Annotated in this window: 48 protein-coding genes, 1 tRNA gene and 1 pseudogene (1 of these 50 only partly in view); 35 read left to right on the forward strand and 15 right to left on the reverse strand. The window is 71.6% G+C overall.

What is annotated here, in order from left to right:
• Both ACWCPW_RS18965 and ACWCPW_RS18970 read left to right on the forward strand, forming a co-directional pair.
• Positions 1-1,148: pseudogene (locus tag ACWCPW_RS18965) on the forward strand (rhomboid-like protein); the annotation flags it as partial.
• Between the two features lie 11 nt (positions 1,149-1,159).
• Positions 1,160-1,232 (forward strand) — tRNA-Ala (locus ACWCPW_RS18970).
• Positions 1,233-1,309: 77 nt separating this feature from the next.
• On the opposite strand, the gene ACWCPW_RS18975 is transcribed toward ACWCPW_RS18970, so the two are convergent.
• Positions 1,310-2,485 carry an epoxide hydrolase family protein gene (locus tag ACWCPW_RS18975; RefSeq protein WP_449762727.1) on the reverse strand — a complete coding sequence of 392 codons (1,176 nt, stop codon included), beginning with the start codon at positions 2,483-2,485 and terminating at the stop codon, positions 1,310-1,312.
• A gap of 62 nt (positions 2,486-2,547) precedes the next feature.
• Here ACWCPW_RS18975 and ACWCPW_RS18980 point away from each other — a divergent pair, with 62 nt between their 5' ends.
• From ACWCPW_RS18980 to holA, 9 genes are all read left to right on the forward strand, one after another.
• The gene (locus ACWCPW_RS18980; RefSeq protein WP_449762728.1) at positions 2,548-3,540 is read left to right on the forward strand and encodes a helix-turn-helix transcriptional regulator; all 993 of its coding nucleotides are present in this window, start codon (positions 2,548-2,550) and stop codon (positions 3,538-3,540) included.
• A gap of 264 nt (positions 3,541-3,804) precedes the next feature.
• Positions 3,805-4,449, forward strand: a complete 645-nt coding sequence (locus ACWCPW_RS18985; protein WP_449762729.1) for a lysoplasmalogenase family protein — start codon at positions 3,805-3,807, stop codon at positions 4,447-4,449.
• Between the two features lie 282 nt (positions 4,450-4,731).
• Entirely contained in the window at positions 4,732-7,632 is a 2,901-nt protein-coding gene (gene leuS, locus ACWCPW_RS18990; RefSeq protein WP_449762730.1) for a leucine--tRNA ligase, read from the forward strand.
• 224 nt (positions 7,633-7,856) lie between these two features.
• On the forward strand, positions 7,857-8,489 hold the full coding sequence (locus ACWCPW_RS18995; protein WP_449762731.1) for a hypothetical protein: 633 nt from the start codon (positions 7,857-7,859) through the stop codon (positions 8,487-8,489).
• Positions 8,490-8,687: 198 nt separating this feature from the next.
• Positions 8,688-9,533 carry a DegV family protein gene (locus tag ACWCPW_RS19000; RefSeq protein ID WP_449762732.1) on the forward strand — a complete coding sequence of 282 codons (846 nt, stop codon included), beginning with the start codon at positions 8,688-8,690 and terminating at the stop codon, positions 9,531-9,533.
• Positions 9,534-9,701: 168 nt separating this feature from the next.
• Positions 9,702-10,664: a helix-hairpin-helix domain-containing protein gene (locus tag ACWCPW_RS19005; RefSeq protein ID WP_449762733.1), complete on the forward strand. Its 963-nt coding sequence runs from the start codon at positions 9,702-9,704 to the stop codon at positions 10,662-10,664.
• 107 nt (positions 10,665-10,771) lie between these two features.
• A complete protein-coding gene (locus tag ACWCPW_RS19010; protein ID WP_449762734.1) occupies positions 10,772-12,973 on the forward strand; it encodes a ComEC/Rec2 family competence protein in 2,202 nt (733 codons plus the stop codon).
• Between the two features lie 136 nt (positions 12,974-13,109).
• Positions 13,110-13,691 (forward strand): ComEC/Rec2 family competence protein, encoded by a 582-nt coding sequence (locus tag ACWCPW_RS19015; RefSeq protein ID WP_449762735.1) that lies wholly within the window; start codon positions 13,110-13,112, stop codon positions 13,689-13,691.
• Between the two features lie 156 nt (positions 13,692-13,847).
• Positions 13,848-14,837 carry a DNA polymerase III subunit delta gene (holA, locus tag ACWCPW_RS19020; RefSeq protein ID WP_449762870.1) on the forward strand — a complete coding sequence of 330 codons (990 nt, stop codon included), beginning with the start codon at positions 13,848-13,850 and terminating at the stop codon, positions 14,835-14,837.
• 204 nt (positions 14,838-15,041) lie between these two features.
• On the opposite strand, the gene rpsT is transcribed toward holA, so the two are convergent.
• Positions 15,042-15,308, reverse strand: a complete 267-nt coding sequence (rpsT, locus tag ACWCPW_RS19025; RefSeq protein ID WP_020553196.1) for a 30S ribosomal protein S20 — start codon at positions 15,306-15,308, stop codon at positions 15,042-15,044.
• A gap of 362 nt (positions 15,309-15,670) precedes the next feature.
• On the opposite strand from rpsT, the gene lepA reads away from it, so the two are divergent.
• From lepA to hemW, 3 genes are all read left to right on the forward strand, one after another.
• Positions 15,671-17,524, forward strand: a complete 1,854-nt coding sequence (gene lepA / locus ACWCPW_RS19030) for a translation elongation factor 4 (RefSeq protein WP_449762736.1) — start codon at positions 15,671-15,673, stop codon at positions 17,522-17,524.
• A 381-nt stretch (positions 17,525-17,905) separates the two neighbouring features.
• Entirely contained in the window at positions 17,906-19,762 is a 1,857-nt protein-coding gene (locus ACWCPW_RS19035; protein WP_449762737.1) for an AMP-dependent synthetase/ligase, read from the forward strand.
• A 164-nt stretch (positions 19,763-19,926) separates the two neighbouring features.
• A complete protein-coding gene (gene hemW, locus ACWCPW_RS19040; protein WP_449762738.1) occupies positions 19,927-21,147 on the forward strand; it encodes a radical SAM family heme chaperone HemW in 1,221 nt (406 codons plus the stop codon).
• A 130-nt stretch (positions 21,148-21,277) separates the two neighbouring features.
• Here hemW and ACWCPW_RS19045 read toward each other — a convergent pair whose 3' ends face one another.
• Genes ACWCPW_RS19045 through ACWCPW_RS19060 form a run of 4 tightly spaced genes read right to left on the reverse strand, consistent with a single transcriptional unit; the run spans position 21,278 to position 29,255 of the window.
• On the reverse strand, positions 21,278-23,251 hold the full coding sequence (locus tag ACWCPW_RS19045) for a dynamin family protein (protein ID WP_449762739.1): 1,974 nt from the start codon (positions 23,249-23,251) through the stop codon (positions 21,278-21,280).
• Positions 23,252-23,279: 28 nt separating this feature from the next.
• A complete protein-coding gene (locus ACWCPW_RS19050) occupies positions 23,280-26,060 on the reverse strand; it encodes a dynamin family protein (protein ID WP_449762740.1) in 2,781 nt (926 codons plus the stop codon).
• Positions 26,061-26,103: 43 nt separating this feature from the next.
• The gene (locus ACWCPW_RS19055) at positions 26,104-27,231 is read right to left on the reverse strand and encodes a hypothetical protein (protein ID WP_449762741.1); all 1,128 of its coding nucleotides are present in this window, start codon (positions 27,229-27,231) and stop codon (positions 26,104-26,106) included.
• On the reverse strand, positions 27,228-29,255 hold the full coding sequence (locus tag ACWCPW_RS19060) for a dynamin family protein (protein WP_449762742.1): 2,028 nt from the start codon (positions 29,253-29,255) through the stop codon (positions 27,228-27,230). The genes ACWCPW_RS19055 and ACWCPW_RS19060 overlap by 4 nt, the downstream gene beginning before the upstream one ends.
• 313 nt (positions 29,256-29,568) lie before the next feature.
• Here ACWCPW_RS19060 and ACWCPW_RS19065 point away from each other — a divergent pair, with 313 nt between their 5' ends.
• Entirely contained in the window at positions 29,569-30,462 is an 894-nt protein-coding gene (locus tag ACWCPW_RS19065; protein ID WP_449762743.1) for a phenylalanine 4-monooxygenase, read from the forward strand.
• A gap of 116 nt (positions 30,463-30,578) precedes the next feature.
• Positions 30,579-31,148, forward strand: a complete 570-nt coding sequence (locus ACWCPW_RS19070) for a Uma2 family endonuclease (RefSeq protein WP_449762744.1) — start codon at positions 30,579-30,581, stop codon at positions 31,146-31,148.
• Between the two features lie 29 nt (positions 31,149-31,177).
• On the opposite strand, the gene ACWCPW_RS19075 is transcribed toward ACWCPW_RS19070, so the two are convergent.
• Genes ACWCPW_RS19075 through ACWCPW_RS19085 form a run of 3 tightly spaced genes read right to left on the reverse strand, consistent with a single transcriptional unit; the run spans position 31,178 to position 34,025 of the window.
• Entirely contained in the window at positions 31,178-32,383 is a 1,206-nt protein-coding gene (locus ACWCPW_RS19075; RefSeq protein ID WP_449762745.1) for a WD40 repeat domain-containing protein, read from the reverse strand.
• Positions 32,384-32,409: 26 nt separating this feature from the next.
• On the reverse strand, positions 32,410-33,240 hold the full coding sequence (locus ACWCPW_RS19080; protein ID WP_449762746.1) for a DUF3097 domain-containing protein: 831 nt from the start codon (positions 33,238-33,240) through the stop codon (positions 32,410-32,412).
• Positions 33,241-33,269: 29 nt separating this feature from the next.
• On the reverse strand, positions 33,270-34,025 hold the full coding sequence (locus tag ACWCPW_RS19085; protein WP_449762747.1) for an MBL fold metallo-hydrolase: 756 nt from the start codon (positions 34,023-34,025) through the stop codon (positions 33,270-33,272).
• 149 nt (positions 34,026-34,174) lie between these two features.
• Here ACWCPW_RS19085 and hrcA point away from each other — a divergent pair, with 149 nt between their 5' ends.
• The 11 genes from hrcA (at position 34,175) to era (ending at position 44,192) form a co-directional block, all read left to right on the forward strand.
• Positions 34,175-35,191 carry a heat-inducible transcriptional repressor HrcA gene (gene hrcA, locus ACWCPW_RS19090; protein ID WP_026218791.1) on the forward strand — a complete coding sequence of 339 codons (1,017 nt, stop codon included), beginning with the start codon at positions 34,175-34,177 and terminating at the stop codon, positions 35,189-35,191.
• 2 nt (positions 35,192-35,193) lie between these two features.
• The gene (gene dnaJ / locus ACWCPW_RS19095) at positions 35,194-36,324 is read left to right on the forward strand and encodes a molecular chaperone DnaJ (RefSeq protein ID WP_449762748.1); all 1,131 of its coding nucleotides are present in this window, start codon (positions 35,194-35,196) and stop codon (positions 36,322-36,324) included.
• 189 nt (positions 36,325-36,513) lie between these two features.
• Positions 36,514-37,581 (forward strand): nitronate monooxygenase, encoded by a 1,068-nt coding sequence (locus ACWCPW_RS19100; RefSeq protein WP_449762749.1) that lies wholly within the window; start codon positions 36,514-36,516, stop codon positions 37,579-37,581.
• Positions 37,578-38,318, forward strand: a complete 741-nt coding sequence (locus ACWCPW_RS19105; RefSeq protein ID WP_449762750.1) for a 16S rRNA (uracil(1498)-N(3))-methyltransferase — start codon at positions 37,578-37,580, stop codon at positions 38,316-38,318. The genes ACWCPW_RS19100 and ACWCPW_RS19105 overlap by 4 nt, the downstream gene beginning before the upstream one ends.
• 73 nt (positions 38,319-38,391) lie before the next feature.
• Positions 38,392-38,754: a histidine triad nucleotide-binding protein gene (locus tag ACWCPW_RS19110; RefSeq protein ID WP_449762751.1), complete on the forward strand. Its 363-nt coding sequence runs from the start codon at positions 38,392-38,394 to the stop codon at positions 38,752-38,754.
• Positions 38,755-38,760: 6 nt separating this feature from the next.
• Positions 38,761-39,672: a ribonuclease Z gene (locus ACWCPW_RS19115; protein ID WP_449762752.1), complete on the forward strand. Its 912-nt coding sequence runs from the start codon at positions 38,761-38,763 to the stop codon at positions 39,670-39,672.
• A gap of 214 nt (positions 39,673-39,886) precedes the next feature.
• On the forward strand, positions 39,887-40,927 hold the full coding sequence (locus ACWCPW_RS19120; RefSeq protein WP_449762871.1) for a PhoH family protein: 1,041 nt from the start codon (positions 39,887-39,889) through the stop codon (positions 40,925-40,927).
• Between the two features lie 5 nt (positions 40,928-40,932).
• A complete protein-coding gene (gene ybeY, locus ACWCPW_RS19125; protein WP_360304623.1) occupies positions 40,933-41,406 on the forward strand; it encodes an rRNA maturation RNase YbeY in 474 nt (157 codons plus the stop codon).
• A 51-nt stretch (positions 41,407-41,457) separates the two neighbouring features.
• Positions 41,458-42,738, forward strand: coding sequence for a hemolysin family protein (locus tag ACWCPW_RS19130; protein ID WP_449762753.1), 1,281 nt, complete (start codon positions 41,458-41,460; stop codon positions 42,736-42,738).
• A gap of 40 nt (positions 42,739-42,778) precedes the next feature.
• Complete coding sequence (locus ACWCPW_RS19135) at positions 42,779-43,138, forward strand: cytidine deaminase (RefSeq protein ID WP_449762754.1); 360 nt, start codon at positions 42,779-42,781, stop codon at positions 43,136-43,138.
• A gap of 103 nt (positions 43,139-43,241) precedes the next feature.
• A complete protein-coding gene (gene era, locus ACWCPW_RS19140) occupies positions 43,242-44,192 on the forward strand; it encodes a GTPase Era (protein WP_395862015.1) in 951 nt (316 codons plus the stop codon).
• Positions 44,193-44,207: 15 nt separating this feature from the next.
• Here era and ACWCPW_RS19145 read toward each other — a convergent pair whose 3' ends face one another.
• Positions 44,208-44,960, reverse strand: a complete 753-nt coding sequence (locus ACWCPW_RS19145; RefSeq protein ID WP_449762755.1) for a hypothetical protein — start codon at positions 44,958-44,960, stop codon at positions 44,208-44,210.
• Between the two features lie 311 nt (positions 44,961-45,271).
• Between ACWCPW_RS19145 and leuA the strand changes: the two genes are divergently transcribed.
• The 7 genes from leuA to ACWCPW_RS19180 all read left to right on the forward strand — a co-directional run bounded on the left by leuA (position 45,272) and on the right by ACWCPW_RS19180 (position 52,294).
• Positions 45,272-47,029 (forward strand): 2-isopropylmalate synthase, encoded by a 1,758-nt coding sequence (gene leuA, locus ACWCPW_RS19150; RefSeq protein ID WP_449762756.1) that lies wholly within the window; start codon positions 45,272-45,274, stop codon positions 47,027-47,029.
• Between the two features lie 259 nt (positions 47,030-47,288).
• Positions 47,289-47,897, forward strand: coding sequence for a TerB family tellurite resistance protein (locus tag ACWCPW_RS19155; RefSeq protein ID WP_406296094.1), 609 nt, complete (start codon positions 47,289-47,291; stop codon positions 47,895-47,897).
• A 49-nt stretch (positions 47,898-47,946) separates the two neighbouring features.
• Positions 47,947-48,699 carry a DNA repair protein RecO gene (gene recO / locus ACWCPW_RS19160; protein WP_449762757.1) on the forward strand — a complete coding sequence of 251 codons (753 nt, stop codon included), beginning with the start codon at positions 47,947-47,949 and terminating at the stop codon, positions 48,697-48,699.
• Positions 48,696-49,601, forward strand: coding sequence for an isoprenyl transferase (locus ACWCPW_RS19165; protein ID WP_449762758.1), 906 nt, complete (start codon positions 48,696-48,698; stop codon positions 49,599-49,601). Before recO ends, ACWCPW_RS19165 begins: the two co-directional genes overlap by 4 nt.
• 142 nt (positions 49,602-49,743) lie before the next feature.
• A complete protein-coding gene (locus ACWCPW_RS19170; protein WP_406296092.1) occupies positions 49,744-50,832 on the forward strand; it encodes a permease in 1,089 nt (362 codons plus the stop codon).
• Positions 50,829-51,599 (forward strand): TIGR03943 family putative permease subunit, encoded by a 771-nt coding sequence (locus tag ACWCPW_RS19175; RefSeq protein ID WP_449762759.1) that lies wholly within the window; start codon positions 50,829-50,831, stop codon positions 51,597-51,599. The genes ACWCPW_RS19170 and ACWCPW_RS19175 overlap by 4 nt, the downstream gene beginning before the upstream one ends.
• A 146-nt stretch (positions 51,600-51,745) precedes the next feature.
• The gene (locus tag ACWCPW_RS19180; protein ID WP_449762760.1) at positions 51,746-52,294 is read left to right on the forward strand and encodes a hypothetical protein; all 549 of its coding nucleotides are present in this window, start codon (positions 51,746-51,748) and stop codon (positions 52,292-52,294) included.
• A gap of 15 nt (positions 52,295-52,309) precedes the next feature.
• Here the strand turns inward: ACWCPW_RS19180 and ACWCPW_RS19185 are convergent, their stop codons facing one another.
• The 4 genes from ACWCPW_RS19185 to ACWCPW_RS19200 all read right to left on the reverse strand — a co-directional run bounded on the left by ACWCPW_RS19185 (position 52,310) and on the right by ACWCPW_RS19200 (position 55,440).
• Complete coding sequence (locus ACWCPW_RS19185; protein WP_449762761.1) at positions 52,310-52,729, reverse strand: Fur family transcriptional regulator; 420 nt, start codon at positions 52,727-52,729, stop codon at positions 52,310-52,312.
• A 61-nt stretch (positions 52,730-52,790) separates the two neighbouring features.
• A complete protein-coding gene (locus ACWCPW_RS19190; RefSeq protein ID WP_449762762.1) occupies positions 52,791-53,708 on the reverse strand; it encodes a metal ABC transporter permease in 918 nt (305 codons plus the stop codon).
• Positions 53,705-54,481: a metal ABC transporter ATP-binding protein gene (locus tag ACWCPW_RS19195; protein ID WP_449762763.1), complete on the reverse strand. Its 777-nt coding sequence runs from the start codon at positions 54,479-54,481 to the stop codon at positions 53,705-53,707. Before ACWCPW_RS19195 ends, ACWCPW_RS19190 begins: the two co-directional genes overlap by 4 nt.
• On the reverse strand, positions 54,478-55,440 hold the full coding sequence (locus ACWCPW_RS19200; protein WP_449762764.1) for a metal ABC transporter substrate-binding protein: 963 nt from the start codon (positions 55,438-55,440) through the stop codon (positions 54,478-54,480). The genes ACWCPW_RS19195 and ACWCPW_RS19200 overlap by 4 nt, the downstream gene beginning before the upstream one ends.
• 163 nt (positions 55,441-55,603) lie before the next feature.
• On the opposite strand from ACWCPW_RS19200, the gene ACWCPW_RS19205 reads away from it, so the two are divergent.
• Positions 55,604-56,986, forward strand: a complete 1,383-nt coding sequence (locus tag ACWCPW_RS19205; RefSeq protein WP_406296081.1) for a glycine--tRNA ligase — start codon at positions 55,604-55,606, stop codon at positions 56,984-56,986.
• Between the two features lie 140 nt (positions 56,987-57,126).
• Here ACWCPW_RS19205 and ACWCPW_RS19210 read toward each other — a convergent pair whose 3' ends face one another.
• A protein-coding gene (locus ACWCPW_RS19210) for a hypothetical protein (protein WP_449762765.1) crosses the window boundary here: on the reverse strand, positions 57,127-57,671 show its 3' portion. It continues 439 nt past the right edge of the window; 545 of the gene's 984 nt are visible here — the last part of the coding sequence; its start codon lies off the right edge, out of view; its stop codon occupies positions 57,127-57,129.

The raw sequence follows: 57,671 nt of genomic DNA on the forward strand, positions 1-57,671 counted from the left end.
ACAACAACCCCCCCCCCCCCCCCCCGGCCCCCCCCCCCCCCCCGGCCCACCCCCACCCCAGTGATCGACGCGCGCAGCGCGGAGAGCGGCGGAGCCGCAGACCTTTGACTTCGTGGCCCGGAGCGAAGCGGAGGGACACGAAGTCACGAGCGAGGCGCCGCTTTTTCTTGGAGGAGCTTGCGGGGGAAAGAAAAAGCGGCGCCTCGCGAGCCGGCGACGAAGTCGCCCAAAAACAGCAACGCCCCACCCACGACTCCGGCCCGCCATCCCACGCCCCCACCCCACGACCCACCCCCACCCCCCTCGCGAGCCGGCGACGAAGTCGCCCAAAAGAGGGTTCACCTCACCCACCCTTCGGGCACCCGCCCCGGGTGACCGTCGGAATCGGCGTGGGCCTCGTGATCGCGTGGTACGTACTGCGCGGCCTCGCCCACCACTGGGCCTGGGCCCGTCGCTGTGTGCGCGTGCTGAGCCCGTGGACCGCGCGGCTGCACGCGTGGGTGTTGTCCGCGCCGGTGACCTTCACCTACATCGCCATCTTCACCGCGTCCACGGTCGTGCAACGCACGTCGCCGCCCCGGCTGATCGACCTGCTCACCAGGCTGAACAGCACCAACCTGTTCCGGCTCGGCGACGATCCGCTGGAGGCGCTGCTCACCAGCGCGTTCTGGGTCGCCGACCACGGCTCGGGACTGGCTACCTACGTGGTCGTGTTCGGCACGATCGTGGCCTGGGCGGAACGCCGCTACGGCTCGCCCAGGATGTTGCTGATCGGCGCGAGCGGCCACGTGTTCGGGTCGCTGCTGACCGCCGCGGTGGAGAAGGGCGCGATCGAGGCCGGCCGACTCCCGCACAAGATCGCGTTCGCGACGGACGTCGGGGTGAGTTACGTCGAGGTGGGCTCGTGCGCCGCCGCGGTGCTGATCATGTCCGGCTGGATCCGGCTCGCGGGCACCGCGGTGATGTTCTTCTCGGTCGGCCTGCCGGTGATCGTGGACCACACCATCTGGGACTTCGGGCACCTGTTCGCGACGCTGTGCGGCCTCACCGCCGCGGTGCTGCTGCGGGCGGTCGGCCCGCTGCGCGAGCCGCCACCGCTGCGGACCCCCTTGGTCGTGAGCACGGCGACCGACCCGGTAGACTTATGACGTATTCACGCGGGGCTGTAGCTCAGTTGGTAGAGCGCTTGCATGGCATGCAAGAGGTCCGGAGTTCAATTCTCCGTAGCTCCACCGCAATCCCGAAGGCCGCTTCCATCAGGAAGCGGCCTTCGGTCGTTCCGGAGCCGGTTGCCGGGCGCCGGCTCGGCTCAGCTCAGGCCCGCGAAGAACTCCCGGACGTCGCCGATCAGCAGTTCCGGCTGCTCCAACGACAGGAAGTTGCCGCCACGCTCGAACTCCGTCCAGCGCACCACGTTGTGGTCGCGTTCGGCGAATCGACGGATCGCGACGTCCTGCTGCAACGCGACGGCCACCGCCGTGGGGACGGTGCCGCGGTCCTTCGGCGCCCACGCGCTCGGGTCGTGCGCCATCTCGTAGTAGAGGTTGGCCGAGGAACCGGCCGTGCCGGTGAACCAGTACAGGCTGACGTTCGTGAGCAGGGTGTCCCGGTCCACCGCGTCCTCGGGCAACTCGCTCGCGGTGTCCGTCCACTCCTTGAACTTCTCCACGATCCACCCGAGCTGGCCGACCGGGGAGTCGTGCAGCCCGTAGGCGAGCGTCTGCGGCCGGGTCGACTGGATCGCGTTGAAGCCCATCTTGTCGTCCCGGAACTCCTGGAGCCGGGCCAGCCTGGACTGCTCGCTCTCGGTCAACCCGGCGAAGTCGGCGGGGTCCTCGGACGGGAAGGTGACCAGGCCGTTGACGTGGACGCCGATGACCTTCTCCGGTGCGATCCGACCCATCTCGGCCGCGATCCACGCGCCGCCGCCATTGCCCTGTACGCCGTAGCGCGCGTAGCCCAGGCGGGCCATCAGCTCGGTGAACGCGCCGGCGATCCGGCCGGTGGTCCAGCCGGGGCCGGACAGCGGTCCGGAGAAGCCGACCCCCGGGGTGTCGGTGACCACGACGTGGAAGTCGCGCGACAGCGGCTCGATCACGTCGACGAACTGGACGAACGAGCCCGGCCAGTCGTGGATCAGCAACAGCGCGGGGGCGTCGGCCCGGGCCGAGCGCACGTGGGCGAAGTGGATGTCCTGGCCGTCGACCTCGGTGACGAACTGCGGGAACGCGTTCAGCCGCGCCTCCGCCTCGCGCCAGTCGAACCCGTTCGCCCAGTAGTCGGCGAGGCCCCGGAGGTAGCCCGCCGGCACCCCGCGCGTCCAGTCGGGTACGCCCGGGACGTCGGCGGCCCAGCGGGTGCGGGTCAGGCGGTCGCGCAGGTCGTCGAGCTCGGCCTGGGCGATCTCGATCCGGAACGGGCGGATCGCGTCGGCGTCGGCGTTCGCGGTGACGGTCTCGGCTGCGGTGTTGCTGCTGTTCTCCATGAGAAGAACAGTAGAATCCCAATAGGAACACTCCGCTCCTATAGAGGCGTCAGGCTGAAAGAATGTTGGAAACCTCCGCACGCTTGCTGCGCCTGTTGTCCCTGCTTCAGACACCCCGCGACTGGCCGGGCTCCGAGCTGGCCGAACGCCTGGGCGTGACCGGCCGCACGATCCGCAAGGACGTCGAGCGGCTGCGCGAACTCGGCTATCCGGTCGACGCCACCCGAGGTTCCACCGGCGGCTATCGACTCGCCGCCGGCGCCGCGATGCCGCCGTTGTTGCTCACCGACGACGAGGCGGTCGCGGTCACCGTCGGCCTGCGTACCGTCGCCCAGGGCGCGATGGCGGGCATGGAGGAGACCTCCATGCAGGCGCTGGCCAAGCTGGAACAGGTGCTGCCGGCGCGGCTGCGCCGGCGGGTGCGCACGTTGCAGCGGTACGCGGTGCCGGTGCCCGCGGACCGGCCGAGCGCGAAGGTGGACACCGACGTGCTCACCGTCCTGGTCGCGGCCTGCCGGGACCGCGAGCGGTTGCGGCTGGACTACCTCGACCACGCCGGCGCGTCCACACGGCGCACCGTCGAGCCGCAGCGCGTGGTCAACTGGGGCCGCCGCTGGTATCTGGTCGCGTGGGACGTGGACCGCGACGACTGGCGCACCTTCCGGGTCGACCGGATCATCCCGCGCACTCCGACCGGCCCCAGGTTCGCGCCGCGCGAGGACCCCGAGGGCGACGCCGCGCGGTATGTGGCCGGCAAGGTCTCCGCCGCCGCCTGGCGACACCGCGCCCGGGTCCTGGTCCACGCGCCCGCCGCCGAGGTCCTGGAGCGGATCAACCCGGCCGTGGGCACCGTCGAGGCGATCGACGCCGACACCTGCGTCCTGGACACCGGCGCCGACTCCCTCGAAACCCTGGCCGTGTACCTGGGCATGCTCGGCCACGACTTCGACGTCACCGACCCTCCGGAACTGATAGCCCACCTACGCGCCTTGGCCACCCGCTACACCCGCTCGACACCGCCTCCCCAAGTCGCCCGAGCCGGGCAATCCCACTGAACTCGGCGCACCGGCGCACCGGCGCACCGTGCGGAGGCCACCCGGTCGAACTCGCCGTCCACGGCGCGGAGGTCGCCGATCGAGGGTTGCCGACCGGGGGGCGTTCCCAGGCTCGGAGCGAATGCCGGGCCGTGCCCCCGGGTCGGATGCGGACCGATTCGCGGGACTTCGGTGATCACGATTGGGGTCTTTCCCGTCACGGTTGCGTGACGGGTCGAACGAGTGGGCGAATGGTCCGGTTTCCGGTCAGTAGTGTCGCCGGACGTGACCCTCACCGCAGTACTCGTGCTGGTGCTCGCGAGCCTGCTCGCGGTCGCCGACTGGGTGGCCGTCGCCCGGGAACGCCTCCCGCTCGATCGTCTCCTGAAACCCGCGGTGATCTGTGCCCTGGCCGTCGTCGTCTGGTCGTTCGAGGACGTCGACGGGGCACTGCGCGCGTTGTTCAGCGTCGCGCTCGCGCTGTCGCTGCTGCGCGACGTACTCGCCCCGCGCTGGTTCGCCGGCGCGGTCGCGGCCTCACTGCTCGCCCACATCGGCTACGTCGCGGGCTTCCAACGCATGGGCTGGTCCTGGCTGTGGGCGGCCGCCGGCATCGTGGTCGTGCTGTTCGCGGCGGGCGCCTACGCGGTACGCCTGGTCACCGGCGCCCGCGAGACCGCGCCCACGTACATCGGCATGGTGCTGCTCTACGTCGGTGTGGTCTCGCTGATGGTGGTCGCCGCGGCGGCCACCGGCCGGCCCAGCGCGGTGGCGGGCGCGTTCCTGTTCTACGTCTCCGACACCCTGGTCGGCTGGAACCGGCTCCGCGCGCCGACGCCGTACGCGCCGGTGCTGATCGCGGTCGCCTACCACCTGGCCCTGATCCTGCTGGTGTTGTCGCTGTCCACCGGGCCCGCCCCGGGGCTGTGACGGTCGCCGCCCGAGCGCTGCCCGAGTCGGACCCGGGTCCGGCCCGGACCGCGACCGTATTGAAGTAACCTCAGGCCACCTGCGGTAACCTGAGGCCATGCGTGCCGTACTGCTGCTTACCGGGCCGCGCTGAGCAGGCCGGGTGGAGGACCGCTCCCACCCGACTCGGCGCGGCGACCCCTCCTGAGCGAGGGGTCTTTTCGTTTCCAGAAACGGTCGCCGCGCGCGAGTGACGACACCGGAAGCAGCCGACGGCTGCCCACACCCCGATGGTTGAGGACGATGACCGAGATGACGCAGGGTCCTGCCGGCAACACCGACGCCCCGACCGAGCCCTACCGCTACAACGCCGTGCTGGCCGGCGACATCGAGGCGCGCTGGCAGGATCGCTGGGAGGCCGACGGCACGTTCGAGGCGCCCAATCCGGCCGGTCCGCTGGCCGAGCCGGAAAAGGTCGCCGGGCGGCCGAAGATGATGGTGATGGACATGTTCCCGTACCCCTCGGGTGTGGGCCTGCACGTCGGACACCCGCTGGGCTTCATCGCGACCGACGTATTCGCCCGGTTCAAGCGGATGACCGGCCACAACGTGCTGCACACGCTGGGCTACGACGCGTTCGGCCTGCCCGCCGAGCAGTACGCCGTACAGACCGGCACGCACCCGCGCGTGACCACCGAGGCGAACATCGCCAACATGCGCCGCCAACTGCGCCGGCTGGGCCTGGGCCACGACCAGCGCCGCTCGGTGGCCACCACCGATCCGGCGTACTACCGCTGGACGCAGTGGATCTTCCTGCAGATCTTCAACTCCTGGTACGACCCCCAGGCGCCCGGCGCGGACGGCGGCACCGGTCGTGCCCGCCCGATCGCCGAACTGGTCGAGCAGTTCGAGAAGGGCGACCGGGCCACCCCCGACGGGCGCGCGTGGGCCGACCTGGGCGACGCCGAGCGCGCGGCGGTGCTGGACGAGTACCGCCTGGCGTACGTCTCGCAGGCCCCGGTCAACTGGGCGCCGGGCCTGGGCACCGTGCTGGCCAACGAGGAGGTCACCGCCGACGGCCGCAGCGAGCGCGGCAACTTCCCCGTGTTCAAGTCCAACCTGCGGCAGTGGATGATGCGGATCACCGCGTACTCCGACCGCCTGCTGGGCGACCTGGACAAGCTGGACTGGCCCGAGCCGATCAAGATCATGCAGCGCAACTGGATCGGCCGATCCGAGGGCGCCAAGGTCTCGTTCGCCACCGACGCGACGCCGATCGAGGTGTTCACCACCCGGCCCGACACGCTGTTCGGCGCCACCTACATGGTGCTGGCGCCCGAGCACGAACTGGTCGACGCGATCGTCGCGGACGCGTGGCCCGAGGGCATCCCGGCGGTGTGGACCGGCGGCGCGGCCACGCCCGCCGAGGCGGTCGCGGCGTACCGCCGGTTCGCCGGTTCCAAGAGCGACGTCGAGCGGCAGAGCGAGGGCAAGGACAAGACCGGCGTCTTCACCGGCGCCTACGCGAGCAACCCGGTCAACGGCGAGCGGGTGCCGGTCTTCATCGCCGACTACGTGCTGATGGGCTACGGCACCGGCGCGATCATGGCGGTGCCCGCGCACGACCACCGCGACTTCGAGTTCGCGCGCGCCTTCGAGCTGCCGATCCGCTGCGTGGTCGAGCCCGCCGACGACCGCTCGACCGAGGACACCACCGACTGGGCCGACGCGTTCGTGTCCTACGACGCGAAGCTGGTGAACAGCTCCGGCGAGGGCGTCTCGCTGGACGGCCTGGGCGTGGTCGACGCCAAGAAGGCGATCACCGAGTGGCTGGCCGAGCGCGGCATCGGCGAGGGCACGATCAACTTCAAGCTGCGCGACTGGCTGTTCTCGCGCCAGCGCTACTGGGGCGAGCCGTTCCCGATCGTGTTCGACGAGGACGGCGTCGCGCACGCGCTGCCGGACTCGATGCTGCCGGTCGAACTGCCCGAGATCGACGACTACCGCCCGCGCACGTTCGACCCGGACGACGCGGACACCAAGCCCGAGACGCCGCTGTCGCGCAACGCCGACTGGGTGAACGTGGTGCTGGACCTGGGCGACGGGCCCAAGCGGTACCGCCGCGAGACCAACACCATGCCCAACTGGGCCGGTTCGTGCTGGTACGAGCTGCGCTACCTGGACCCGACGAACACCGAGGTCCTGGTCGACCCCGAGGTCGAGAAGTACTGGATGGGGCCGAAGCACGAGGGTCACACCGGCGGCGTGGACCTGTACGTCGGCGGTGTCGAGCACGCGGTGCTGCACCTGCTGTACTCGCGTTTCTGGCACAAGGTGCTGTTCGACCTGGGCCACGTGTCCTCGTCCGAGCCCTTCCACAGGCTGTTCAACCAGGGCTACATCCAGGCGTTCGCGTACAAGGACGAGCGCGGCGTCTACGTCGAGGCGAGCGAGGTCGAGGACCGGGACGGGAAGTTCTTCCTGGGCGAGCAGGCGGTCACCCGCGAGTACGGGAAGATGGGCAAGTCGCTGAAGAACTCGGTGACGCCCGACCAGATGGCCGAGGAGTACGGCGCGGACACGCTGCGCCTGTACGAGATGTCGATGGGCCCGCTGGAGATCTCCCGGCCCTGGGACACCCGCGCCGTGGTCGGCTCGTACCGCTTCCTGCAGCGGCTGTGGCGCAACATCGTGGACGAGCGGACCGGTGCGCCGATCGTGGTCGACGAGCCGGCCGACGAGGCCACGCTGCGGGCCACCCACAAGGCCATCGACGGCATGCGGCGGGACATGGACGCGCTGCGCTTCAACACCGCGATCGCCAAGGCGATCGAGCTGAACAACGCGCTGGTCAAGCTGCCGGCGGTGCCGCGCGAGATCGCCGAGAAGCTGGTCCTGATGGTCGCGCCGCTGGTGCCGCACGTGGCCGAGGAGCTGTGGTCGAAGCTGGGCCACGGCGACACGGTCACCTACGAGGCGTTCCCCCAGGCGGATCCGGCCTACCTGGTCGAGGACACGGTCACCTGCGTCGTGCAGATCAAGGGCAAGGTCCGGGCCCGCCTGGAGGTCCCGCCGAGCATCGGCGAGGACGAGCTGAAGGCGCTGGCGCTGGCCGATCCGACGGTGCTGGCCGCACTGGACGGGGCAGGCGTGCGGATGGTGATCGTCAAGCCGCCGAAGCTGGTGAACATCGTTCCGGCGTAGGCGAGTCGGCGGGGGTCGGTCGGTCGCCGAGTGCGATCCGACCGGCCTTCGGCGTGCCCGGCGCGGGTTCGTCGAGGGTCGATTTCCGGCCCGTGTCGGCCCCGTTTCCGGTCGGTGACGATCGGTCTGGAACGCGGTGTTTTCCGCCGCGTGCGTATCCGAGCGCCCCGGCGGCGTTAGTGTGAGGGGAAACCTTCCGGCCCCGACCAGGCAGGAGACGCCTCGTGGCCCTCGCCGACGTTCCCGCGACCACCGACTCGTTGGCCGATGGCGCCGAGACCTTCGGCGTGGTGTTGGGCGCCGGTGTGCTCGCGTGTCTCGTGCTCGTCGGCGTCGTGGTGGGCCTGATCACGATGATGCGGCGGGCGGTGCGCCGCCGGATCGAGCGGCACGCGCCCCGGGTCCGCGGCCTCGTGGAGGACGCCACGTCCAAGGCTCGGGCGTACACCCTCACGGGTGGCGCGGCCGAGGCGGCGCGGATGCGCGGGTCGGTGCGGCGGTCGCTGGAGCAGACCCGGCGGGTGCTGGAGGCGGGCTACGCGCACGACGCCCAGCTCTCCGAGGCGGTCGCGCTGCTGCGCCGGCTGGACCAGTTCGCCAAGGCCTTGGACACCGACCTGAAGCTGGTCGAGCGCGAGCCGGACCGGGACCGGGTCGCGCGCGAGCTGCCCGGGCTCAAGGAGCGCGCGGATCGCATCGAGCACACCGCGGCCTCGCTGCGGTGGGCCGTCCAGGACCGCGAACGCCACCTGGGCGAGGACGAGTTGGACCGGCTCGGCACGGACGTCGAACGCGAGGCCGCGGCCCTGCGCGCGTACGCGGACGAGAGTCGATCCCGGCCCAAGCCGCTGACCTGAGCGGCTGCCGGCGGCGAGCCCCCACGACGGGACGCGCCGGCCGCACCACGGCGCGCGCCACCCGTGCGTCGGGGCGTGGCATGGTGACCGAATATTGATTGTGGTGTCTCGACTCAGCGACCCGACACGGGGTAGCCGAGACACCGACCCCGCCCCCCTGTCGTCTCACATCCGGGTGGTTGCCCGCTCATGCCGACGATGCCGACCGATCTCGCCGTGGTCACGGACTCCACGGCCTACCTGCCCGAGGAGCTCGTGGAGCGGCACCGCCTCGTGGTGGTTCCGCTCAAGGTCGTCCTGCGCGGGCGGCCGCTGGACGACGGCATCGAGGCCACGCCCGCCCAACTCACCGACGCCCTGCGCCAGCGCCGGATCGTGACCACCTCGCGGCCGGCGCCCGAGACGTTCGCGGAGACCTATCGCGAACTCGCCGAGAAGGGCGCGACGGGCATCGTCTCGATCCACATCTCCGGTGAGCTCTCCGGCACGTACGAGGCCGCGCTGCTCGCCGCCCGGGACGCGGACGTGCCGGTGCGGGTGGTGGACTCGCGCACGCTCGGCATGGGGATGGGCTTCTCGGTGCTGGCCGCGGCGGAGGCGGCGGCCGACGGCGCGTGCCTGGAGGAGGCGGTGATCGCGGCCGAGAAGCGCGCGCAGACCACGTCGGCGCTGTTCTACGTGGACACGCTGGAGTATCTGCGCCGGGGCGGGCGGATCGGGGCGGCGACGGCGTTCATGGGGACGGCGTTGGCGGTCAAGCCGCTGTTGCACGTGAGCGACGGGTTGATCGGGCCGCTGGAGAAGGTGCGGACGTCGGCGCGGGCGATCAGCCGGCTGGAGGAGTTGGCCGTGGAGCGGGCGGGGGCCGGGGCGGTCGACGTCGCGGTGCACCACCTGGCCAGTCCGGAGCGCGCGGAGGCGCTGGCCGGGCGGCTGCGGGAGCGGTTGACCGGGCTGGGGGAGCTGTATGTGAGCGAGGTGGGCGCGGTGATCGGGGCGCATGCCGGGCCGGGGTTGTTGGCGGTGGTGGTTTCGCCTCGGTGAGGGGTGGGTGGGGGTGGTGGGCGTGTCACCTACGTGGGTGACGCGGTGGGGGTGGTGGGGGTGGTGGGGTCACCCACGTGGGTGGGCTCGGTTTCCACAGGCCGCGGGTTGTGCACACGTGGGTTCGGTGGTCGGGGGCGGGTGAGTCGTCCCGCCTAGCTTCGAGGCATGTCCGGATCGCCGTCCTCGTCCGCTTATCCGTCGCCGCCTTCGGCCGCATTCCCGTCGCCGTCCTCGCCGTCCTCGCCATCCTTCGCGCCGCCGTCCTCCGCCGTCTTCGCGCCGCCGTCCTCGGCTGCTTTCGCGCCGCCGTCCGCGTCGTCCGCGTCGGGCGGGCACGGTTCCTCGGCGGTGCCGCGCTCGGGGGCGGAGCGGGTGGCCGCGCTGCTCGGGTCGGGTGAGCCGGCCGCGCGTCGGGGGCCGGACCCCGCGCGGCGGATGGTCGAGGCGGTCGCGGATCGGTTGCCGGCGCGGCTTCGGGTGGGTGTGGATCGCCGTGTGGTCGCGGCCGTCGCGGTGCTGGCGCTGGTGGCGGTGGCGCTCGCGGTGGGCGGGTGGTGGCGGGCGCGTCCACAGAGCGTGGCGGCGCCGGCGCCGGTGGGGCAGGCGAACGTGGTTTCGGTACCCGCCGGCGGCGCGGTGTCGGCGGGGCCGCCGGGGCCGTCCTCCTCGGCCGCCGCGCCGGCGCCCGCGGCCGGGCCGATCACCGTGCATGTGGCCGGGAAGGTGGCGCGTCCCGGTGTGGTGGTGCTGCCGCCGGGGGCGCGGGTGGCGGACGCGGTACAGGCCGCCGGCGGCGCGTTGCCGGCGGCGGATCTGGCCACACTGAACCTGGCCCGGCCGCTGACCGACGGCGAACAGATCCCGGTCGGTGTCCCGGGTGCGCCGGCCGCACCCGCCCCGGCCGCCCCGGCGAGCGGCGCGTCCACGGGCCCGCCCCAAGTGCTCGACCTCAATACGGCAACGGCCGAGCAGTTGGAGCAACTCCCCGGCGTCGGCCCGGTCCTGGCCCGTCAGATCATCGAAAAGCGCACCCAGTTGGGCCGATTCGCGACAGTCGACCAACTCCGCCAGGTCCGAGGCATCGGTGACCGCAAGTACGCCGACCTGAAACCGAGGGTCCGGGTATGAGGCCCCGATCGGCGGGGCACTCGGCTCCTGCCGCTCCCGCTGTCCCTGCCGCCGCAGGTCGCGGTCGAGCGGGGGACGGGGGTCGTGCGCAGGCGGACACCCGGCTGGTGCCGGGGGCGATCGCCGCGTGGGCCGCGGCGTGGACCGCGCCGCTGGTTCCGTTCCGGGTCGTCGCGCTCGCGAGTACGGGCGCGATTCTCGGCGCCGCCGTACTCGCCAGGGCCGTCGGGGTTCGCCGTCGGGTGACCTTTGCCGTCGTGCTCGTGTGTGTCGCGGCGGGTGCTCTGGTCGCGGGTCTGCGGACCGCCGCCGACCACGCCGGTCCCGTCGCCACCGCGGCCCGGCAGCGCGCCGAAGTCGGCGTCGAATTGACCGTACGCACCGACCCCGAGCGCCGTGTCACCCGCGTTCGAGGCAGCGAACTCGGCGCGCCTCCCACGCTGTTCGGCGCCCGGATCGACTTTCTCGGCACGGCATCCGACCCGTCCCACGCACGCGGCGCGCACGCCGAGTCCGGCCCGCTCGCCCGGCCCGGCTCCTCTGCGGCCCGTGGCCCGCGAGGTGCACGCGTGCGGACTCCGGTGACGGTTCTGGTCGGCGGGCCCGAGGCGGGATCCTGGCTCGGGCTGCTCCCGAGCACCCCGGTGCGGGCGCGTGGGCGCCTCGTGCCGGGCAAGGCCGGCGGGGCCCTGCTGCTGATCCGGTCCGCCCCCGAGCACGTCGGAACCCCGTCGGCCCCTCAGCGCCTCGCCGGCCACCTCAGGGCCCGCCTGCGCGCGGCCTGCGCGGACCTGCCGCCCGCCGCCCGAGGCCTGCTCCCGGGCCTGGTCGTCGGCGACACCAGCCACCTCCCCGCCGACCTCGAAGCCGACTTCCGCACCGCCGAACTCACGCATTTGACCGCCGTCAGCGGCACCAACATCACCATCCTGCTGGGATTCGTTCTCTTCGTCCTGAGGCGCAGCGGCCTGCGTGGACGCGTGCTGCCGATCGCGGGCGCGGGGGCGATCGCGTGCTTCGTGGTGGTGGCCCGGCCCGAACCCAGCGTGTTGCGCGCCGCCGCGATGGGCCTGGTCACCGTGGTCGCGCTGTACACCGGCCGACCCCGACGCGGACTGCCCGCACTCGCCGTCGCGGTGCTCGGCCTGGTGCTGTTCGATCCGACCCTGGCCCGCTCCTACGGCTTCGCGCTGTCCGCGCTGGCCACGGGCGCGCTGCTGTTGCTCGCGCCGCACTGGACCGCACGACTTCGGGGCCGAGGCTGGCCGAAGTGGGCCGCGGTCGTGGTCGCCGTACCGCTTGCCGCACAGGCCGTCTGCGGACCGCTCGTGGTGAGTTTCGCGGGCCGGGTCAGCCTGGTGGCCGTGCCGTGCAACCTGCTCGCCGAGTTCGCGGTCGCCCCGGCCACGATCCTCGGCTTCGTCGCCCTCGTGCTCGCACCGGTCTGCCTTCCGCTCGCGCAGGTCGCCGCCTGGCTGGGCTCCTGGCCGATCGGGTGGATCGCGACAGTGGCCCGTACCGGCGCCGCGTTGCCCGGCGCCGCCGTCACCTGGCCGACCGGCTTGTTCGGCGGAGCGGTCCTCGCGGCGATCACCGTCGCGGCCGTACCGACCCTGCGTCTCCTGCGGCGCCCGCCCGATTCCACCCGAGCGGGCCGGCCGCGAGCGATGGCCGCCGCGCTGCTCGCGACCCTCGTGGTGGTACTGCTGCTCCGCCCGCCGCTCCTGGTCCGCCCGTTGACCGGCTGGCCGCCGCCGGACTGGCACCTGGTGATGTGCGACGTGGGTCAGGGCGACGCACTCGTGCTCAACGCGGGCCCCGGCGCCGGTGTCCTGGTCGACGCCGGCCCCGATCCGGACGCCGTCGACCGCTGCCTGCGCGACCTCGGCGTGCACCGCCTGCCCCTGGTCCTGCTCAGCCACTACCACGCCGACCACGTCGAGGGCCTCCCCGGCGCGTTGCGCGGTCGCGCGGTAGGCCTGCTCCAGGGCACGACGGTCCTGGAACCCCGAGCCGAGGTCACCCGGGTCCGCCGCTGGGCCGGCGCCGCCGGCACCTCCCTGACCACTCCCGCCGACGGCGAACACCGCACCCGGGCCGCCCTGACCTGGCAAACCCTCGCCCCACCCCCCGACGCCCCCACCCCGAGGCCACGCCCGACCACCCCCGGTTCCGCCGTCCCACCGCCACCGGACCTCCCCACCACTCGAACGGCCAACCACACCCCCGACACACCGCAGACCGATCCGGGCGCCCAGGGGTGGGCGGCGGCGGGGGGGCGTCCCGGCCACTCGAACGGGTGCCCCTGATCCAGGCGGACCGTGGATCGGGCCGGGCGTCGCGGGGTGGGCGGCGGTGCGAGACGTCCCGGCGGGGAGGGGGGCGGGCGGGTCAACGGCCAACAACGCGAGTCTCGTGGTGCTCGCGGAGCGCCACGGCGTTCGGATGTTGCTCACGGGGGACGTCGAGACCGAGGCCCAGGAGGCGCTGCGGGCCCGGCTGGGCGGCCTCCGGGTGGACGTGCTCAAGGTCGCGCACCACGGCTCGGCCCGCCAGGACCCGGGTCTCATGCTCGGGCTGCACCCGCGCTTGGCGCTCGTCTCTGTGGGCAGGGGCAATCCCTACGGCCACCCGTCGCCCTCCGCCCGCGCCCTGATCGCCGCGACCGGCGCTCGCCTCCTGCGCACCGACACCGACGGCCCGATTGCCGTGACCGGCACCCCGACCCACCTGAACGCGGTCGCCCGAGGCCCCGACACCCCCACCCACGCCCTTCGGGCACCCACCCCCACCCCGGCACCCGAACGCGCCCTCAACCCCCGCACAATCGCCGCCTCGCACCCCCGCCGGCGCCACGCCAACGTCCCCACCCGCCGTCCACGCCACACCACCGTCCACGCCCACCGCCCGCGCCGCGCGTGCGCATTCCGGCGAACACCCCACGGAAGCACCCACCGCCCGCGCATTCCCCACAAAGCCGCGCCCGGCATCCCAGCCCACGTCGGCCGGCCCGCCCCTAGGGCCTGATCGGTGGTCTCGCGCTCCGCGTCCTGCCCCGTTGGCCTTGTGCTTTGTACCGTGCCGGCCCCGGGGCCTGCCGGGTTTCGTGTTTCGTTCCCTGCTTGGTGGGGGTGGGTTTTCGGGGCGGGGGTGAGGTTGTGGGGTGTGTCTGTGGGGCGTGGGATGCTTGGTCGGGTGGCCAGGAGAATGCAGGATGATCCGCTCGCGCCCGTGACGCTTGTCGTCGGGCCCGAGGAACTGCTTGTGGATCGCGCGATCGGGGATGTGGTGCGCGCCGTGCGGGCGCAGGATCCCGACGCCGACGTCCGGGATCTCGCCCCCGGGGCGTTGCAGGCGGGGATGTTGTCCGAGTTGGCCAGTCCGTCGTTGTTCGGCGAGCGCAAGGTCATCGTGATCCGGTCCGCGCAGGACCTCGGGGCGGACCTGGCCGGCGAGGTCAAGAAGCTGATCGCCGATCCCGCCGACGAGATCGTGCTCGTGCTGGCCCACCTCGGCGGGCCCAAGGGCAAGAACCTCCTGGACGCGGTCCGCAAGGTGGGAGTGCGCGAGGTCGCGTGCCCCAAGGTCACCAAGGTCGGCGACCGGGTCGCCTTCGCGCGCGCCGAGTTCCGGATCGCGGGCCGCTCGCTCACCGAGGACGCGTGCCGCACCCTGGTCGAGGCGATCGGCAACGACCTGCGCGAGTTGGCGTCCGCGTGCAGCCAGTTGATGGCGGACACCGACGGCGTGGTCGACGAAGAGGTGGTCGCGCGCTACTACAGCGGCGTCGCCGAGGCGTCCAGTTTCACCGTCGCCGACAAGACCGTCGAGGGCCGTACCGCCGAGGCGCTGGAGCAGTTGCGCTGGGCGTTGTCGGTCGGCGTCGCACCGGTCATGGTCACCAGCGCGCTCGCGCAGAGTGTGCGGCAGATCGCCCGGGTCGGGGCCGCCTCGCGCAATGCCCGCCCCAACGACCTGGCCCGCGAGCTGGGCATGCCGCCGTGGAAGGTGGACCGGGTGCGGCAGCAGCTTCGCGGCTGGACCCCGGACGGCATCGTGCGCGCCCTGTGCGCGGTCGCCGACGCCGACGCGGCGGTCAAGGGCGGCGGTACGGACCCCGCGTACGCGCTGGAGAAGGCCGTCGTGACGGTCTCCACGGTCCGCAACCTCTGAGGCCGCCGAGACCGGCGACCCACACCCCTCCGACCCAGGCCCGGCGGTCCGCCGACCCGCGCCCCGCCGACCCCGGCCCGATGAGACCGGCGACCCACGCCCCCCACAACGACAAAGGCGCCGCCCCCGGGATCCGGGGACGGCGCCTTCGAAGTCACTACGAGCGCACGCGCTCGGGTGTCACACCATCAAAGGTGTCGCGAGTCAGGCCTTGGCCGTCGCGACACGCTTCTCCAGCGCCGACTTCTTGTTGGCGGCCTGGTTCTTGTGGATGACACCCTTGCTGACGGCCTTGTCGAGCTTGCGGGCAGCGAGGCGGGTGAGCGCCTCGGCCTGCTCGACGTTGCCGGCCTCGGCCGCCTCGCGCGCCTTGCGCACGAAGGTCTTGAGCTCCGACTTGACGGCCTTGTTGCGCTGACGCGCAATCTCGTTCGTCTTGTTGCGCTTGATCTGGGACTTGATGTTCGCCACGAAAGAGCCTTCTGAGTACTAGGTCGGGATCCGATCCAGGGAGAGGGCCCGTTCGGACGTTGACTTGCGTGGCAGAGACACGTACGCCACACGCGATCCATCAGATTACCAGTCATCGACGGGCGCCCACGACACGGCCGGCCGATCCGGCCCGATCCACCCCCGCACGCGGCCCGCGCCCGCCCCGTTTACTCCCGTTCGCCGCCACGTGCGGCGACCCGAACCGGCTCGGCCGGCTCCGCCAACACGGCTCACCCATGCCGCATGGGACGATGTAGGGAACACCTGGGATCCCACACCGATCCCACGTGCCACCCGCAAGGCCCTCGCCAGTCCACCCGATCGAGAATCTGGAAGCCCGCGTGCCCGCGACCCCGCCAGTGAACGTGCCGGAGCCCAGCCGTACCGACCCGGCGCTGATCCGGAACTTCTGCATCATCGCCCACATCGACCACGGCAAGTCGACGCTCGCCGACCGGATGCTTCAGATCACCGGTGTGGTCGATGCGCGGCAGATGCGCGCGCAGTACCTCGACCGCATGGACATCGAGCGTGAGCGCGGCATCACCATCAAGTCGCAGGCGGTGCGGCTGCCGTGGACGGCCCCCGACGGCCGGACCCACATCCTCAACATGATCGACACCCCCGGTCACGTGGACTTCACGTACGAGGTGTCCCGCTCGCTCGCGGCCTGTGAGGGCGCGATCCTGCTGGTCGACGCGGCCCAGGGGATCGAGGCGCAGACGCTCGCCAACCTCTACCTGGCCCTGGAGAACGACCTCCAGATCATCCCGGTGCTGAACAAGATCGACCTGCCCGCCGCCCAGCCGGAGAAGTACGCCGCCGAGCTCGCGCACATCATCGGCTGCGACCCGGACGACGTGCTCAAGGTCTCCGGCAAGACCGGAGTGGGCGTGCCCGAGCTGCTGGACGAGTGCGTACGCCTGGTCCCGCCGCCGATCGGCGCCAAGGACGCGCCCGCCCGCGCGATGATCTTCGACTCGGTCTACGACTCGTACCGGGGCGTGGTCACCTACGTCCGGGTGATCGACGGCGACCTGAAGAAGCGCGAGCGGATCCAGATGATGTCGACGGGGGTGACCCACGAACTCCTGGAGATCGGGGTCATCTCACCCGAGCCCAAGCCGTCCGACGGCCTGAGCGTCGGCGAGGTCGGCTACATCATCACCGGCGTGAAGGACGTTCGGCAGTCCCGGGTCGGTGACACGATCACCTCGCTGCACCACGGTGCGACCGAGGCGCTCGGCGGTTACAAGGACCCGAAGCCGATGGTCTTCTCCGGTCTGTATCCGCTGGACGGCTCGGACTACCCCGAGCTGCGCGACGCGCTCGACAAGCTCCAGCTCAACGACGCCGCGCTGGTGTACGAGCCGGAGACCTCGGTCGCCCTCGGCTTCGGCTTCCGCTGCGGCTTCCTGGGGCTGCTGCACCTGGAGATCGTCCGGGAGCGCCTGGAGCGCGAGTTCAACCTGGAGCTCATCTCCACCGCGCCGAGCGTGGTGTACCGGGTCGTCATGGAGGACGGCACCGAGCACACCGTGACCAACCCGAGCGAGTTCCCCGGCGGCAAGATCGCCGAGGTGCACGAGCCGGTGGTGCGGGCCACGATCCTGGCGCCGAGCGAGTACATCGGCACGATCATGGAGCTGTGCCAGACCCGGCGCGGGGTCCAGATCGGGATGGACTACCTCTCCGAGGACCGGGTCGAGCTGCGCTACACGCTGCCGCTCGCGGAGATCGTGTTCGACTTCTTCGACGCGCTCAAGTCCAAGACGCGCGGCTACGCGTCGCTGGACTACGAGACCACCGGTGAGCAGGAATCCGCGCTGGTCAAGGTCGACATCCTGCTCCAGGGCGAGGCGGTCGACGCGTTCAGCGCGATCGTGCACAAGGACAAGGCGTACACCTACGGCGTCGAGATGACCAAGAAGCTGCGCGAGCTGATTCCGCGTCAGCAGTTCGAGGTGCCGATCCAGGCGGCGGTCGGCGCACGGGTGATCGCCCGCGAGAACATCCGGGCGATCCGCAAGGACGTGCTCGCCAAGTGCTACGGCGGTGACATCAGTCGCAAGCGCAAGCTGCTGGAGAAGCAGAAGGAAGGCAAGAAGCGGATGAAGATGGTCGGCCGCGTGGAGGTGCCGCAGGAGGCCTTCATCGCGGCGCTGTCCACCGACGACAGCGGCGGCAAGAAGTAGCGGTACGCGGGCGCGCAAGTGGCCGCACGCAGGGTGCGGAAGTAGCGGTGCGCAGGGCGCGGAGGTAGGCGACACAGGCAGGGAGCAGAGCGGGAAGCAGGGCCGCGGCCGGGTCGGCCGGCGGGTGTGGCGACGCGATCCGACGGCGGATCCGAGCGAAGCTACTACCGCGTAGCCCTGCGGCGGCGTACGTTGCGGGTGCATCGGGCACAACCGATGCACCCGCTGTTTTTTACCCCCGCTATACCGAACACTCCGCACTCCGGCCGATCCCGATACCCGTACGGACACCCCCGTGGGTACCCGTATGGACACCGGTGTCGACGCCGGTACTCGGCACCGCCACCACCCCTGAAATCCGCCCAGGACACGGAGGCCGCAGTGAGTCCAGAGCCCGTCGGCATCGACAACCGCCCGCCGTCCATCGCGGTGGACTTCCTGGAGCGCGTTCGGGCGACGCCCGAACGGGAGGCGTACCGATACCCGGTCGCGGTGGGCGACGGCGACCGCGAGGAATGGCGGTCGCTCACCTGGGGGCAGGCCGGCGACCGGGCCAAGGCGATCGCCGCCGGCCTGGTGGCGCTGGGGGTCGAGCCCGAGGACCGGGTCGCGATCGTCTCCGAGACCAGGCTCGAATGGGTGCTCGCGGACGTGGGCGTCATGTGCGCCGGGGCGGCCACCACCACCGTCTACCCGACCACCAACGCCGACGAGGCCGCGTTCATCCTGGCCGACTCCGGCAGCGTGGTGGTGTTCGCCGCCGACGACGCCCAACTCGCCAAGCTGCGCGGCGAGCGGACCGGCCTGGGCGCGGTGCGCAAGGTGATCGTCTTCGACCACGTCGCCGACGAGGCCGACGACGACTGGGTGAGCACCCTCGCCGAGCTGGAGGAACTGGGCCGGGCCCGGCTGGAGAAGGAACCCGACCTGGTCGAGACCCGCGTCGGCGCGATCACCCGCGACCAGCTCGCGACGCTGATCTACACCTCCGGTACCACCGGTCGACCCAAGGGCGTCCGGCTCGCGCACGACACGTGGGCGTACCAGGCCGCCGCGCAGGCCGCGATGGGGCTGACCGACATCGACGAGCTGCAATACCTGTGGCTGCCGCTCGCGCACTGCTACGGCAAGGTGATGGTCTCCGGCCAGATCCGGATCGGCTACCCGACCGCGATCGACGGCCGGATCCCCAAGCTGATCACCAACCTTCCGATCGTACGGCCGACCTTCATGGCCGCCGCGCCGCGCGTGTTCGAGAAGGTGTACAACTCCGTGCACATGCGGATGCGCGCCGAGGGCGGCCTCAAGTACCGGATCTTCCGGTGGGCGATCGGCGTCGGTCGGCGGACGTCGCAGACCCGGCAGGCCGGTCGCACGCCCTCCGTGCTGCTGAAAGCCGAGTACCGGCTGGCCGATCGGCTCGTCTTCGGCAAACTGCGCGACCTGTTCGGCGGCCGGCTCAAGGGGTGTATCTCCGGCAGTGTGGCGCTCTCGCCCGACGTCGCGGAGTTCTTCGACGCGATCGGCATCCCCATCCTGGAGGGCTACGGACTGACCGAGGCCAGCGCCGGCAGCTCGGTCAACCGCTACGACGCGCACCGCATCGGCACCGTCGGCGTGGTCCTGCCCGGCTCGGAGCTGCGCATCGCCGAGGACGGCGAACTGCTCGTGCGCGGCCCCGGCGTGATGCAGGGGTACCACAACAATCCCGAGGCCACCGCCGAGGTGCTCACCGAGGACGGCTGGCTGCGCACCGGCGACATCGGGGTGGTCGAGGACGGCTTCCTGCGGATCACCGACCGCAAGAAGGACCTCATCAAGACGTCGGGCGGGAAGTACGTGGCGCCCAGCGAGATCGAGGGCCGGTTCAAGGGCATGTGCCCGTATGTCGGCAACATCCTCGTGCACGGCGAGGGCCGCAACTTCTGCTCCGCGCTGATCACGCTGGACCCGGACGCGATCCGGGTCTGGGCCGCCGACCGGCCGGCACTGCGGGACAAGTCGTACGAGGAACTGGCCGGCAGCGCGGAGGCCCGCGCGCTCATCGCCGACTGTCTCGACGAGCTCAACGCCGGCCTCCAGCGCTGGCAGACGGTGAAGAAGTTCGCCATCCTGCCGCGCGACCTGAGCGTCGAGCACGGTGAGCTGACCCCGAGCCTGAAGGTCAAGCGGCGGGCGGTGGAACGGCAGTACGCGGAGCTGCTGGAGGACATGTACAAGGGCACGCTGGTCACCTGAGCTCGGGGCCGGCCCCTGCCCTGCCGCGCTCGGGCCTGCCGGGCAGGGCTCGGGGCCGGTTGCCGGGTGGGGCGCCGAGGGGGGCGGGGGTCGTCCGGGCCGGGGGTGGGCGCCCGGGTGTCGACGGCGCCGGGCCCGGTCGCCGGTTCGTGGACAATGGGAGGATGCCCTCCGCACCCCCCGACGGTCTGCCCGTGCCCGAAGACGGTTCGCTGCCCGCGTCCGCGCTCGCCGAGTTCGCGGACGCGAGTCGTCCGTTCGGCTTCTACGTGCACGTGCCGTACTGCGCGTCGCGGTGCGGCTACTGCGACTTCAACACGTACACCGCGACCGAACTGGGCGGATCGGCCTCGCAGGGGTCCTACGCGGACGACGCGATCGCCGAGATCCGGCTGGCCCGGCGGCGGCTCGGCGACGTGGACCGGCCGGTGGAGACGGTGTTCTTCGGCGGCGGTACGCCCACCCTGCTGCCGGCCGCGGACCTGGCTCGGATCCTGGGCGCGATCCGGGACGAGTTCGGGCTCGCCGCCGGGGCCGAGGTGACCACCGAGGCGAACCCGGAGTCGGTCGATCCGGCCTATCTGGCCACGCTGCTGGCGGGCGGCTTCAACCGGCTGTCGTTCGGCATGCAGAGTGCGCGCGAGCACGTCCTGCAGATCCTGGACCGCCGGCACACCCCGGGCCGGCCCGAACAGTGCGTGGCCGACGCCCGCGCGGCCGGGTTCGAGCACGTCAACCTCGACCTGATCTACGGCACGCCGGGGGAGTCCGACGACGACTGGCGGGCCTCGCTGGACGCGGTGCTCGGCGCGCGTCCCGACCACGTCTCGGCGTACGCGCTGATCGTCGAGGATGGCACCCGGCTGGCCGGGCGGGTGCGGCGGGGCGAATTGCCGATGCCGGACGACGACGTGCTCGCGGACCGCTACCTGATGGCCGACGAGGCGTTCTCGGCCGCCGGGCTCGGCTGGTACGAGGTGTCCAACTGGGCCACCGACGCCGCGGCGCGCTGCCGGCACAACGAGCTGTACTGGACCGGCGCGGACTGGTGGGGCGCGGGGCCGGGGGCGCACAGCCACGTGGGCGGGGTGCGGTGGTGGAACGTGCGTCATCCCGCCGCGTACGCGCAGCGGCTGGCGGCGGGGACGTCTCCCGCCCAGGCGCGCGAGTTGCTCACCGCGGAGGACCGGCGGGTCGAGCGGATCCTGCTCGAGTTGCGGTTGGCCGAGGGCGTCCCGCTCTCGCTCCTTGCGGAGGTGGGGCGGAAGGCGGCGTCCCGGGCGGCTGCGGACGGGCTGCTCGAGCCGCTTGGGGGTGGGCGGGCGGTTCTCACCCTGCGGGGGCGGTTGTTGGCCGACGCGGTCGTGCGGGATCTGGTCGACTAGGGCGGCCTCCACCCGCTTTTGGCCTCATGCGCCGGCGGGGCTGATCGGCCTCATGCGCCCGCCGGGCTGTTTCGCCTCAAACGCCGGCGGGGCTGGGTGGTCTGCCCGGCCGGCGTTTGTGGGTGGGTGCTTACATCGCCACGTCCATGATCAAGTCTGCCAGGGACTCGTCGACGCGGTTGAGTTCCTGGGCGTAGCGGCGCATTTCGCCGCTCTCGCGCTTTGCGTCGGACTCGCCCTGTTCCTTGGTGCGCAGGGCCGCGCCGACCTCGTCGCGGATCGACTTGATCTCCGCGTCCAGGCCCTGGGCGATCGCGTCGCGCATCTTGCGGAGTTGCTTGACCACCTCTTCGCCCAGGTTGGTGACGTCGGTGTCGGCCTGCTTGCGCAGTTCCAACTGGACCTGTTCGGCGACCTGTTCCTTCAGGCGGCGATTGGCCTTGTTCAGTTGCAGCGCGCCCTTGAACACGGTCGAGCCGAGCACCGCGCCGAGGATCACGAACGGACCCAGGCCGACCAGGAACGCCGCCGTGCCGACCGCGATCTGCGGCAGCAGCGCGGTGAGCATCGACCGGAGGTTGAACTTGCCGCCGGAGACCGCCGTCGCCGGGTCCAGCACGAAGCTGACCGCGTCCGCGAGCAGCCGCTCGATCGGGGTCGAGGGCTTGCCGTCCTCGTCCGTGCCGACCGGGCCGGACGTGAGCGACGCGCGGATCTCGTCGATGCGCGTGACGAACTGCTTCACGTCGTCGTCGATCATCCGCTCCATGTCCTCGACGCGACGCGAGACGAGCGGCTTGAGCTCGTTCTCCTGCCACTGCGCGAACTCGACCTGGACCCGCCCGGAGAGATGGTCGGTGACCTCCTTGACCGCCGCCTCCATCTTCTCGCGCGCGTTGAACGGATTGGCGCCGATGGTGTTGCTCGGGTCGTACTCCTGCGCCCAGTTCGGGATGTTCGCGGCGACCCGGTCCATGAACCGCCGGGTCGCGGCCTCCACCTCGCCGCGGGTCTCGCGCAGGTGTTCCTCCATCTGCGCGACGATCACCCGCCGGTTCTGCTCCAGCCGGGTCAGCGGGCCCTGGACCCGTTCGTAGGTGGCCCGCAGCTCCTCGACGTCCTGGGTCAGCAGCGCTTCCTTGCGGTCGATCTGCTCGCGCGCCTCGATCAGCAGGTACTTGAGCTCACGCGCGGGAGACAGGATCTTCGCGCGACCGCGCTCCCGGGTCAGGAACTCCTCCAGACCGCGCTCCAGCTCGGGCATCCCGGAGCCGGCCAGCAGGTCCGGGTCGCCCTTCTGCCGGCCGGTCAGCGCGGCCCGGGCGTTCACGAAGAACACCCGGTCGGGACGGGAGAGATAGGGGGAGAGGCGCTTGCGGATCTCCCGCTGTACGTCCTCGCGCTCCTCCTCCTCGACCAGGTTGATCTTGTTGCCGACGTAGAAGACGTCCTCGTGGCCGCGGGCCTTGACGTGTACGTCCAGGAAGAGCTGCTCGCTGCGCGACATCGCGGCCTGACAGTCCACCACGAACACCAGCACGTCGGCCTGTTCGAGGTAGTTCAGGGTGACCTTCTCGCGCTCCGGGGCCTCGTTGAGACCCGGCGAGTCGACCACCACGACGCCGTTGCGGCACAGCTCCAGCGGCCAGCGCACCACCGCCCGCTCGTACGGGTTCGGGGTGTTGTCGTCGTCCGCGCCGATGGTGACGTAGTCGGCGATCTCGTCCACGCCGACGGTCAGCGGTTCGCCCGCCGTACCGTCCGCCTCCAGCGGATAGATCAGCGCGGAGCGGGTGTCACCCCACGTGACCTCGTTGATGATCGCGGTGCACGGCCGGGCGAACGAGGGCAGCACCTTCTCGCCCAGCATCGAGTTGATCACCGTGCTCTTGCCGCGCTTGAACTCGCCGACGATCATCACCTTGAACGCCTCGGACGCGGCCCGCTGCTTCAACGAGTCCAACTTCTTGACGCCCGCGCCGATCCGCAGCCCGGCCACGATCGGCGTGAGCCGGTCGATCAGGCCGACCAGGGTCTCCTGCCGTGCCCGCCACGCGCCGTAACCCGCGTACGCCCCATCGGCCGCCCCGTGACCCTTGTCCACCCTGAACGCTCCCCTCCTCGACGGCGTCTCAGCCTCTGGCGCCCAGCATGGTGTCGAGCTGAACCCCGAGCTGCTCGCTGCGCGAGACCAGATCCTGCCATGCGGGTCCATCGGCGCCGACCTTGGCCAGCGCGGTCCTGCGATCGGTCCGCCACGCCTTCTGGCCCCGCACCGCCTCGTCCATCACCCCGGCGTACAGCGTGTGCAGGCGCTTGGAGACCTCCTCGGAGAAGCCGCCGAGCACCTCCTCGACCATCGGCTCCAGCGCCTTCATCGCCTGTGCGCGCTGTGCCTCGGTCAGTGACGCCGACTTGACCTCGCCGAGCACCATGCCGCCCGCCGAGGCGGCCATGCTCGCGCCCATCGGCAGCGCGGAGACACCGCCGGTGAGCGGGATCAGCAGCGCGCCGAGCACGGCCAGGCCGGTCGGGCCGATCCGCCAGGCGAGCTTGCGGCTCTTGAGGTCCTTCAGGCCCAGCGACTCCGCCTCGCCGAGTTCGAACTCGGTGGAGAGCTGCTCGACCTTCTCCAGCCGGTAGCCGCTGCCGCGCCCGAAGTGCAGCTTCATCTTCGCGTCCAGCCACTGCACGTCGGCCTGCACGCTGGAGTGCAACTGGGTCTCGAACTTCTTGGCCAGCGCGGTCAGTTCACGACGCAGGCGGAACGGCAGGTCGCGCTCCCACCAGGTCCGGGGGTCCGGCGCGCGCTCCATCTCGTAGCGCATCGTGTCCAGCAGGTCGCCGCGGGAGAGTTGCAGGTGCTCGCGGAACTTCTCCGCGGTCTGCGTGCGCCGCTGCTGGAGTTCGACCCGGACCTTGCCCCACTCGGCGGACATCCGGTCGATCTCCACCTCGGACCGCTCGGCGGCGCGCTGCCGTTCGGCCGCGCCGAGTTCGACCGCGGCCAGACCCTCCCGGCCCACCTGGGCCATCTCGCCCAGCAGCGCGAGCAGTTGGCCGGCGGTCTGCCGCGAGCGCATGCTGCGCCGACCGCCGGAGGTGGAGTACTCGGTGATCCGCTCCAGCACGCCGGCCACCGGCGAGAGGTCCTCGCGATGCGGGCCGGCCAGCACTTGGAGGATCGGCGAGATGCGGCGCACCCGGCCGCCGAGGTAGTCGACGATGTCCTCGCGCTCGTCCTCGTCGACGGTGTCCAGCTTGGACACCACCACGGTGATCCGCGGCACGTGCCGGGCGATCACCTCTTCCTCCAGGAACGCGGTCTCGGACAGGCCGAGCGGCGCGCTCGCGGAGACCACCATCAGCACCGCGTCGCTCGCCGAGACCGTGCGCCGGACCAGGTCCTCGGTCCGACGGTCGTGCTCCTCGGCGTCCTCGCCCTTGCCGCGCCCGGCGTTGATACCCGGGGTGTCCACCACCTCGATGTCCAGGCGGGCCAGTTCGGGTTCGGCGACGAGCACCCGGACGCCGATCAGCCGGGCCGCGTCCGAGTCCTGACGCTCACTCAGCCGGTGCACCTCGTCCCAGGACGCGGACACCGCCGGCCGCGGCTCGGCCCGCCCGTCGGCGAACTGCAATTCCAGGCGCGGCTCCGGCCCGGAGGCGATCACCAGGGGCACGGGCGTGTGCCGACCCTCGGGCAACACCGGGGCGCCGAGCAGTCGGTTGATCAGTGAGGTCTTGCCGCGACCGAACTCGCCGACCACCGCGACGCGCAGTCCCGGCCGGCGCATCCGCGCCCGCAGCCGGTCCAGTTCGCCGGCGATCGCGTCCAGGCCGAAGTCGCCGGCGATCTTGTGCGCGTCGTTGATCCGCCGGCCGAGCGTGGTCGCCGACGGTGCCTGCTTGACCAGGCTGGTGACCGATCCGGGCGGGGTCGGCGCGGACGCGGGTGCGGCCGGCGCGCCGGCGGGGGTGACGGACGGGGCGACGGGCGTACGCGGGGCCGGCGGCGCGGGCGCGACGACCTGCGCGGCCGGTGCGGCCTGCGGCACCCGCGCGGCCGGCGGCGGCGAGGCGACCGGTGTCGACCCACCCGACCCCTCGGACCCACTCGACCCGCCGGACCCAACCGACCCGCCGGATGCACCCGGGCCACCCGCGCCGGGAGGGCCGCCCGCGAGGCGGCCCGCCCAGTTCGGATTCGGCCCCGGAACGGCCGGGGTATCGCCCGCCGGGCGCGGACCCGGAGCCGGGGCCTGCCTCCGGTCCGCCGTCTGCCCCGACGGGCCGGGTCGGCCGGTGGGCGAGTCGCCCGAGTCGCGACGCGCCGCCGCCTCACGCGGCGCACCCGCGCGCAGCCACGAGGCGGTGCTCGGCACGAGTCGGTGGTACGCGGCCACCGCGCCGGAAGGCATCACCCGCGCGTACAGCCCGGCGAGGATCTTCGGGCCGCCCTTCGCGTCCGCCTCGGGGTCGGCCAGGAAGCGGCCCAGCGACTGGAAGAAGCGGGCCCGCTCGGCCAGCCCCTCCGGCCGCATCGACAGCGCCCAGGCGGCCTCGTCCCCGATCGTGCTCTCGACCGACTTCGCGACCTCGGGCAACTCGGTCAGCTTCACGTGCCGAAGCACGTCCTCGGACGGCCAGGCCCACTGGACCGCGCCCCACACCGGGTGGATCGGCAGTTCGCGGCGCCCCGGGGTGGCCTTGCCGACCCCGATCAGGCTCCACAACGTCCAGCCGGCCGCGGTGCGCTCGGGCACCGGCGGCAGCGCCACCGACTCCATGGTGACCCAGCCGCGCAGCTCGTCGCTGCGGTGGATCCCGCTCAACAGTCCCGCGACACCGGGGCGTCGGCGCGGCTGTACCTGCGCGGCCTGGCGCAGCACGTGTTCACGATCGAACGACATGTGTGGTCCCTACTCCCATCGAATCCGTTGTGATGTCGAACGATCAGGCGTGCGTCGGGTGGGCCACGATCATCGTGGTGTCCCGGTCCTGCCACGCGTTGACGAAGTCGGCCAGCGGGATCGGCTCGGTCTGGCCGAACGGCGCGCCGGAGTCGTTGAGCAGGACGTAGACGGAACCGTCGGGCTGGGTGTCGATGCCGGTGACCCACACGGCGTGCCCCATCGTCGGGTCCTGCTCCAGCGGCGCCCCGGTGTTCGGGTCGTGCACGGGGGACCAGATCTCCTGCGCGTCCAGGGCGACGATGACCTGGTCGCCCTTCTCCAGCGCGTCGAGCATCTGGCGCATGTCGGCGCCCGGCACCATGTCCGTGTCCACGCCGTGCATTTCCAGCAGCTTGCCGATGTCGTCGGTCCTGGTGCCGGTCGCGGGGTCGTAGATGCCGGCCTGCTGGGCCTCGGTCATCAGCGCGTTCTCGTCCAGCGGCACGCCGGTGAGCTTCTCCAGGATCATCCCCTGGGAGACCACCGCGCAGCTCGTCGGGCTGGTCTGCTGCTGCCAGTATTGCGCGTCGCCCACCGGGTCGCCGAAACCGTCGAACTGGGCCGGTGTCCAGTTGTCCGGCGCGTGGTACTCCCAGTTGCCGCTTCCGTCGTCGACGGCGCCCCACTGCGGGCTGACGCCCTGGCCGTGGTCCGCGGCGGGCCCGGGGTCGTAGCCGGCCGGGTCGGCGTACGGGTCCGAGCCGCCGTACGGGTCGCTGCCGTAGGGGTCGCCGTACGGGTCGGCGTAGGGATCGCCGTAGGGATCGGCGTACGGATCGTTCGCGTAGGGATCGTTGGCGATCTGGTCGTCGCGCCACTGCTGACTGGGCGTGGCCGGCGGCACGTTGCCGTCGTTCGGGTCGAACATGTGCGGGTCGTACATGTCGATCTTGCCGTCGCCGTCGCTGTCCGCGTGGAACGGGTCGTAGTTCGGGTCGTGCAGCGGATCGAAGTTCGGGTCCGTGTACGGCAGAGTGGAGTTGGGGTAGGCGCCGTTGGACTCGCCGCCCGCGTCGGTCTCCCACAGTGGTGCCGCCCCGACAGTGCCCCCGTCGGCGGTGTCCAGCGTGTCGATGGTGTCGTCGGAGACCATCGCGAACAGGTCGTCGTCGTGCGTGTAGTCGCTCATCTGCCGAATTCCCCCCGGCGTGTGAGGCGCTCGCGTTGGCTGTTCACCGTGCCGCGGCGCCGTTCCGTCTGCCTGTCCGCGTCCTGCAACAGGCTTCTGCGAGCCGCGAGAATATCCTCACGGCGGTGATGCTCGGCCACCATCTCGGCGACCGCCGCCTCGTACCTGGCCCGATAGCGGTCCACGTGTCGAGACACGTCCAGCGAGTAGTGCGTCGTCGCCGTCCCGACGGCCTCGTCGATCTGTCGGGACAAACCGTCGGCGACGGTTCGCAGTGTCTGATGCATTTCGGTCCGTGCGTGGTTCCGCAGGGCCGTCATGTCGGTGGATGCGAGCGAATCGGCCACTTTGGCCATGAAACCGCCGAATCCGGCTCGGCCCGACGGGGCTCCCGGATCGCCGTTCCGGGAGCCGCCGAACCACTGGTCCAGCGCGCCGCCGATCCGCGCGCCGGGCGTCCTGGGGGCGGTCGGATCCAGCCGCACGGCGCGGATCTGCTGGGTCACCCCGGTGACCGAGTCCTGGTAGGCGCGCATCGCCGCGTCCGCGAGCTGATGTCCGGTCAGCACGGTGACCCGGTCCGGGCCTTCCGGTCGGGCGATCGCGCCGAGCTTGCGATACGCCGCCTCGAACGCGGTGTCCGCGGCGGCCCGCGCGCTCTCGGCCGCGGTCGCCAGCGCGCCGGTGACCGCCTGCTGCACGATGTCGCCGATCCGGGGCAGGCCCTGCCGGATCAGCTCGGGCGCGCGGACCCCGATCACCGCGCGCAGTTCGTCGGGGGTGTCCGCGCCGTCCAGGGCGTGGTCGATCTCGGCCTGGGTGTAGCGCCACCACTGCGGCGCCATGCCGCCGACGGCCTGCTGGGCGCGCTGGGCGCCGGCGCCCAACAGGCGCGCGGTCTCGCCGTGCCGGCCCCGGACGAAGGCGGCCATGTCGGCGATCCGGGCACCGGCGAGTTCGCTCTCCTCGGCGTCGAGCCGCTGTTCGGCGAGGGTCACCTCGCGGCGCAGCTCGTCGAGCAGGTCCTCCAGCAAGCGCAGCAGGTGGTCGGACACCGCGACGATGCGTTGACGCTGCATCAGGTCCCGGAGTCGGGCCAGCGTGCGCGGGAACTCCTCGGCCCAGTAGGCCTGTTCGGGTCCACGCAGCGGTCGGTTGCCGGCGAGCCGGACCACCGGCTCGGCGGCGACCGGCTCGACGACCGGATCGGCCACACCCAGCATCCTCGCGAACCGCCCGCGGACGTGCGCGAGCAGGTCGTCCCGCTCGTCCTCGTCGATGTGGTCCATCTTGGTGACCAGGATGATGCAGCGGCGCAGTTGCCCGGGGTCGAGCGCGTCGGTGAGGAACTCGCTCAGCGACACCGGCGACGGCGACGTGGACGCGGTCAGCACCGCCGCGACGTCGGCGATGTCGCGCATCACGGCACGGGTGATCTCGGTGTGCCCGGCCCGGGCGTTGGTGCCGGGTGTGTCGATGATCACCAGCCCGTCGCGCAGCGCGGCGGCGGGGTGGCGCACCTCCAGGCTCTGTACGTGCGGCGCGATCGCCTCGTCGGCGGTGAGCAGGCGCAGGACGCCGGCGGTGTCCTCGGGCACGACCACGTGCGGTGCGAGGTCGGCGATCATGCCGCCGAGCGGGCTGGCCGCGCCGGTATATCGCCCGGAGGGATACACGTAGCGGATCCCGTGGCCGGTGAAGCGCACCTCGACGGCGAACTCGTCGCCGTGCGTGATCCTGGTGGCGGCACCGGTGGTGGGCAGCGCCGACGTGGGCAGCAGGTCCTCGCCCAGCAGCGCGTTGATGAAGGTGCTCTTGCCGGCCGAGAACTCGCCGATCACGGCGAGGTAGTAACGGTCGTCCCGCAGCCGGGTCTCGATCTCGCGGATCCGCGCCGTCAGTTGTGCCAGGCGTTCCTGGTCGCCGACGATGCGACGAACCATCGCGAGCGCGAAATCCAGGTGATCGGAGGTCTCGGTGAGCGCCTCGACCACATCGCGTCGTTGTGCACGATCCCCGGCCATGCCGCGAGAATCCACCACCGCGCCCCCTCCCGACGGTGCCCTCCCCGATGTACGGGCGATCCTGTCACGCGGGCCCGAATCCCGTCTCGATGGATCGAAAGCGGATTCGGGTCGGCCCGCGGAACGGCTGTGCCTCTTGTGTGACGGCCGTCCGGATGATGCGATGAGGGCGCCGAGGCGATCCCTCGCACCTGCTCCACGTCGTCACCCAGTCGGCCTGACCGGTCGAAATGGTATGTAAGCGGCGCATAATGGTCGCGTGGGGTGTCTCGGCTCGTCCGGCGAGTCGATTCCGATGCGATCAGGAGATGGCATGTTCGAGGAGGCCCAGTATCTGGCCCCGGTCACCCGTAGGGCCGACGGCGGAGTCGAGGTCGAGCTGTCCCGCAGCCACCCGGGATTCGCGGACGCGGTATACCGCGAGCGCCGGAACCGGATCGCGGAACTGGCCCTGGACCACCGGCGTGGCGAGCCCATCCCGGAGGTCGAGTACACCGAGGAGGAGCACGAGGTCTGGCGCCTCGTCTCGCACGAGCTGTCCGTCTCGCACGCGGAGTACGCGGTCGCGGACTACCTGGAGGGCACCGCGCGGCTGAAGCTGCCGACGGACCGGATCCCCCAGTTGGAGGAGGTCAGCGGCGCGCTTCAACCGCTCACCGGCTTCCGCTACCTGCCCGCGGCCGGCCTGGTCCCGCTGCGCGACTTCTACGGGTCGCTGGCCGACTCGTACTTCCACTCGACGCAGTACATCCGGCACCACAGCGTGCCGCTGTACACGCCCGAGCCGGACGTGGTCCACGAGGTGATCGGCCACGCCAACATGCTCGCCTCGGACCGCTTCGCGGCGCTGTACCGGGTGGCCGGCGAGGCCGCCCGCCGGGTGGAGAGCCGCGAGGCCTTGGAGTTCGTCTCGAAGGTCTTCTGGTTCACCCTGGAATTCGGCGTCATGCACGAGGCCGGCGCGCTCAAGGCCTACGGCGCGGGGATCCTGTCCTCCTACGGCGAGATCCGCGAGTTCCGCACCGTCGACATCCGCGACCTGGACCTGGTCGCGATGGGCACGATGCAGTACGACATCACCCACTACCAGGACATCCTGTACGCGGCCCGCTCGATGACCCACCTGGAGGACGTCGTCGGCACCTTCTGGGCGACCTGCACCGACGACTCGATCGCGGCGTTGTCCGCCTCGGTGAAGACGCCGTAACACCCCGATCGCCCTTCGTTCACTCGTGCGGGTGACCAGGCCGCCAAACGCCCGGTCGCCCGCACGAGTGCTTCTTATGCTCGCGTCGACTACGGAAGGGGTTCAGAATGTCAGCCATGGCACACGAGATCCCCGCGCAGGAAGACGTCGTCCTGGACGGCTTCCTGGCGTTGGACACCCCCCTGGGCTTCCGCGCCGAGCTGATCGAGGGGGAGATCGTTGTGACGCCGCCGCCGCTGGGGGACCACGAGCACATCATCGCCGAGTTGGTGGATCAGATCGCGGCAGGCGCCGAGACGCCCATGCATTTTTCCGGGAACAAGGGTCTCAGGGTCGACAGTGCCGGTGCCCTCCCGAGTAATCACGTCATTCCCGACGGCACGTTCGCACCCAAGGCCCTGAGCCTGTTTCGTGGGGCGGAATCGTGGATGCCCTGCACCGGTGTAGCCCTGGTCGTGGAGGTCACGTCACAACGAGCCGAGATCGACCGAGAGGCCAAACGCCGCAGCTACGCACGTAGTGGGATCCCGTTGTACCTGCTCGTGGATCGAGAGCGGGGCAAAGTGACGCTGTTCTCCGAACTCGAAGGCGACGACTACACGTTGCTCCAAACCGGACCATTCGGTAAGGAGATCGAACTGCCCGTCCCATTCTCGATGACGTTGGATACCTCGAACTACGCGTGAAACGCAGGCAGGTTCGTACGGCGGGTGCCTTACACCCGCCGTACGAACACCCGGCCGAAGTCGCCGCTCGTGGCCAGGAGGGTGCCGTCGGCGGAGAAGACGAGGCGGCGCACGCGTTGGTCGTCGTGGCCGGGCAGGGCCCGCGCGTCGGCCTGGCGCAGATCCGCGTCGTAGACGTGCAGGGCGCTCGTGCGATGGCCGCCCACCGCGAGCCGACGGCCGTCGGGGGAGTAGGCCCACGCGTAACAGGTGCCCCAACCGTTCGGGTGGTGCGGATTCTCGAACTGCCAGGCCGGCTCGCCCGTTGCGATCGAGATCGCGAACGGTCCGTGCACCCGGCCCCGGTTGACCACGAGCAGCGTCTCGCTCGGGTCGAAGCCCAGTTCGCCGATCTCCCACGCGAGCGGCACCCGCGCGGCCAACCGGCCGGCCGCCACGTCCCACACCTCGACCTCGTTGGTCGGATCATCCGTCGCGTCCCGATGCCCGTAGACCACCCCGCGACTCACCCGCCACACCGCCAACAGCCGGCCCGACGCGGACAGCGCCGCGCCGCGGCACTCGGTGGTCGGCGACGCCGTCGACACCTCGCACACCGGCGTGCCCGCGCCGTCCAGCACCCGCACCAGGTCGCCCGCGTCGAAGACCACGAGCCGCTCGCGGGCCGCGTCCCAGGAGGGCTGCACCACGTACGGATTGAACAGCGCGTCCTCGAACTGCCGGTAGCAGGCCAGTTGTTCCTCGCGCCCGGTGTCGAGGTCGAACCGGCGGGTCGCGCCGCCGATCGTGTAGACCACGGCCGTTCCGCCGGCGTCGAACAACACGCTGCCGATGTCGGTCAGCCGCTCCTCCGCCGGCACGGCGTGCACCGTGCGGCGCTCCCCGGTGGCCACGTCCACCAGCCGGATCGCGCCGACGTAGCCGACCACCACGGTGTGCCCGTCCGGATGCAGGTCCAGCCCCCGCGACGAGGTCTTGCCGGGCGGCAGGAACTCCAACACCACCTCGTCCTCGGCCCCGCCCAGCCGGACGAAGCCGGCTCGCATCGCCTTGTCCGCCTCCCGCCGCAGCGCGAGCACCGCCGCGCCGGCATCGGTGAACTCCCGGCGGGTGCTACGGGGCGGCCCGCTGCCCGACCAGGCGGACCGGACGAACTCGGTGCCGTGCACGGCGAACATTCGATACTTGGGGCCGGCCGAGCCCGGCAGCACGAGCGTGACCTGTTCCTGTCGCATCCGAGAACGCTAGGGCGTCGACCCGCTCACACCTCGGTCGGCGCCGTCACGAAGTCGATCAGCTCCTCCACCCGTCCCAGCAGCGCCGGCTCCAGGTCGCGGTAGGAATCCACCGCCGCGAGGATCCGACGCCACGCCCGCGGCGGGTCGACCGGCCAGCCGAGCGCCGCGCAGACCCCTTCCTTCCACGGGACTCCGCGCGGTACGTCCGGCCACGCCGCGATGCCCACCGACGCCGGTCGGACCGCCTGCCACACGTCGATATAGGGGTGTCCCACCACGAGCACGTGGTCGCCGGTCACCCGCGCGGCGATCCGGCTCTCCTTCGAGCCCGGCACCAGGTGGTCCACCAGCACGCCCAGCCGCCGATCCGGACCCGGCCCGAACTCGCGTACCAGCGCCGGGAGATCGTCGACGCCTTCGAGGTATTCCACGACCACGCCCTCGATCCGCAGGTCGTCGCCCCAGACCCGCTCGACCAACTCGGCGTCGTGTCGACCCTCCACGTAGATCCGGCCCGCCCGCGCGACCTTGGCCCGGACACCCGCCACCGCGACCGAACCCGACGCGGTCCGCCCGGGGGTACGCGCGGGCCCCGGCGCACGCGGCCGGACCAGGGTGACCACCTCGCCGTCGATCAGGAACCCGCGCGGATCCATCGGGAAGACCCGCAGCCGCCCGTGCCGGTCCTCCAGCGTGACGGTGAACCCCTCGGGGGTCTTCTCCACCCGGACCACCGCGCCACAGAAGCCGGTGGACGCCTCCTCCACCACCAGATCGCGATCGGCCGCGACCTCCGGGACGGGCTTGTCCTTCTTCCATCCCGGGATCAGCGACTCGGGTCCGTAACTGCGCATGACGGTGACGCTAGCCGGGTGACGGTACGTCAGTCCGGTACGACGCGCCCGGCGGCGACGTCGGCCAGCCACCGGTTCTGCCGGATCACGAACTCCTCGTCGACCACCGCGCCGTGTCCGGGCAGCCAGACACGCGCCTCCAGCGCGCGCACCCGGGCCAGCGAATCGCTCCACTCGGCGGCGAACGCGTCCGAGCCGAACAGCGGCGGCCCGCTCTCCTCGACGATGTCGCCGGCGATCAGCACCCCGCAATCGGGCACGTGCACGACCAGGTCGTGGTCGGTGTGTCCGCGACCCGGGGCGTACAACACCACCTCGCGTCCGCCCAGGTCCACGGTCACCGGCTGCTCGCGGGCCACCAGCCGGGTCGGCGGCACGATCCGCGCGGCGTTCATCAGGTCCGGGTCGAAGCCGTGCGAGATGCCGCTCGCGCGACCGGCCTCGGCGTACCGCTCCAGATAGTCCGGCAGATCCGCGTGGCCCCAGACCTCGGCGTCGGGGAAGGCGCGCAGCACCTCGTCGTTGCCGTAGCAGTGGTCGAAGTGGCCGTGCGTGTTCACCACCGCGACCACCCGGTCGGGCAGGTCGTGCGCGGGCAGCTCGCGAGCCAGCGAGGCCAGCAGATTCGCGGCCTCGTGGTCGTGCGATCCGGTGTCCACGAGCAGGATCCCGTCGCGTCCCGTGACGACCGCCACATTCAGCTCGAGGCCGGGCAGTCGACGGCGCAGGACGCCCGGTCCGATCGGCTCCCAGGTGGCGTGTTTCGGCTGTTCGGCGCGTACCATGCGTCAACCTTGGCACGGACTCAGGGGTACGGTCCGGATCGGGTGACCCGTACACTGGCACTCGGCGGGACGGAGTGCCAACCAGCGTGACGAACCGCCGCGAACGGGACACGGCAACGGGCGGAAGAACGGGTCAGGAGGTGCGCACCATGCTCGACGATCGCAAGCAGGACGTGCTGCGCGCCATCGTGCAGGACTATGTGGCGACCCAGGAGCCGGTCGGCTCCAAGGCGCTCGCGGACCGACACAACCTCGGGGTCTCCCCGGCCACCATCCGCAACGACATGGCCGCGCTGGAGGAGGAGGGCTACATCACGCAGCCCCACACCAGCGCCGGCCGCGTGCCCACGGACAAGGGCTACCGGCTGTTCGTCGACCGGCTCGCGGGCGTCAAGCCGCTGTCGGGCGCCGAGCGCCGGGCGATCCAGACGTTCCTGGCCGGCGCGGTGGACCTGGACGACGTGGTGGGCCGGACGGTGCGGCTGCTCGCGCAGCTCACCCATCAGGTGGCCGTCGTGCAGTACCCCTCGCTGACCCGCTCGACGATCCGGCACGTCGAGCTGCTCACCCTCGCGCCGACGCGCGTCATGCTCGTGCTGATCACCAGCACCGGCCGCGTCGAGCAACGGGTGATGGACACCCCCGGCCCGGTCGGCGAGAACCTGCTCGCCGACGTGCGCGCGCGACTGAACAGCCGGATCACCGGCAAGCGGTTCGCCGATGTGCCGTTGCTGGTCCAGGACCTCGCCGAGCCGTTCACCGCCGAGGAACGGCCGATCGTGGCCGGCATCCTGGCCACGCTGCTCGACACCCTGGTCGAACACAAGGAAGAGAAGGTCGTCCTGGCCGGGACGGCCAACCTGACCCGCTTCGGTATGGACTTCCCGAACACGATCCGCCCGGTCCTCGAGGCACTGGAGGAACACGTCGTGCTGCTGCGCCTGTTGGGCGAGGCGACCGACCCGGGCATGGTCGTGCGGATCGGACACGAGAACATGCACGAAGGACTGGCCGCGACCTCGGTGGTCGCCGTCGGATACGGCAGTGGGCAGGAAACGCTGGCGAAGCTCGGGGTGCTCGGGCCGACCCGAATGGACTACCCCGGAACGATGGGAGCGGTGCGCGCCGTGGCACGGTACGTCGGACAGATCCTCGCGGAGTCGTAGAGTTGGCTACCGATTACTACGAGGTCCTCGGGGTGCGGCGGGACGCCACCCCGGAGGAAATCAAGAAGGCCTTCCGCCGGCTCGCTCGGGAGCTGCACCCGGACGTCAATCCGGACCCGAAGACGCAGGACCGGTTCAAGGAGATCAACAACGCCTACGAGGTCCTCTCGGACCCGCAGAAGCGGCAGATGTACGACCTCGGCGGCGACCCGCTGTCCTCCGGGGGCGGCGCGGGCGGTGGCTTCGGCCAGGCCGGCTTCGGCTTCAGCGACATCATGGACGCGTTCTTCGGTCAGGCCAGCCAGCGCGGTCCGCGCTCGCGTACGCGCCGCGGCCAGGACGCGATGATCCGGATCGAGATCACCCTCGAAGAGGCCGCGTTCGGCACCACCCGCGAGATCCAGGTGGACACCGCCGTCACGTGCAACACGTGCAACGGCGAGGGCGCGGCGCCGGGCACCACGGCGCAGACCTGCGACATGTGTCGCGGTCGCGGCGAGGTCAGCCAGGTCACCAAGTCCTTCCTGGGCCAGGTCATGACGTCGCGGCCGTGTCCGCAGTGTCAGGGCTTCGGCACCGTGGTCCCGCACCCGTGCCCCGAGTGCGCGGGCGACGGCCGGATCCGCGCGCGGCGCACGCTCACCGTCAAGATTCCGGCGGGCGTGGACAGCGGCACCCGGATCCAGCTCGCGGGCGAGGGCGAGGTCGGCCCCGGCGGCGGTCCGGCCGGCGACCTGTACGTGGAGATCGTCGAGGTCCCGCACACCACCTTCCAGCGGCGCGGCGACGACCTGCACTGCACCGTCACCATCCCGATGACGGCGGCGTCACTGGGCACCAAGGTGCCGTTGCAGACGCTGGACGGCACCGAGGAGATCGACATCCGCCCCGGCACCCAGTCGGGCCAGTCGATCCCGCTGCACGGGCGGGGCATCACCCACCTGCGCGGCGGCGGCCGGGGCGACCTGGTCGTGCACGTCGAGGTGCAGACGCCGAACAAGCTCGACCCCGAGCAGGAGGAACTGCTGCGCCGGCTGGCCAAGCTGCGCGGCGAGGAGCGCCCCTCGGGCCAGTTCACGCCGGGCCAGCAGGGCCTGTTCTCCCGGCTCAAGGACGCGTTCAACGGACGCTGAGACGATGCGCGGCGCGCCCGAGGGCGCGCCGCGCGGTTTCCCGGTCGCGGGTGTCGGACGGGCCGATTCCCGGCCACTTCGGCACCCGCGGCGCGTCGGCGGGGGGACGGCGGCTCCGCCCGCCGCCGGACACTCCCTAGGCTGGGCCGGGTGACGCGAGCCGAGCCGACCGAGCGAACGGGGAGCATGATGCCGACCAATACCGACCCCACCCGGCTCGCCGCACTGCCGATCGTGCAGGCGCCGATGGCCGGCGCCGCCGGACCCGCGCTCGCGGCGGCGGTCACCCGCGCGGGCGGGCTCGGCTTCCTGGCCGCCGGGTACCGCTCGGCCGACGAACTGGCCGCCGAGATCGGCGAGCTGCGCACGCTGATCGGCGACGCGCCGTTCGGGGTCAACGCGTTCATGCCGCACCCCACGCCCACCCGCGCCCAGGACGAGCTGACCCGGCGCTACGCGGCCTCGCTCACCCGGGCCGCCGCCCACTACGGCGGCACGGTCGGCACGCCCGCCCCGGGCTGCGAACGCGACGACTGGGACGCCAAGCTCGCGCTGCTGCTCGCCCACCCGGTCCCGGTCGTGAGCTTCACCTTCGGCCTGCCCGACACCGACGCGATCACCGCGCTGCGGGCCGCGGGCACGCTGACCGTGGCCACCGTCACCACGCCCGAGGAGGCCCGCGCCGCAGCCGGCGCCGGGGTCGACGCGCTGTGCGTGCAGGGCGCCGAGGCCGGAGGCCACCAGGGCGGCTTCGCCAACCCCGACGCGCCCGCCCCGTACGGCCTGCTCACCCTGCTCACGCTGATCGCCGCCGAGACCGAGCTGCCGCTGATCGCCGCGGGCGGCCTGATGACCGGCCGACAGATCGAGGCGGTGCGGCTCGCCGGCGCGAGCGCGGCCCAACTGGGCACCGCCTTCCTGCGCTGCCCGGAGGGCAGCGCGTCCGCCGCGCACAAGGCCGCGCTCGCCGACCCGGCGTTCGACCGCAGCGTGCTCACCCGCGCGTTCTCCGGCCGCTGGGCCAGGGGACTGCGCAACGGCTTCGTGGCCCGCCACGAGGCCGAGGCCCCCGGGGTCTACCCCTTCGTCCACCACCTGGTCTCGCCGATCCGCAAGGCCGCCGCCGCCCGGGGCGAGGCCGACGGCCTGGCCCTGTGGGCCGGTCAGGGCTGGCGCCTCGCCCGCGAGGAGCCGGCTGCCGAGGTGATCAGCCGGCTCGTCGACGAGATGGCCGCAGCCCGAAAGGCACGCGCTTGAGCGCCCCCGTCTTCCTCGCCCCCGGCGACGCCATCCGGCACGGCCGGCAGGTCGTCCTCGACGGAGCCGAGGGCCGGCACGCCGTCACGGTGCGCCGGCTCGTCGCCGGCGAGCCGGTCGTCCTGGCCGACGGCGCCGGACTGGCCGTGTACGGCACGGTCAACCGTACCGAGGGCAAGGACACGCTGTACGTCGACGTCGACTCGCGCACCGAGGAACCCGCCCCCACGCCCCGGATCGTGGTGGTCCAGGCGCTGCCCAAGGGCGACCGCGGCGAACTCGCGGTGGAGACGATGACCGAGGTCGGCGTCGACGTGATCGTGCCGTGGGCCGCCTCGCGCTGCATCACCCAGTGGAAGGGCGAGCGCGGGGCGAAGGCCCTGGCCAAGTGGCGCTCGACCGCCCGCGAGGCGGGCAAGCAGGCCCGCCGGCCGCACCTGCCCGAGGTGACCGAGCAGATGAGCACGCGCCGGGTCACCGCCCTGCTCGGCGCCGCCGCGTTCGCGGGCGTCCTGCACGAGGCGGCGACCGAACCGCTCGCGACCGCCGCGACGCCGACCCGGGGCGATCTGGTCCTGGTGGTCGGCCCCGAGGGCGGGGTGTCCCCGGAGGAACTGGCCGAGTTCGCCACCGCCGGCGCGACCGCCTACCGACTCGGCCCGACCGTACTGCGCACCTCCACGGCCGGCGTCTCGGCCGCGTCCGTCCTGCTGGCCCGCTCCGGCCGCTGGGCCTGAAGCGCCGGGCGCGGCACGTGACTACGATCGGGGGCGACCGCCCGTGATCGACTCGGACCCGATGGAGGCACCCATGGCTGCGGGGGAACCCCAGGCCGACTGCCTGTTCTGCAAGATCCTCGCCGGCGACGTCCCGGCCACGATCGTCCACGAGACCAAGGACGTGGTGGCGTTCCGGGACATCAACCCGCAGGCGCCCACGCACGTCCTGGTCATCCCGCGCGCGCACTACGCCAACGCGGGCGAACTGGGCGCCCGGGCCCCCGAGCTGGCGGGCGTGCTGTTCGCCGAGGCGGCGGTCGTCGCCGCCGCCGAGGACATCGCCGATTCCGGCTACCGGATCGTCTTCAACACCGGCGCCGGTGCCGGGCAGACCGTGTTCCACGTGCACGCGCACCTGCTCGGCGGCCGCGGGCTGAGCTGGCCTCCCGGCTAGTCGAACGTGTCCACCAGGGAATTCGTCGTCCTCGGCACCGCGAGCCAGGCCCCGACGCGGCAGCGCAACCACAACGGCTACCTGCTGCGCTGGGACGGTGAGGGGCTGCTGTTCGACCCCGGCGAGGGCACCCAGCGGCAGATGTCGCACGCCGGGGTGGCCGCGCACGACATCACCCGGATCTGCGTCACGCACTTCCACGGTGACCACTGCCTCGGCCTCCCCGGCGTGATCCAGCGCATGTCGCTGGACCGCGTGCCCCATCCGGTGACCGCGCACTACCCGGCCAGTGGGCAGCAGTGGTTCGACCGCCTGCGCCACGCGACCGCGTTTCACGAGACCGCCGTGCTGATCGAACACCCCCTGGCGGGTGAGCACGTCGAACTCCCCGCCGGGCCCTTCACCCTGCACGCGCGCCGGCTGTCGCACCCGGTCGAGTCGTACGGCTACCGCGTGGTCGAGCCGGACGGCCGCCGGATGTTGCCCGAGCGGCTCGCCGCACTGGGCATATCCGGCCCGGACGTGGGCCGGATCCAGCGCGAGGGCCGGGTCGGCGCGGTGACCCTGGAGCAGGTGAGCGCGCCCCGGCCCGGGCAGAAGTTCGCCTTCGTGATGGACACCCGGCTGTGCCCGGCCGCGGTCGAGCTCGCGCGCGACGTGGACCTGCTCGTGTGCGAGTCCACGTTCGCCGACGCCGACGCCGACCTCGCGCGCGAGGTCGGCCACCTCACCGCGCGCGACGCGGCGGGGATCGCCGCCGAGGCGGGCGCCCGCCGGCTGGTGCTGACCCACTTCTCCCAGCGCTACACCGACGTGGGACCGCTCCTGGAGCAGGCCCGCGAGGTGTTCCCGGACACGATCGCGGCGCACGACCTGGACCGGATCGAGGTCCCCGGGCGGCGCCCGGTGCCGGAATAATCCCCGGGTCCGCCGCGCCCGGAGAGTTACCATTGAGCAACATCGAACCGCTTCCCGAGCACGGAAATGAGGCGTGATCAGGCCGCCAAGGCCGCCCATGGCTCCCACGACGAACGCGCGAGGCGCGAGCTCCGAGAACACCGCGCGAGAGACCACGCGCGAAACTCCGACCGCGCAGGCCCAGGCGAAGATCACGATCCCCGCCAAGCACCCCATGGTGGCGCTCCTCGGTTCCGGCGACTCGTTCCTGCGAGTGGTCGAGCAGGGGTTCCCCGAGGCCGACATCCACGTCCGAGGCAACGAGGTCACCGTCTCCGGCACCGAGGCCGACGTGGCCCTGGTCCGCCGGCTCTTCGACGAGCTCCTGGTCATCGTGCGCACCGGCCAGCCGCTCAACGAGGAGGCGGTCGAGCGCTCGGTGGCGATGGTGCGCTCGAACGACGGACACGGTCCCGCCGAGGTGATGACCCTCAACATCCTGTCCAACCGAGGCCGCACGATCCGCCCCAAGACGCTCAACCAGAAGAGCTATGTGGACGCGATCGACGAACACACCATCGTGTTCGGCCTCGGCCCGGCGGGCACCGGCAAGACCTACCTGGCGATGGCCAAGGCGGTCCAGGCCCTGCAGTCCAAGCAGGTCACCCGGATCATCCTGACCCGCCCCGCGGTCGAGGCGGGCGAGCGGCTCGGCTTCCTGCCCGGCACGCTCTACGAGAAGATCGACCCGTACCTGCGCCCGCTCTACGACGCGCTGCACGACATGATCGACCCCGACTCGATCCCGCGCCTGATGGCCGCCGGCACCATCGAGGTCGCCCCCCTCGCGTACATGCGCGGTCGCACGCTCAACGACGCGTTCATCATCCTGGACGAGGCGCAGAACACCTCGGCCGAGCAGATGAAGATGTTCCTGACCCGGCTCGGGTTCGGGTCGCGGATCGTGGTCACCGGGGACACCACGCAGGTCGACCTGCCCGGTGGCACCCAGTCGGGGCTGCGCGTGGTGCAGGAGATCCTGCGGGGCGTGGACGACATCGCGTTCTGCCACCTCACCAGCGAGGATGTGGTCCGCCACAAGCTGGTCGGCCGGATCGTGGACGCGTACGCGCGCTACGACATCCAGGTCGAGGCCAACGGCCACGCGAGCGGCAACGGGGACGTGCCCGGGTCGCGCGGCCGGCGGCCGGTGGACAAGAACGGTCGGGGCAAGCACACAGTGAACATGCAAACAGTGGAACGGGAAGTGAACTGAAGGCCATGTCCATCGACATCGCCAACGAGTCCGGCACGGGGGTGGACGAACACGCGATCGTGGACGTCGCCCGGTGGACGCTGGACCGTATGCGCATCCATCCACTGGCGGAACTGTCCGTGGTCATCGTGGACGAACCCGCGATGGAACAACTGCACATCCAGTGGATGGACCTGCCCGGTCCGACCGACGTGATGTCCTTCCCGATGGACGAGCTGCGTCCCGGCAAGGCCGACGAGGATCCCCCGCAGGGACTCCTCGGCGACGTCGTGCTGTGCCCGACCGTCGCGCAGCGCCAGGGCGCGGCGGCCGGCCACTCCATGGACGACGAACTGCACCTGCTCACCGTGCACGGCGTGCTGCACCTGCTGGGCTACGACCACGCGGAACCGGACGAGGAGCGCGAGATGTTCGCGCTGCAGAAGGAACTGCTCGAATCCTGGCGGGAGGCCCGTCGCGCCGCGGGAGACCGCGGATGACCCCGCCGGCGGATACATCCGCCCCCGGCCGGCATCGAACCGGGGGCGGCAGTGCCCGCTGACAGCGTGCTGCAACTCGTGGGCGGCGCGGTCGTCCTGGTGGTCGTGGCCGGTCTCTTCGCGTGCCTGGAGACCGCCCTATCGCGCATCTCGCGGGTCCGCGCCGAGGAACTGGTCCGCGCGGAACGCCGGGGCGCCAAACGCCTCCTGACGGTGGTTCAGGACCCCGCCCGCTATCTCAACCTGGCCCTGCTGGTGCGGGTCGCGTGCGAGCTGTCCGCGGCCGTCCTGGTCACCGTCGTGTGCATGGACGACTTCGCCGAGACCTGGCAGGCGGTGCTGGTCACGATCGGGATCATGGTCGTGGTGTCCTACGTCGCGGTCGGCGTGTCCCCGCGCACCGTGGGCCGGCAACACCCGGTCACCGTGGCCACGATGGGCGCCCCCGTGCTCTTCGGGCTCGCCCGCGTGCTCGGCCCGCTGCCCAAACTGCTGATCCTGCTGGGCAACGCGCTCACCCCCGGCAAGGGCTTTCGCGAGGGCCCGTTCGCGTCCGAGGCCGAACTGCGCGCGTTCGTGGACCTGGCCGAGAAGGACTCGCTGATCGAGGACGACGAGCGCGAGATGTTGCACTCGGTGCTGCAACTGGGCGACACCATCGTGCGCGAGGTGATGGTGCCCCGCCCGGACATGGTCTTCATCGAGCGGCACAAGACGCTGCGCCAGGCGATGTCGCTGGCGCTGCGCAGCGGCTACTCGCGGATCCCGGTGATCGGCGAGAACGAGGACGACGTGGTGGGCATCGTCTTCCTCAAGGACCTGGCCCGGCGCAGCACGATGGGCGATCCCGGCTGGGCCAAGGAGGACGTCGACTCGATCATGCGCCCGGCGACCTTCGTGCCGGACAGCAAGCCGGCCGACGACCTGCTGCGCGAGATGCAGGCCGACCGCACGCACATGGTCGTGGTGGTGGACGAGTACGGCGGCACCGCCGGGCTGGTCACCATCGAGGACATCCTGGAGGAGATCGTCGGCGAGATCACCGACGAGTACGACACCGAGAGCGCGCCGGTCGAGCAACTCCCGGACGGCGCCTTCCGGGTCACCGCCCGGCTGCCCGTGGACGAGCTGGGCGAACTCTTCGGCCTCGAACTCGACGACGAGGACGTGGAGACGGTCGGCGGACTGCTCGCCAAGGCGCTCGGCCGGGTGCCGATCCCGGGCGCCGCGGCCGTGGTCGAGGGTCTGCGGCTGATCGCGGAGAGCCCGTCGGGCCGGCGCAACCGGGTCGGCACGATCGTGGTGAGCCGGGTCGAGCGGGACGCAGGCTAGGGTGTGCCGGCACCCGTACCGCGCCGAGCAGGAGGCCCCCGTGAGCGCCGAGACGCCCGAGTTCACCGTCGACCCCGAGGACGCCAAGATCGTCACCCTGGCCCGGGCCACCCGGGCCCGCAACGGGGCGAGCGAGGGCGCCGCCGTGCGCGACGAGACCGGACGCACCTATACGGCGTCCACGGTCGCGCTGCCGTCGTTGGAGCTGTCCGCGCTGCGCACGGCCGTCGCGATGGCGGTCGCGGGGGGAGCGCGTGGTCTGGAGGCGGCGGCGATCGTCGGGGAGGCCGAGACGGTCCCCGAGGCCGACCGGGACGCCGTGCGCGATCTGGGCGGCGCCGGTACGCCGATCCTGTCGGCCGGCCCGGACGCGGTCGTGCGCGCGATCGTGACCGTCTGAGGTTCGCTTGGGACCGTCCGGGGTCGGCCGGCGCCCGTCCGGGGTCGGCTCCGGGGCGGCCGGCGCACCCGCGGCGCAAGGAACGCTCGCATCTTGAGCGACAATGTCACGCATGAGTGATCGCCCTAACCCCTCCGCGCCCGTCCACCGCTCGGGCTTCGCGTGTTTCGTGGGCCGCCCCAACGCCGGCAAGTCCACCCTGACGAACGCGCTGGTGGGCACGAAGGTGGCGATCACGTCGGGCCGCCCCCAGACCACCCGCCACACGGTGCGCGGCATCGTGCACCGTCCCGACGGCCAACTCGTCCTGGTGGACACCCCCGGCCTGCACAAGCCGCGCACGCTGCTCGGCCAGCGGCTGAACGACCTGGTCCGGGCCACGTGGGCGGAGGTCGACGTGATCGGCTTCTGTATCCCGGCCGACCAGAAGGTGGGGCCCGGTGACAAGTTCATCGCGGCCGAGCTGGCCGAGGCCAAGCGCACGCCCAAGGTCGCGATCGTGACCAAGACCGACCTGGTGGACCAGCAGACGCTGGTCCAGCAGTTGCTCGCGGTGCAGAAGATGGGCGAGGACGTCGGCATCGAGTGGGCCGAGATCATCCCGGTCTCCGCCGTCGGCGACAGCCAGGTGACCCTGGTCGCCGACCTGCTGATGCCGCTGCTGCCGGCGGGCCCGCCGCTGTACCCGGACGGCGAGCTCACCGACGAGCCGGAGATGGTGATGGCGGCCGAGTTGATCCGCGAGGCGGCCCTGGAAGGCGTCCGGGACGAACTCCCGCACTCCCTCGCGGTGGTCATCGAGGAGATGATCCCGCGCGAGGACCGCCCCGCGGACAAGCCGCTGCTCGACGTGCACGCGAACCTCTACGTCGAACGACCGAGCCAGAAGGCGATCGTCATCGGGCACAAGGGTTCACGGCTGAAGGACGTGGGCACGCGGGCCCGCAAGCAGATCGAGGCGCTGCTTGGGACGCCCGTCTACCTGGACCTTCACGTGAAGGTGGCCAAGGACTGGCAGCGCGACCCCAAGCAGCTCCGCAAGCTCGGATTCTGAGATCGAACGGGTGGGTCAGCGGCCGTAGGGGCCGCTCTGGTTACGGTTCGCGGACATCAGGATGAACACGGCGGCGCCGACCGCGACGACGGCGCCGACCAGGACCATCCAGAGGCCGAATTCGGCCGTGAGGTCCACGTTCTCCAGGATCTTCTTGGCCCGATCGGCCTGGGCGCCGGAGAGGTCAGCCTCCTGGATCGGCAGCCGGGTCTTGTCGGCGATGTTCCAGATCGCGAAGCCGAGCGCCACGATGCCCGCGACTCCCGCGCCCGCGGCGACCTGGGCCTTGCGCATCGCGACGCCGACGCCGAAGAGCACCACGGCGATCAGGCCCGCGGCCAGCGTCCACTTGCCGTCGCCTTCGAGGCCCTTGATCGGGTCGCCCTTGCCGTCGGCGCCGATCCAGGCCAGGCACGAGCCGATCGCCACGATCACCGACGCGATCACGCCGGCGATCGCGGCCGGCGCGAACGGCGCGAGCCCGCCGCCGCCCATGCCGCCTCCGCTCGGCGTGGGCGGCGGATACCCACCGGGCTGCTGCCCGTAGCCCTGCTGCTGGCCGTACGGCTGCTGCTGCTGTCCGTACCCGGGCGGCGGCTGCTGGCCGTACTGCGGGGGCTGCTGCCCGTACTGCGGCGGCGGGGGCTGCTGCCCGTATCCGCCCTGCTGAGGTTGTTGTCCGTAGCCCGGGCCGCCCTGCTGGGGGTATCCGCCGGGCTGGCCCTGACCCGGCTGTGGTCCGTATGGGCCCTGGTTGTCGTAGCTCATGGTCAGGCAGCGTAGGAGGAACCCGGCCTTCGGGGGAGGGTCGGGGCCGAAAAGATCGCATGTGTTCGTATGCCGGATGCCGGCCCGACCGCTGCGACCGGTCGGGTATGGTTGCAAAATCATGCGTCAGTGGCTGCTTCTCCTTAGCCGCCGCGCCGGGGGCTCATCCCTCTGACAGAGGTCAGACCGGCTCCCCCGTCGCGGGGATAGAGGCATGTCCGCACGTCGGAGCCTCCGGGATGTCGATTCCTCCCGTCGCCGGCCTACCTGCCGTTGCAGCCCGTTCCTCGCATACACAGGAGACCAGCCGCATGCCTTCCGTGAATCGCGTCACGCCGATCACCGCCTCGTCCGTGACGCAGCAGCCGTCCGGGATGCCGATCCACAAGTACAAGCCGTTCCAGGGCGTCGACCTGCCGGACCGCACCTGGCCGTCGAAGACGATCACGGTCGCACCGCGCTGGCTGTCCACCGACCTGCGGGACGGCAACCAGGCGCTGATCGACCCGATGAGCCCGACCCGCAAGCGGACCATGTTCGACCTGCTGGTGCGGATGGGATACAAGGAGATCGAGGTCGGCTTCCCGGCCGCGTCGCAGACCGACTTCGACTTCATCCGCTCGATCATCGAAGAGGGCGCGGTACCGGAGGACGTCACCATCTCGGTGCTGACCCAGGCCCGCGAGGAACTGATCGAGCGCACCGTCGAGTCGCTGATCGGCGCGCCCAAGGCCACGGTGCACCTGTACAACGCGACCGCGCCGACCTTCCGCCGGGTCGTCTTCAACGTCGATCGCGAGCAGTGCCGGGCGATCGCGGTGTCCGGCACCGAGCACGTGATGCGCTTCGCGGACAAGCACCTGGGCGAGGAGACCGCGTTCGGCTACGAGTACTCGCCGGAGATCTTCATCGACACCGAGGCGGACTTCGCGCTGGAGGTCTGTGAGGCGGTGATGGACGTGTGGCAGCCCGAGGCGGGCCGCGAGATCGTGCTGAACCTGCCCGCGACGATCGAGCGTTCGACGCCGAACGTGTACGCGGACCAGATCGAGTGGATGAGCCGCAACCTCACCCGCCGCGAGTTCATCGCGCTGTCCGTGCACCCGCACAACGACCGGGGCGCGGCGGTGGCGGCGACCGAGCTGGCCGTGATGGCCGGCGCCGACCGGGTCGAGGGCTGCCTGTTCGGGCACGGCGAGCGGACCGGCAACGTGGACCTGGTCACGCTGGGGATGAACCTGTTCAGCCAGGGCGTGGACCCGATGATCGACTTCTCCGAGATCGACGAGATCCGGCGCACCGTCGAGTACTGCACGCAACTGCCGGTGCACCCGCGCCACCCGTACGCGGGCGACCTGGTCTACACCGCGTTCTCCGGCTCGCACCAGGACGCGATCAAGAAGGGCCTGGAGGCGCTGGAGCGGGACGCGGCGCAGGCGGGCAAGCCGGTCGAGGAACTGGACTGGGCGGTGCCGTACCTGCCGATCGACCCCAAGGACGTGGGCCGCACCTACGAAGCGGTGATCCGGGTCAACAGCCAGTCCGGCAAGGGCGGCGTCGCGTACGTGCTCAAGGCCGACCACAAGATGGACCTGCCGCGGCGCGCGCAGATCGAGTTCTCCCGGATCATCCAGACCAAGACCGACGCCGAGGGCGGCGAGGTGACGCCGGCACAGATCTGGGCCACCTTCCGGGACGAGTACCTGCCCACCCCGGACGCCCCGTGGGGTCGGCTGGAACTGCGCGGCCACCGCACGCTCTCCGGTACGGACGGCAAGGACGTGCTGACCGTCGAGATGAGCGTGGACGGCGAGGTGCAGACGCTGGAGGCGATCGGCAACGGCCCGATCGACGCGTTCGTCCGGGCCCTGGGCGACCTGGGCTTCGACGCCCGGGTGCTGGACTACAGCGAGCACGCGATGAGCGGCGGCGAGGACGCGCGCGCCGCGGCCTACGTCGAGTGCGCGGTCGACGGCCGGGTGCTGTGGGGTGTGGGCGTGGACGAGAACATCGTGCGCGCGTCGCTCAAGGCGATCGTGAGCGCGGTCAACCGCGCCGCGCGCGGCTGATCACGACGGAGTGACCGACGGCGGCCCCCGGTTCGACCGGGGGCCGCCGTTTCTTGTCCCCCGACGTTCCCGATGGTGCCGACGCCGGCGTCACGTGGTGCGGGCGGTCCGCCCCGCCCGTCGACGGCCCGTATCGCCCTGCCCCGCGTGAACAAAAGTAACCATCTGTCCGCTTTCGATGACGCTTCGTGAAATCCGTGGCAGCATCGGAGCAGGCGGAAATATCGCTTTCCGCCGGCGGGACGCAGGGGGCTGCACCATGTTTTTCGTCGTGGGCATCCGGACCATCCGATCGGCGATCGGGGACGGCGAGTTCCACTGTCCGGCGTGCGGAGGCGATCGACGCTTCCGCAAGGGCGGGGGCCGGCGCCGGCTCGTGCTGTTCGGTGTGGCGCTGATCCCGCTCGGGCGGGCCGGATCGGGGATCGAGTGCGCGGTGTGCTGCACCCGGCACGAGGTCTCGGTACTGGAGACGCCGACCGCCCGAGCGCTCACCCTGATGCTGCGCGAGGCGGTGCGCGCGCTCGTGGTGGCCGTCGTCGCGGCCGTGGACGACGAGCCGCACGCGGCGGACGCGGTGCGCGCGGCGGCGGTCGAGGCGGTCCGGGCCGCGGGCATGCCGAGCTACGACGCGTGCGCGCTCGCCGTCGACGTGGGGGCGCACCTGGCGCAGGACACCGCGTGGGCGCTCGCCGAGATCGCCCCGCACCTCGCGGTCGCCGGGCGCGAGCACCTGGTCGGCGTCGCGGCCCGGGTCGCGCTGGCCTGCGGGGCGTACGACCCGGCACACCGGGTGATCCTGTACCACGCGGGCGACCGGCTCGGGCTCGGCCGGGCTCGGGTCGACCACGTGCTCGCGGGCCCGTGAACCGCGGCGGGCCACGCGGCGCGTCGGCCGGGCGCGGCACAATGGGAGCATGAGCCTCCTCCGTGACGAGGGTGTCGTCCTGCGCGCCCAGAAGTTGGGTGAGGCCGACCGCATCATCACCCTCCTGACCCGCGACCACGGGATAGTGCGCGCGGTCGCGCGCGGGGTGCGCAAGACGAAGTCGAAGTTCGGCGCCCGGGTCGAGCCGTTCGCGCACGTCGACGTCCAGTTCTTCACCCGGGGCAGCGACTTCCCCGGGCGCGGCCTGCCGATCATCACGCAGGCCGAGACCCTGGGCGCGTACGGCGGCCGACTCGCGTCGAACTACGCCGCGTACACGTCCGGCACGGCGATCCTGGAGACCGCCGAGCGGCTCACCGACCACGAGCGCGGCCAACCGGCGCTCCAGCAGTACCTGCTGTTGATCGGTGCCCTGCGCACGCTCGCGGGGGGCGCCCACGAGCCCGGCCTGGTGCTGGACGCGTTCCTGCTGCGCTCGCTCGCGGTGGCGGGCTACGCGCCGAGCTTCGCCGACTGCGCGCGTTGCGGCCTGGACGGACCGAACCGGTTCTTCTCCGTCCAGGGCGGCGGGACGGTCTGCGGGGACTGTCGTCCCGCCGGATCCGTCGTACCCTCACCCGAGACCCTTTCCCTGCTCGGTGCGCTGTTGACCGGCGACTGGGGCCGAGCCGACGCGAGCGAGCCGCGGCACCGGCGCGAGGGCAGCGGCCTGGTGGCCGCGTATCTGCAATGGCACCTGGAGCGGGGCATCCGCTCGTTGAGATTGGTGGAGAGATCGTGAGTCAGTCGCGTGGCCGCTTCGGCCTGTTCCCCCGCCGCCGGCGGGCCGAGTCGGCGCCCGCCCGGGCCGCTCGGGAGCAGCGGCACTACCGCGACCCGAAGCCGCACGCCGAGGGCGCGCTGCCGCCGGAGATCCCGGCCGACCTGGTGCCCCGGCACGTGGCGCTGGTGATGGACGGCAACGGCCGCTGGGCCAAGGAGCGCGGTCTGGCCCGTACCGACGGACACACCGCGGGTGAGGCGTCGCTGTTCGACGTGGTCGAGGGCGCGGCCCAGATCGGCGTCAAGTACGTCTCCGCGTACGCGTTCTCCACCGAGAACTGGAAGCGCTCGCCCGAGGAGGTGCGCTTCCTGATGGGCTTCAACATCGACACGATCCACCGGCGGATCGACGAGATGGACGAACTCGGGGTGCGGATCCGCTGGTGCGGCCGGCGGCCCCGGCTGTGGGCGAGCGTGATCAAGGAGTTGGAGATCGCCGAGGAGCGGACCAAGAACAACACCAACCTCACGCTGGCGATGTGCATCAACTACGGCGGCCGGGCCGAGATCGCGGACGCGGCGGCGCTGATCGCCGAGGACGTCAAGGCGGGCCGGCTCGACCCGAAGAAGGTCGACGAGAAGTTGTTCGCCAAGTACCTCGACGAGCCGGACATGCCCGACGTCGACCTGTTCATCAGGTCCTCCGGTGAACAGCGCACCTCCAACTTCCTGCTGTGGCAGTCCGCCTACGCCGAGATGGTCTTCCTCGACGTGTTGTGGCCGGACTTCGACCGGCGGCACATGTGGCAGGCGTGCCAGACGTACGCGTCGCGCGATCGCCGCTACGGCGGTGCGCTGCCGAACGCGGTCACCGCGCCGCAGCCGGTGTCCTCGGGCTCCACGGCGGCCTCCGGAGCCTGATCGCCCGCGCGTGGCCGCCGGTCGACCGTCGGCCGCGATGGCCAGGGAACCGTCGGGCGGGAACCGGCGGATGCGAACCCGCGGGTGAAAGGTTCGCAAAGCGCGGTGCGCGTCGAGCGGCGGCCCCGCGATCAATGCGAACATGACCATCATGTTCGAAAAGAGCGCGCCGTCGCGCCCCGCCACCGCCACACGGCCGGCGCCACCGCCGCCCCGTGGCGCCGAGTCGTCGCCCGCGACCGCCGGACCGGGGTCGCCCGTCGGCCCGCCCGCCGAGCGCTGGCGGCCGGGCCAACTCGAGTTCTTCGTCCTGGCGTTGGTCGTGCTGCTGTTCGCGCAGCCGTGGATCGTGGATCGGCTCGGCGCGCGCTCGGTGCAGACCTGGGCCACCGTGTTCGTCGCGATCTCCGTCCAGGCGCTGCCGTTCCTGGTGCTCGGCACGCTGTTGTCGGCCGCGATCACCGCGTTCGTGCCGCCGTCGGTGTTCACCAAGGTGTTGCCCAAGCGGCAGTCGCTGGCGGTTCCGGTCGCGGGTGCGGCCGGGGCGATCCTGCCGGGCTGCGAGTGCGCGTCGGTGCCGGTGGCCAGTGGGTTGATGGCGCGCGGGGTCGCGCCCGCCGCGGCGCTGGCGTTCCTGTTGTCCTCGCCCGCGATCAACCCGATCGTGCTGACCGCGACCGCGGTCGCCTTCCCCAAGCAGCCCGAGATGGTGCTCGCCCGGTTCCTCGCCTCGCTCGGCACGGCGGTGCTGATGGGCTGGTTGTGGGCCCGGTTCGGCCGGCCCGAGTGGATCAAGGCGACGCGCCGTCCGCACGATCACGGCGGCAGCGGCAAGTGGGAGAACTTCCGGCTCGCGCTCCAGCACGACTTCCTGCACGCGGGCGGCTTCCTGGTGATCGGCGCGCTGACCGCCGCGACGCTGAACGTCACGGTGCCCAAGCACGTGATCGACGCGGTCTCCGACTCGCCGTGGTTCGCGGTGCTCGCACTGGCCTTCCTCGCCGTGGTGCTCGCGGTCTGCTCGGAGGCGGACGCGTTCGTGGCGGCGAGCCTGATCGGCTTCTCGCCGACCGCGAAACTGGCCTTCATGGTGGTCGGCCCGATGGTGGACGTGAAGCTGATCGCGCTCCAGTCGGGCACCTTCGGGCGCGGCTTCGCGGCCCGGTTCTCCTCGGCGACGTTCGTGGTCGCGATCGTCGCAAGCTACGTCGTCGGATGGTGGTTGTTGTGAGGCGGGACGTCCAGGCGGTGCTGTTGATCCTGATCGGCGGCGCGCTGCTGCGGATCTCGGTGACCGACATGTACCTGCGCTACGTCAAGGACGGCCTGCGTCCCGCGCTGCTCGCGGCGGGCGCGATCCTGCTCGCGGTCGGCCTGATCTCGGCGGTGCGGGACGGGATACAGCGCCGGGCGCCGGAGCCGGCGGCGGAGCCCGCGCACGCACACCCGGCCGAGGACGCCGGGGAGCCGGCGGAGGCGGGCGGCCACGACCACTCGGCCGGCCCGCGGGCGGCCTGGCTGCTGTGCCTGCCGGTGCTCGCGCTGTTCCTGATCGCGCCGCCCGCGCTCGGCTCGTACACCGCCGCGCGCTCGGACAACGTGGTGGCCAAGCCGGCCGCGGCCTCGAACGACGCGGGCTTTCCCCCGCTGCCGGCGGGCGACCCGCTGCCGATGAGCCTGGCGGACTTCCTGATCCGATCGGTCTGGGACACCTCCGCGCCGCTCAAGGACCGCAACGTCCGGCTCACCGGCTTCGTCACGCCCGGCAAGACGCCGGGCACGTGGTACATCACCCGGATGGTGATCAGTTGTTGTGCCGCCGACGCCTTCGCTCGCAAGATCGAGGTCCACGGCATCGCGGCGCCCCCGACCGACTCGTGGGTGACGGTCACCGGCCGCTGGTTGCCCAACGGCCAGACCCAGGCGGACGACGCGATGCCGGCCCTGACCGCCACCGAGGTCACCCCGATCCAGGCCCCGCGCGAGCCGTACGAATAGGCACGCCGTGACGATGTCACCGTCCGGTCACCGCCGCGTTCGCGTCCTGCGAGCGCGGCGGTGGCGCGACGTCCCTTCTCCTACCGTGGGTTCGCGGACGGATCGCCTGGGGAGGACGATCCGCCGGTCTCTCGGGGGGAATCAGCATGGGATGGGGAATGCGCCGTGCCGTCGTCGCGGCGGTCGTCGTGGGCGTACTCGGATCGGGTGTGACCGCGTGCCAAAAGGACAAGGGAGCGGACGCCGACCGCAAGGGTGAGGCGAGCACCGAGGCGCCGAAGAGCGCGGACCGGGACGGCCCGGCCGGCGACGGCGAACTCGAGGTCAAGGGCGTGTTCCTGACCGTCACGCCCGGCACGCTCGCCGGCGTTCGGTGCAGGACCGCGTTCATGGAGACCTTCATCGGCACGATCACCTTCGCCGACGGGCACAAGGGCGGCCGGATCACCGTCTCCTACGGCGGATCCTCCGGCAGCATGAAGCAGGAGGAGATCGAGGTGCCCGCGGGGAAGAAGTCGATCACCAAGACGTTCGCCTACTCGGAGTTCCTCTCCGGCGGTTCGATCGCGGCCGGACAGCTCAACGTGCTGAAGCCGAATCGGGTCGGCTCGGCCACGGTGCGGCCCACCGGCACGTGCGCCGAGGGCGGGACGTGGGGTGGCACGGCCGGTACGACCGGGGGCGGCGCCTGGTAGCCGATCGGGCCGGGGTCAGTCGGCCGCGTTCGCGCACTGCGCGCACGTACCGAAGATCTCCAGTTCGTGCGAGACGTCGCCGAAGCCGTGTTCGGCGGCGATCCGGTTCGCCCAGCGCTCCACCGCCGGGCCCTCGACCTCCACGGTGCGTCCGCAGGAGCGGCAGACGAGGTGGTGGTGGTGCCCGCGGCTGCACCGGCGGTAGACCGACTCGCCGTCCTGGGTGCGCAGCACGTCCACCTCGTCCGCGTCGGCGAGGGCCTGGAGCGTGCGGTAGACGGTGGTCAGCCCGACCGCCTCGCCGCGCTGCTTGAGCAGGTCGTGCAGGTCCTGCGCGCTGCGAAAGTCCTCGATCTCGTCGAGGAGGGCCGAGACGGCGGCACGCTGCCGGGTGGACCGACCCCGAACCGGGCTCGTGCCGTGGGCGGTGTCCACCTGGGTGCCTCCTCGATCGCTGCGGGTCGGACGGCGCCGTTTCCGCACCGGCGCGCAGTGTCTATGTCCGAGTCGCCATTGTGCCGGCGTCCGGTACCCCCGCGTCCACATGCACGTCGTCCGCCCGAGGCCGGTCCGCCTCGGCGGCGGCGGCCTCCGCGCGCCGGGCCCGGCGCCGGTTCAGCGGTGTCGCGAGCACGCCCACCACGACGAACAGCGCGATCGCGAGCAGCACGATGGTGGCCCCGGGCGGCGCGTCCACGTAGTACGTCAGCGTCGTACCGGAGACCGAGACCAACACGCCGACCACGATCGCGATCGCGGCGGTCATCGCGAAGGTGCGCGAGAGCTGCTGGGCGACCGCGACCGGGACCACCATCAGCGCGCTCACCAGGAGCAGCCCCACCACCCGCATCGCGACCGTCACGGTGACCGCGGCGGTGACCGCGAGCAGCAGGTTCAGCGTGCGCACGGGCAACCCGGTCACCCGGGCGAAGTCCTCGTCCTGGCACACCGTGAACAGCGCGCGGCGCAGCCCGAGGGTGACCGCGAGCACCGCGACGGCCAGGACCGTGATGATCTTGACGTCCTCCGGCGAGACCGAGGTCAGCGAGCCGAACAGGTACGACTGGAGATTGGCGTTGGATCCCTCCGGGGCGAGGTTGATCAGCATCACGCCGCCCGCGATGCCGCCGTAGAAGAGCACGGACAGCGCGACGTCGCCGCTGACCCGGTTGCGTTCGCGGATCAGCTCGATCAACACCGCGCCGACCGACGCGGTGAGCACCGCGGTCAGTACGGGGGAGGTGCTGAGCAGGAAGCCCAGGCCCACGCCGGTGAGCGCGACGTGTCCGATGCCGTCGCCCATGAACGCCTGGCGGCGCTGGACCAGGTAGACGCCCACGGCGGGCGCGGTCATGCCCACGAGCAGGGCCGCCAGCAGCGCGCGCTGCATGAAGGGGAAGTCCAGGATCGTCACGAGAGCAGTCCCATCCCGGCGCGGTGCGCGGTGTGATCGTCGTGCGGGTGCACGTGGTCGTGGCCCGGCAGCGCGTGCTGGCCGACCGCTCGCGGCGGCGGACCGTCGTGGCACACGCAGCCCTCGCGCAGCACCACCGCGCGGTCGATGAGCGGCTCCAGCGGGCCCGGTTCGTGCAGCACGAGCAGGACCGCCCGGCCCTGTTCCTGCTGCGCCCGCAGGGTGCCCGCGAGCACCTCCTGGCTGCGCAGGTCCACGCCCGCCATCGGCTCGTCCATGATCAGCAGGTCGGGACGGCGGGCCAGGGCGCGGGCGATCAGCACCCGCTGCTGCTGGCCGCCGGACAGGTGCGCGATGCCGTCGCGCGCGCGGTCGAGCATGCCGACCGCCGTGAGCGCCTCGTCCACCGCGGCCCGGCCGTCCCGGCCCGGTCCCAGTACGCGGCGGCCGTTGAGCAGGCCGGAGGTGACCACCTCGCGCACGCTGGCCGGCACCCCGGCGGTGGCCGTGGTGCGCTGCGGCACGTAGCCGATCCGGGACCAGTCGTGAAAGCGCGCGAACGGTGTGCCGAACAACTCGATCGTGCCGCCGGTCAACGGGACCAGGCCGACCAGGGTGCGCACCAGCGTGGACTTGCCCGAGCCGTTGGCGCCCAGCAGCGCGACCACCTCGCCGGGGCGCACGCTCAGGTCCACCCCGCGCAGGACCGGGCGGCCGCCCAGGGACGCGGTGCCGCCGATCAGCCGGGCGACCGGCGCGTGAAGTTCCGTCATGAGCAGCCGAGTCCCTTCCGCAGCGCGTCCAGGTTGGCGCGCATCACCGAGAAGTAATCGTTCTCGGCCTCGTTCTTTATGCCCTCGAGCGGATCCAGGACGCCGGTCTGCACCTTCAGGTCCTGGGCGAGCGTCCTGGCGGTCTTGGGCTCGGCCAGGGTCTCGAAGAAGATCGTGGTCACGCCGCGCTCGCGGGCCAGCTTCTGGATGTCGGCCCGGCGGGCGGGGGAGGGCTCGGACTCGGGGTTGACGCCGTTCACCGCGATCTGGTTCAGGTGGTAACGCTCCGCGAGGTAGCCGAAGGCGGCGTGGCTGGTCACCACGTCCTTGCGCGCGCAGGTCGCCAGGCCGGCGGTGAACTCGCCGTCGAGTCCGTTCAGGCGCGCGGTCAGGTCGGCGGCGCGGGCGCGGTAGTCCCGCGCGTTGGCCGGGTCGGCGGCGGCGAGCGATTCGCCCACGCCGCCGGCGATCGCGGCGAGGCGGGTCGGGTCGAGCCACACGTGCGGGTCGCCGTGTTCGGCGTCCGCGTGGTCGTGGCCCTCGTGCCCGTCCTCCTCGGCGCCGTGCACCTCGGTGCCGTGCTCCTCCAGCGGCGCGAATGTGCTCGCCTCGGCGGTGTGCTTGGGCTTGTTCTGCTGGATCGCCTTGTCCACCGCGGGCTGCAGACCCTTGAGGTAGACCACCAGATCGGCCTGCGAGATCGCGCCGACCTGCTTGGGGGTCAGCTCCAGGTCGTGCGGCTCGGCCCCGGCCTTGGTCAGGTTCGTCACCTTCACGTGCGGCCCGCCGACCTGCTGGGCGACGAATTTCATCGGGTAGAAGGCCGCGATCACGCGCAGCTTCGCGCCCGCGCCGGTCTCCGCCTTCGCGTCGTCGGTACCGGCGCATCCGGAGAGCAGCAGGGCGGACGCGGCGGCGGTCGCGAGCAGTGCGGCCGGAGCGGTGCGGCGTATCTTCATGACAATGATTCTCAACTAGAATGACAATCGTTGTCAATAATAGCGGATTGGGCCAACCGTGGCGGAGCGGGGCTCGGGCATAAGGATTTACGGGGTCGACCAGCGCGCCGGTAGCCTGTGCCGACACTGTCACTGCCCGCATCGTCGCACCGAAGAGAGCATTGTGGCCGCCGACAAGATCGACACCATCGTCAGCCTGAGCAAGCGCCGAGGCTTCGTTTACCCCTGTAGTGAGATCTACGGCGGCCAGAGGGCCGCCTGGGACTACGGTCCCCTCGGCGTGGAGCTCAAGGAGAACATCAAGCGCCAGTGGTGGCGCACGATGGTCACCTCGCGTGACGACATCGTCGGTCTGGACTCCTCGGTCATTCTCGCCCGCGAGGTGTGGGAGGCGTCCGGTCACGTCGAGGCGTTCGTCGACCCGCTGACCGAGTGCACCTCGTGCCACAAGCGCTACCGCGCCGACCACCTCGAAGAGGCCTACGAGGCCAAGCGCGGCCGGCTGCCGGAGAACGGCCTGGCCGACATCACCTGTCCCAACTGCGGGAACAAGGGCACCTTCACCGAGCCCAAGATGTTCAACGGTCTGCTCCAGACCTTCCTGGGCCCCACCCAGGACGAGTCCGGCCGCGCGTACCTGCGCCCGGAGACCGCCCAGGGCATCTTCGTCAACTACAAGGCCGTCGAGCAGACCTCGCGCAAGAAGCCGCCGTTCGGCATCGCCCAGACCGGCAAGAGCTTCCGCAACGAGATCACGCCCGGAAACTTCATCTTCCGCACGCGCGAGTTCGAGCAGATGGAGATGGAGTTCTTCGTCAAGCCGGGTGAGGACGAGACCTGGCAGGAGTACTGGATGCAGCAGCGCTGGGACTGGTACGTCGGTCTCGGCCTCAGCCCCGACAACATGCGCTTCTTCGAGCACCCGAAGGAGAAGTTGTCGCACTACTCCAAGCGCACTGTCGACATCGAGTACCGCTTCAACTTCGGCGGCACCGAGTTCTCCGAGCTGGAGGGCATCGCCAACCGCACGGACTACGACCTGCGCACCCACTCGGAGAAGTCCGGCACCGACCTGTCGTACTTCGACCAGGACGCCGGCGAGCGCTGGTTCCCGTACGTCATCGAGCCCGCCGCGGGCCTGAACCGGGCGATGCTCGCGTTCCTGCTCGACGCGTACTTCGAGGACGAGGCGCCCAACGCCAAGGGCAAGCTGGAGAAGCGCACCGTGCTGCGTCTGGACCCGCGGCTGGCTCCGGTCAAGGCCGCCATCCTGCCGCTGTCGCGCAACACCGACCTGTCGCCCAAGGCCCGCGGGCTGGCCGCGGACCTGCGCCAGTACTGGAACTGCGACTTCGACGACGCCGGTGCGATCGGCCGTCGCTACCGCCGCCAGGACGAGATCGGCACGCCGTTCTGCATCACCGTCGACTTCGACACGCTCGAGGACAACGCGGTGACCGTGCGCTCGCGCGACACGATGCAGCAGGAGCGGGTGTCGCTCGACCAGGTCGTGGGCTATCTCTCGGCGCGACTGCCGGGCTGCTGACCCGAACCCGGCCGTAGGCCGCGGAGCACGGGAGACGACACGAGGGGCGCCGTCGCGGACGGCGCCCCTCGTTGTTCGTCGCGCACCGATCGGCGAACCGACGTCGCGTCGCGGACCCGCTCAGTCGCGGACCGACCGGCTCACTTGAAGATGCCGGCCATGATGCGGTCCGTCATCCGGTAGGTCAGATCGCTGTAGACGGCGCTCGCCGCCTTCGAGGCTTCCTCGCCCTGGCCCTTGAGCGGACCGCCGTCGGCCCGGCCGATGTCGATCACCAGCACGTAGTGCCCGGTCGTGGTGGCGACCGCGATGTGCTCGGAGCCGTCCTTGAAGGCCACCCCGCTCGACGCGGGCGGTGCCAGCCAGGCCGTCGGCGACGTGGCGAACGGAATCTTCTCCAGCGCCTGCTTCAACGCCTGCGCCTTGGCCTTGTCCGGCACCGAGACCACCGACAGGGTCGCCACGTACTTGCCGGCGGAGTCCTTGTACGACCCGCGCAGCACACCCACACAACCGTTCTGCGTGATCGCCGCGCCGGTCGCGGTGACCACCTTCGAACAGTCCGCCGCCGCGCCGCCGTCGGCGGACAGTTGCCGGTACTTGCCGCCGCTGCGGCCGGCGAACTCGGCCGCGTCGTTGAAGAAGTAGTCCGTGGTGAAGGGCAGCTTGTCGGTGGAGACCGCGT

Source organism: Embleya sp. NPDC001921, assembly GCF_053594475.1.

Bases quoted from the DNA above. Each gene is read 5' to 3' on its own strand.
- ACWCPW_RS18975 (WP_449762727.1), bottom strand. From the start codon at position 2,485: ATGGAGAACAGCAGCAACACCGCAGCCGAGACCGTCACCGCGAACGCC.
- ACWCPW_RS18980 (WP_449762728.1), top strand. From the start codon at position 2,548: ATGTTGGAAACCTCCGCACGCTTGCTGCGCCTGTTGTCCCTGCTTCAG.
- leuS (WP_449762730.1), top strand. From the start codon at position 4,732: ATGACCGAGATGACGCAGGGTCCTGCCGGCAACACCGACGCCCCGACC.
- ACWCPW_RS19000 (WP_449762732.1), top strand. From the start codon at position 8,688: ATGCCGACCGATCTCGCCGTGGTCACGGACTCCACGGCCTACCTGCCC.
- ACWCPW_RS19005 (WP_449762733.1), top strand. From the start codon at position 9,702: ATGTCCGGATCGCCGTCCTCGTCCGCTTATCCGTCGCCGCCTTCGGCC.
- ACWCPW_RS19015 (WP_449762735.1), top strand. From the start codon at position 13,110: ATGTTGCTCACGGGGGACGTCGAGACCGAGGCCCAGGAGGCGCTGCGG.
- holA (WP_449762870.1), top strand. From the start codon at position 13,848: ATGCTTGGTCGGGTGGCCAGGAGAATGCAGGATGATCCGCTCGCGCCC.
- hemW (WP_449762738.1), top strand. From the start codon at position 19,927: ATGCCCTCCGCACCCCCCGACGGTCTGCCCGTGCCCGAAGACGGTTCG.
- ACWCPW_RS19050 (WP_449762740.1), bottom strand. From the start codon at position 26,060: ATGTCGTTCGATCGTGAACACGTGCTGCGCCAGGCCGCGCAGGTACAG.
- ACWCPW_RS19055 (WP_449762741.1), bottom strand. From the start codon at position 27,231: ATGAGCGACTACACGCACGACGACGACCTGTTCGCGATGGTCTCCGAC.
- ACWCPW_RS19060 (WP_449762742.1), bottom strand. From the start codon at position 29,255: ATGGCCGGGGATCGTGCACAACGACGCGATGTGGTCGAGGCGCTCACC.
- ACWCPW_RS19065 (WP_449762743.1), top strand. From the start codon at position 29,569: ATGTTCGAGGAGGCCCAGTATCTGGCCCCGGTCACCCGTAGGGCCGAC.
- ACWCPW_RS19070 (WP_449762744.1), top strand. From the start codon at position 30,579: ATGGCACACGAGATCCCCGCGCAGGAAGACGTCGTCCTGGACGGCTTC.
- ACWCPW_RS19075 (WP_449762745.1), bottom strand. From the start codon at position 32,383: ATGCGACAGGAACAGGTCACGCTCGTGCTGCCGGGCTCGGCCGGCCCC.
- ACWCPW_RS19080 (WP_449762746.1), bottom strand. From the start codon at position 33,240: ATGCGCAGTTACGGACCCGAGTCGCTGATCCCGGGATGGAAGAAGGAC.
- ACWCPW_RS19085 (WP_449762747.1), bottom strand. From the start codon at position 34,025: ATGGTACGCGCCGAACAGCCGAAACACGCCACCTGGGAGCCGATCGGA.
- hrcA (WP_026218791.1), top strand. From the start codon at position 34,175: ATGCTCGACGATCGCAAGCAGGACGTGCTGCGCGCCATCGTGCAGGAC.
- ACWCPW_RS19100 (WP_449762749.1), top strand. From the start codon at position 36,514: ATGCCGACCAATACCGACCCCACCCGGCTCGCCGCACTGCCGATCGTG.
- ACWCPW_RS19110 (WP_449762751.1), top strand. From the start codon at position 38,392: ATGGCTGCGGGGGAACCCCAGGCCGACTGCCTGTTCTGCAAGATCCTC.
- ACWCPW_RS19120 (WP_449762871.1), top strand. From the start codon at position 39,887: ATGGTGGCGCTCCTCGGTTCCGGCGACTCGTTCCTGCGAGTGGTCGAG.
- ybeY (WP_360304623.1), top strand. From the start codon at position 40,933: ATGTCCATCGACATCGCCAACGAGTCCGGCACGGGGGTGGACGAACAC.
- era (WP_395862015.1), top strand. From the start codon at position 43,242: ATGTCACGCATGAGTGATCGCCCTAACCCCTCCGCGCCCGTCCACCGC.
- ACWCPW_RS19145 (WP_449762755.1), bottom strand. From the start codon at position 44,960: ATGAGCTACGACAACCAGGGCCCATACGGACCACAGCCGGGTCAGGGC.
- leuA (WP_449762756.1), top strand. From the start codon at position 45,272: ATGCCTTCCGTGAATCGCGTCACGCCGATCACCGCCTCGTCCGTGACG.
- ACWCPW_RS19155 (WP_406296094.1), top strand. From the start codon at position 47,289: ATGTTTTTCGTCGTGGGCATCCGGACCATCCGATCGGCGATCGGGGAC.
- recO (WP_449762757.1), top strand. From the start codon at position 47,947: ATGAGCCTCCTCCGTGACGAGGGTGTCGTCCTGCGCGCCCAGAAGTTG.
- ACWCPW_RS19170 (WP_406296092.1), top strand. From the start codon at position 49,744: ATGACCATCATGTTCGAAAAGAGCGCGCCGTCGCGCCCCGCCACCGCC.
- ACWCPW_RS19180 (WP_449762760.1), top strand. From the start codon at position 51,746: ATGGGATGGGGAATGCGCCGTGCCGTCGTCGCGGCGGTCGTCGTGGGC.
- ACWCPW_RS19195 (WP_449762763.1), bottom strand. From the start codon at position 54,481: ATGACGGAACTTCACGCGCCGGTCGCCCGGCTGATCGGCGGCACCGCG.
- ACWCPW_RS19200 (WP_449762764.1), bottom strand. From the start codon at position 55,440: ATGAAGATACGCCGCACCGCTCCGGCCGCACTGCTCGCGACCGCCGCC.